The 42,500-nt window shown below is 43.4% G+C and carries 42 protein-coding genes and 1 tRNA gene; 25 read left to right on the plus strand and 18 right to left on the minus strand.

Annotated features, from left to right (window positions below):
- Nucleotides 1-381: 381 nt before the first annotated feature.
- Together JWQ85_RS01890 and JWQ85_RS01895 are read left to right on the plus strand one after the other, a co-directional pair.
- The gene (locus JWQ85_RS01890; RefSeq protein WP_299463073.1) at nucleotides 382-540 is read left to right on the plus strand and encodes a hypothetical protein; all 159 of its coding nucleotides are present in this window, start codon (nucleotides 382-384) and stop codon (nucleotides 538-540) included.
- Between the two features lie 27 nt (nucleotides 541-567).
- Nucleotides 568-771 carry a hypothetical protein gene (locus JWQ85_RS01895; protein ID WP_299463076.1) on the plus strand — a complete coding sequence of 68 codons (204 nt, stop codon included), beginning with the start codon at nucleotides 568-570 and terminating at the stop codon, nucleotides 769-771.
- Nucleotides 772-866: 95 nt separating this feature from the next.
- Here JWQ85_RS01895 and JWQ85_RS01900 read toward each other — a convergent pair whose 3' ends face one another.
- From JWQ85_RS01900 to JWQ85_RS01930, 7 genes are all read right to left on the minus strand, one after another.
- Nucleotides 867-1,109, minus strand: a complete 243-nt coding sequence (locus JWQ85_RS01900) for a hypothetical protein (RefSeq protein WP_299463079.1) — start codon at nucleotides 1,107-1,109, stop codon at nucleotides 867-869.
- 144 nt (nucleotides 1,110-1,253) lie between these two features.
- A complete protein-coding gene (locus JWQ85_RS01905) occupies nucleotides 1,254-1,991 on the minus strand; it encodes a YoaK family protein (RefSeq protein ID WP_299463082.1) in 738 nt (245 codons plus the stop codon).
- Nucleotides 1,992-2,037: 46 nt separating this feature from the next.
- Nucleotides 2,038-2,172: a hypothetical protein gene (locus tag JWQ85_RS01910; protein WP_299463085.1), complete on the minus strand. Its 135-nt coding sequence runs from the start codon at nucleotides 2,170-2,172 to the stop codon at nucleotides 2,038-2,040.
- Nucleotides 2,151-2,438: a hypothetical protein gene (locus tag JWQ85_RS01915; protein ID WP_299463088.1), complete on the minus strand. Its 288-nt coding sequence runs from the start codon at nucleotides 2,436-2,438 to the stop codon at nucleotides 2,151-2,153. Before JWQ85_RS01915 ends, JWQ85_RS01910 begins: the two co-directional genes overlap by 22 nt.
- Nucleotides 2,426-4,810, minus strand: coding sequence for a phosphoketolase (locus JWQ85_RS01920; protein WP_299463091.1), 2,385 nt, complete (start codon nucleotides 4,808-4,810; stop codon nucleotides 2,426-2,428). The genes JWQ85_RS01915 and JWQ85_RS01920 overlap by 13 nt, the downstream gene beginning before the upstream one ends.
- A gap of 2 nt (nucleotides 4,811-4,812) precedes the next feature.
- Nucleotides 4,813-5,973, minus strand: a complete 1,161-nt coding sequence (locus JWQ85_RS01925; protein WP_299463094.1) for an acetate/propionate family kinase — start codon at nucleotides 5,971-5,973, stop codon at nucleotides 4,813-4,815.
- 186 nt (nucleotides 5,974-6,159) lie between these two features.
- The gene (locus JWQ85_RS01930; RefSeq protein ID WP_299463097.1) at nucleotides 6,160-7,929 is read right to left on the minus strand and encodes a hypothetical protein; all 1,770 of its coding nucleotides are present in this window, start codon (nucleotides 7,927-7,929) and stop codon (nucleotides 6,160-6,162) included.
- Nucleotides 7,930-8,047: 118 nt separating this feature from the next.
- Between JWQ85_RS01930 and JWQ85_RS01935 the strand changes: the two genes are divergently transcribed.
- The 10 genes from JWQ85_RS01935 (at nucleotide 8,048) to adhP (ending at nucleotide 17,847) form a co-directional block, all read left to right on the plus strand.
- Nucleotides 8,048-10,438: a heavy metal translocating P-type ATPase metal-binding domain-containing protein gene (locus JWQ85_RS01935; protein WP_299463099.1), complete on the plus strand. Its 2,391-nt coding sequence runs from the start codon at nucleotides 8,048-8,050 to the stop codon at nucleotides 10,436-10,438.
- The gene (gene ccoS, locus JWQ85_RS01940; RefSeq protein WP_299463102.1) at nucleotides 10,435-10,596 is read left to right on the plus strand and encodes a cbb3-type cytochrome oxidase assembly protein CcoS; all 162 of its coding nucleotides are present in this window, start codon (nucleotides 10,435-10,437) and stop codon (nucleotides 10,594-10,596) included. Before JWQ85_RS01935 ends, ccoS begins: the two co-directional genes overlap by 4 nt.
- 82 nt (nucleotides 10,597-10,678) lie before the next feature.
- Complete coding sequence (ccoN, locus tag JWQ85_RS01945) at nucleotides 10,679-12,802, plus strand: cytochrome-c oxidase, cbb3-type subunit I (protein ID WP_299463105.1); 2,124 nt, start codon at nucleotides 10,679-10,681, stop codon at nucleotides 12,800-12,802.
- An 8-nt stretch (nucleotides 12,803-12,810) separates the two neighbouring features.
- Complete coding sequence (locus tag JWQ85_RS01950) at nucleotides 12,811-13,002, plus strand: hypothetical protein (protein ID WP_299463108.1); 192 nt, start codon at nucleotides 12,811-12,813, stop codon at nucleotides 13,000-13,002.
- Nucleotides 12,999-13,883, plus strand: coding sequence for a cbb3-type cytochrome c oxidase N-terminal domain-containing protein (locus JWQ85_RS01955; protein WP_299463111.1), 885 nt, complete (start codon nucleotides 12,999-13,001; stop codon nucleotides 13,881-13,883). The genes JWQ85_RS01950 and JWQ85_RS01955 overlap by 4 nt, the downstream gene beginning before the upstream one ends.
- Complete coding sequence (gene ccoG / locus JWQ85_RS01960; RefSeq protein ID WP_299463114.1) at nucleotides 13,883-15,259, plus strand: cytochrome c oxidase accessory protein CcoG; 1,377 nt, start codon at nucleotides 13,883-13,885, stop codon at nucleotides 15,257-15,259. The genes JWQ85_RS01955 and ccoG overlap by 1 nt, the downstream gene beginning before the upstream one ends.
- Nucleotides 15,260-15,263: 4 nt before the next feature.
- Nucleotides 15,264-15,692, plus strand: coding sequence for a FixH family protein (locus JWQ85_RS01965; protein ID WP_299463117.1), 429 nt, complete (start codon nucleotides 15,264-15,266; stop codon nucleotides 15,690-15,692).
- Nucleotides 15,682-16,365 carry a sulfite exporter TauE/SafE family protein gene (locus JWQ85_RS01970; RefSeq protein ID WP_299463120.1) on the plus strand — a complete coding sequence of 228 codons (684 nt, stop codon included), beginning with the start codon at nucleotides 15,682-15,684 and terminating at the stop codon, nucleotides 16,363-16,365. Before JWQ85_RS01965 ends, JWQ85_RS01970 begins: the two co-directional genes overlap by 11 nt.
- 99 nt (nucleotides 16,366-16,464) lie before the next feature.
- A complete protein-coding gene (locus JWQ85_RS01975; RefSeq protein WP_299463123.1) occupies nucleotides 16,465-16,809 on the plus strand; it encodes a hypothetical protein in 345 nt (114 codons plus the stop codon).
- Between the two features lie 3 nt (nucleotides 16,810-16,812).
- A complete protein-coding gene (gene adhP / locus JWQ85_RS01980) occupies nucleotides 16,813-17,847 on the plus strand; it encodes an alcohol dehydrogenase AdhP (RefSeq protein ID WP_299463126.1) in 1,035 nt (344 codons plus the stop codon).
- Between the two features lie 56 nt (nucleotides 17,848-17,903).
- Here the strand turns inward: adhP and hemN are convergent, their stop codons facing one another.
- The 4 genes from hemN to JWQ85_RS02000 all read right to left on the minus strand — a co-directional run bounded on the left by hemN (nucleotide 17,904) and on the right by JWQ85_RS02000 (nucleotide 22,609).
- Nucleotides 17,904-19,265, minus strand: coding sequence for an oxygen-independent coproporphyrinogen III oxidase (gene hemN, locus JWQ85_RS01985; RefSeq protein WP_299463129.1), 1,362 nt, complete (start codon nucleotides 19,263-19,265; stop codon nucleotides 17,904-17,906).
- A gap of 8 nt (nucleotides 19,266-19,273) precedes the next feature.
- The gene (locus JWQ85_RS01990; RefSeq protein ID WP_299463131.1) at nucleotides 19,274-20,296 is read right to left on the minus strand and encodes a 2-hydroxyacid dehydrogenase; all 1,023 of its coding nucleotides are present in this window, start codon (nucleotides 20,294-20,296) and stop codon (nucleotides 19,274-19,276) included.
- 80 nt (nucleotides 20,297-20,376) lie between these two features.
- A complete protein-coding gene (locus JWQ85_RS01995; RefSeq protein ID WP_299463134.1) occupies nucleotides 20,377-21,426 on the minus strand; it encodes a response regulator in 1,050 nt (349 codons plus the stop codon).
- Nucleotides 21,395-22,609: a PAS domain-containing sensor histidine kinase gene (locus JWQ85_RS02000; protein WP_299463137.1), complete on the minus strand. Its 1,215-nt coding sequence runs from the start codon at nucleotides 22,607-22,609 to the stop codon at nucleotides 21,395-21,397. Before JWQ85_RS02000 ends, JWQ85_RS01995 begins: the two co-directional genes overlap by 32 nt.
- 216 nt (nucleotides 22,610-22,825) lie before the next feature.
- Here JWQ85_RS02000 and JWQ85_RS02005 point away from each other — a divergent pair, with 216 nt between their 5' ends.
- From JWQ85_RS02005 to JWQ85_RS02025, 5 genes are all read left to right on the plus strand, one after another.
- Nucleotides 22,826-23,551: a TIGR00730 family Rossman fold protein gene (locus JWQ85_RS02005; RefSeq protein WP_299463140.1), complete on the plus strand. Its 726-nt coding sequence runs from the start codon at nucleotides 22,826-22,828 to the stop codon at nucleotides 23,549-23,551.
- A 13-nt stretch (nucleotides 23,552-23,564) separates the two neighbouring features.
- Entirely contained in the window at nucleotides 23,565-23,984 is a 420-nt protein-coding gene (locus tag JWQ85_RS02010) for a hypothetical protein (RefSeq protein ID WP_299463143.1), read from the plus strand.
- 153 nt (nucleotides 23,985-24,137) lie between these two features.
- Nucleotides 24,138-25,625 carry a L,D-transpeptidase family protein gene (locus tag JWQ85_RS02015; RefSeq protein ID WP_299463146.1) on the plus strand — a complete coding sequence of 496 codons (1,488 nt, stop codon included), beginning with the start codon at nucleotides 24,138-24,140 and terminating at the stop codon, nucleotides 25,623-25,625.
- Nucleotides 25,626-25,636: 11 nt separating this feature from the next.
- Nucleotides 25,637-26,695 carry a PEP/pyruvate-binding domain-containing protein gene (locus tag JWQ85_RS02020; RefSeq protein ID WP_299463149.1) on the plus strand — a complete coding sequence of 353 codons (1,059 nt, stop codon included), beginning with the start codon at nucleotides 25,637-25,639 and terminating at the stop codon, nucleotides 26,693-26,695.
- A 93-nt stretch (nucleotides 26,696-26,788) separates the two neighbouring features.
- Nucleotides 26,789-27,643 carry a universal stress protein gene (locus JWQ85_RS02025; protein WP_299463153.1) on the plus strand — a complete coding sequence of 285 codons (855 nt, stop codon included), beginning with the start codon at nucleotides 26,789-26,791 and terminating at the stop codon, nucleotides 27,641-27,643.
- A 332-nt stretch (nucleotides 27,644-27,975) separates the two neighbouring features.
- On the opposite strand, the gene JWQ85_RS02030 is transcribed toward JWQ85_RS02025, so the two are convergent.
- The 6 genes from JWQ85_RS02030 to JWQ85_RS02055 form a co-directional block, all read right to left on the minus strand.
- A tRNA-Ser gene (locus tag JWQ85_RS02030) sits at nucleotides 27,976-28,060 on the minus strand.
- Between the two features lie 87 nt (nucleotides 28,061-28,147).
- Nucleotides 28,148-29,128 carry a YihY/virulence factor BrkB family protein gene (locus JWQ85_RS02035; protein ID WP_299463156.1) on the minus strand — a complete coding sequence of 327 codons (981 nt, stop codon included), beginning with the start codon at nucleotides 29,126-29,128 and terminating at the stop codon, nucleotides 28,148-28,150.
- Between the two features lie 11 nt (nucleotides 29,129-29,139).
- Nucleotides 29,140-29,547, minus strand: a complete 408-nt coding sequence (locus JWQ85_RS02040) for a thioesterase family protein (protein WP_299463159.1) — start codon at nucleotides 29,545-29,547, stop codon at nucleotides 29,140-29,142.
- Nucleotides 29,547-30,566 (minus strand): endolytic transglycosylase MltG, encoded by a 1,020-nt coding sequence (gene mltG / locus JWQ85_RS02045; RefSeq protein WP_299463162.1) that lies wholly within the window; start codon nucleotides 30,564-30,566, stop codon nucleotides 29,547-29,549. The genes JWQ85_RS02040 and mltG overlap by 1 nt, the downstream gene beginning before the upstream one ends.
- A gap of 18 nt (nucleotides 30,567-30,584) precedes the next feature.
- The gene (locus tag JWQ85_RS02050) at nucleotides 30,585-30,893 is read right to left on the minus strand and encodes a rhodanese-like domain-containing protein (protein ID WP_299463164.1); all 309 of its coding nucleotides are present in this window, start codon (nucleotides 30,891-30,893) and stop codon (nucleotides 30,585-30,587) included.
- A complete protein-coding gene (locus JWQ85_RS02055) occupies nucleotides 30,877-31,671 on the minus strand; it encodes a PASTA domain-containing protein (protein WP_299463167.1) in 795 nt (264 codons plus the stop codon). Before JWQ85_RS02055 ends, JWQ85_RS02050 begins: the two co-directional genes overlap by 17 nt.
- Nucleotides 31,672-32,190: 519 nt before the next feature.
- Between JWQ85_RS02055 and JWQ85_RS02060 the strand changes: the two genes are divergently transcribed.
- From JWQ85_RS02060 to JWQ85_RS02070, 3 genes are all read left to right on the plus strand, one after another.
- Nucleotides 32,191-34,557 (plus strand): ABC transporter permease, encoded by a 2,367-nt coding sequence (locus JWQ85_RS02060; RefSeq protein ID WP_299463170.1) that lies wholly within the window; start codon nucleotides 32,191-32,193, stop codon nucleotides 34,555-34,557.
- 463 nt (nucleotides 34,558-35,020) lie between these two features.
- On the plus strand, nucleotides 35,021-35,602 hold the full coding sequence (locus JWQ85_RS02065; RefSeq protein WP_299463173.1) for a Crp/Fnr family transcriptional regulator: 582 nt from the start codon (nucleotides 35,021-35,023) through the stop codon (nucleotides 35,600-35,602).
- A 112-nt stretch (nucleotides 35,603-35,714) separates the two neighbouring features.
- Nucleotides 35,715-36,683 carry a zinc-binding alcohol dehydrogenase family protein gene (locus JWQ85_RS02070; RefSeq protein WP_299463176.1) on the plus strand — a complete coding sequence of 323 codons (969 nt, stop codon included), beginning with the start codon at nucleotides 35,715-35,717 and terminating at the stop codon, nucleotides 36,681-36,683.
- Between the two features lie 428 nt (nucleotides 36,684-37,111).
- Here JWQ85_RS02070 and JWQ85_RS02075 read toward each other — a convergent pair whose 3' ends face one another.
- Nucleotides 37,112-37,906: an SDR family oxidoreductase gene (locus JWQ85_RS02075; RefSeq protein WP_299463179.1), complete on the minus strand. Its 795-nt coding sequence runs from the start codon at nucleotides 37,904-37,906 to the stop codon at nucleotides 37,112-37,114.
- 124 nt (nucleotides 37,907-38,030) lie between these two features.
- Between JWQ85_RS02075 and JWQ85_RS02080 the strand changes: the two genes are divergently transcribed.
- From JWQ85_RS02080 to JWQ85_RS02100, 5 genes are all read left to right on the plus strand, one after another.
- Nucleotides 38,031-38,393: a helix-turn-helix domain-containing protein gene (locus JWQ85_RS02080; RefSeq protein WP_299463182.1), complete on the plus strand. Its 363-nt coding sequence runs from the start codon at nucleotides 38,031-38,033 to the stop codon at nucleotides 38,391-38,393.
- A gap of 111 nt (nucleotides 38,394-38,504) precedes the next feature.
- Complete coding sequence (locus JWQ85_RS02085; protein WP_299463185.1) at nucleotides 38,505-39,488, plus strand: D-alanine--D-alanine ligase; 984 nt, start codon at nucleotides 38,505-38,507, stop codon at nucleotides 39,486-39,488.
- Nucleotides 39,489-39,628: 140 nt separating this feature from the next.
- The gene (locus JWQ85_RS02090; RefSeq protein WP_299463188.1) at nucleotides 39,629-40,531 is read left to right on the plus strand and encodes an AraC family transcriptional regulator; all 903 of its coding nucleotides are present in this window, start codon (nucleotides 39,629-39,631) and stop codon (nucleotides 40,529-40,531) included.
- 64 nt (nucleotides 40,532-40,595) lie between these two features.
- A complete protein-coding gene (locus tag JWQ85_RS02095) occupies nucleotides 40,596-41,453 on the plus strand; it encodes an SDR family NAD(P)-dependent oxidoreductase (protein ID WP_299463191.1) in 858 nt (285 codons plus the stop codon).
- Between the two features lie 208 nt (nucleotides 41,454-41,661).
- Nucleotides 41,662-42,498, plus strand: a complete 837-nt coding sequence (locus tag JWQ85_RS02100; RefSeq protein ID WP_299463194.1) for an SDR family NAD(P)-dependent oxidoreductase — start codon at nucleotides 41,662-41,664, stop codon at nucleotides 42,496-42,498.
- The last annotated feature ends 2 nt before the right edge of the window (nucleotides 42,499-42,500 follow it).

Below are 42,500 nucleotides of genomic sequence, written 5' to 3' on the forward strand. Positions count from 1 at the left end.
CGGTGCATCCGGCGTTAACCTTAAGGCCCAGGCAACCACAGCCTTTGGCTGGAAAGGCGAATGGGAAGGCCAGTTAAAGAAGGCTCAAAAAGATTTTCCGGCAGTGAAATATTAATTTCCTTAAACAGAACATAAAGCCATATTTATGAAAATATTTAATAAAATAACAGGCTTTGCCTTTTTAACAATCCTGTTGCCTTTGTTTCTGAAAGCGTAGACGCAAAATTTTAAGCTCTCCGGCAAGATCGGCAAACTAAACAAGCCGGCTATGGTATACCTGGATTACATGGACAACGGCAAAAACCACGAAGATTCTACCGAGTTGGTTGCAAGCCCGTTATTTCCCTAACCACGCAAACAGCAGCTCAGCAACCCATCAATATGCCTAAATACCTGGATTCTTTTAATGCCCTGACACTATTTAGGGAAGCATTGAACAATGACGGCCTTAACGCTAACCTTTACACAGATGAATACCTGAACAAGTTTCGCGACCGGAGCAATCCTACTTACCAATATCTGTATCCGAATGTAGACTGAACCAAAGAGCTGATCAAGCCATCTTCTATGATGACACAGGGCAACCTTAACGTTAACGGAGGTTCATCAACTGCCCGATACTTTGTATCGCTGGGTTATCTTAAGCAGGATGGTTTGTATAAATATGATGATCTAAATGCCTACAACATTAACGCGGTAATTTCATTAAATAATTTAAATTTCAAGTTAACTAAATCTCTAAGCCGATCTGTAAATTATTTATTTGAGTAATGAAATTTCCATGGGAATATTTTTTCGCATAAAGAAATATAAGATGGTATATTCATATTCGTTTAATAATCATTTGCACACCTTTTAATTATTTTTTACGCATTATTTATTTGTGGAATCTCGAAATCTTCCCGGTGAGAAAAAGATCGTCCATCATATTCCCAATCAAGCGTGAGCTTCCATTTTCCTTCATCACAATCACCAATAGGTATCTCCAACAAGTTATCTTTTGAGCTTTCTACTTTTATTCGCAGACATGAGCCGCAATTTTTGGCAATAGGTGATAGGACCACATTGCCTTTCACGGGATGATTGAAATTAAATCGGATCGTTTTCATATTGAAAGGATTTACAATCTAATTTAAGCCGGTGCGATTGTTTAAAAAATGACTACCGTCATATTCGGCTGATTTGCGCATTAAATAAGCTCAGTTTAAAAATGATCGTGCCCTGTAACTGGAGAGTTTTCTTACGGCTATAGATCAGCGATTCCCACCCTTGTTTTGCCATTGATAATAGTAACGTTTGAGTTTGATCCGCAGCACATCGTAGACCAGCGTATAGAGTAGGACGGCGACCGGCGCCAGGAAGGCATGAAAGCCCAGGGAACGAAAAATATAAGCGCCACCGAGCGCGCCGCACATGAAAAAAAAGATAATAGCCAGGCGAAGCTTGATGCGCGATCTCAACAGTGGGTGGTCGTTGCGTGTTTTTTGTAGTAACTGTGCCAATTCTATACCCAGATCGGTAAATGTGCCGGTTAAATGAGTAGTACGTACAACGGAACCGGATACCAGGGACACCAACGCATTTTGAATACCCATCGCGAAAAGCAGGCTGCCTGCAAACAATTCCTTGCCCGCCAGGCTGCCATTATAGCGATGACCAAGTAAGGCGACCGCCAGTAAGATCGCGATTTCCGTGCCCACCGGGATCACATAGGAATATTGCTGATTGCGACCGATACGGGAGACAAGCAGGCTCGAAGTAAACGCGCCAGCGAGGAACAGGAGCATCCATAAAGCGACCACCCGTGCCGTTGCCCAGTCCTGGAAAGCTATCCGCTCAGCAAACAAGGCTGCATGTCCGGTCACGTTGGTGGTCAATACGGCAAAGCCCAGGAAACCCGCCGCATTGACAAAGCCCGCGGTAAACCCCAGCAGTGAAGCTAGCTTTACGTTGTGTATATAGGTCCGTTTTGTTCCCTGGTGCAGAAGCATGATTTAAATGATATTTGAAATTACCAATTGGTGTATGGGGGGCGGTTTACAAGCCGCCGGCATTTCCAGGAGGTATCCTGTATGGTTTGTACACGAAGTGCTGATCAGACAGCATTTGAATTTCCTCCTTTTGGATGTTTGCATCTACAAGGTTGATATTCAGGGCTTCGTAATGATCCATCCGGTATTGCAGCAGTTCGGGTAGTCCTTCTTTCCCACGCTTAATAAGCCGACCGATATGAGCCGTGCCCCGGCTTTCGCTTTCTCCATGGCTTGCCCTATATCAGTAAATAACCGGAATAGTGAGGCATCGGGTTGCAGGCGTAGCGCCCCTGCGGGTTTGGGCCCGCAGGATTTAAAGTTATTAATACTGATCTCCTTAATTTCCGTATCATTATTATTAACGCGGTAATAGTGATGATAAAACTGCTTTTTTATTTGTTCCATTTCCAATTGAGTATTTCGGGCATATCCTTACCGTTACTGTTGATGTAGTGCTTATGTTCGATGAGTTTATCCTGCATGAGTTGTTTGAGGTAAACGCCTTTGCTACCGGTTTGCGGCAGCCGGTCAATGACATCCATCACCAGGTGAAAACGATCCATTTCGTTCAGCACCGTCATATCAAAAGATGTGGTGATGGTACCTTCTTCTTTGTAGCCCCGTACATGTATGCCCGTATTATTGTCCCGGTTATAGGTAAGGCGGTGAACCAGCCATGGGTAACCATGGAAGGCGAAGATCACCTGTTTGTCTGCAGTGAATAGTTCGTTATAGTCCTTATCATTCAGTCCGTGAGTATGTTCGGTGCTCTTTTGGAGCTTAAACAAATCCACAACATTAATAACCCTGATCTTTATTTCCGGTAGATGTTCTCGCAAAATGCTAACGGCCGCCAAAGTTTCCAGCGTCGGCACATCACCGCAGCAGGCCATCACTACGTCCGGTTCTGCATCCTGGTCGTTGCTAGCAAAGTCCCAGATGCCTATGCCGCGGGTACAATGCGCCACCGCCTCATCCATGTTAAGCCATTGGGGCGCAGGGTGCTTGCCGGCTACAATTACGTTCACATAATGATAGCTGCGCAGGCAATGGTCCATCACAGACAATAGGCAATTGGCATCAGGCGGGAGGTATACCCGCACAATGGTCGCTTTTTTATTGACCACATGATCTATAAAGCCGGGGTCCTGATGGGTAAATCCGTTGTGGTCCTGCCGCCAGACTGTAGAAGTAAGCAGGATATTCAGTGAAGCGATCCGTCTGCGCCAGGGTATTTCCGAAGTGGTTTTCAGCCATTTGGCGTGCTGGTTGAACATCGAGTCCACGATATGGATAAAAGCTTCATAACAGTTGAACAGGCCATGCCTGCCGGTCAGCAGGTAGCCTTCCAGCCAGCCTTCGCACTGGTGTTCGCTCAGCATTTCCATCACGCTGCCCTCAGCGGCGAGAAATTCATCATGTCCGGCGATGGGTGCGTCCCATTGGCGGTTAGTCGCTTCAAACACCGCGTCCAGTCGGTTAGATACTGTTTCATCCGGGCCAAAGATGCGGAAGTTGCGTTTTTCCCGGTTCTCTTTGATCACATCCCGCAGGAAGCGGCCGCTGATATAAGTATCGCCTTCCCCATCCGCACCGGGCACCGGCACGGCTACAGCATACTCCCGGAAATCCGGCAGGCGCAGGTCGCGCAGTAAATCGCCGCCATTGGCATGCGGGTTGGCGCCCATGCGGCGTTCACCATTAGGTGCCAGGGCTTGCAATTCGGGAATTAATTTCCCTTGTTTATCAAACAGTTCTTCAGGTTTATAGCTTTTCATCCAGCTTTCCAGCATTTGCAAATGCTCCGGCGGGGCAGAGGCTGAAACCGCCAGCGGGATCTGGTGCGCCCTGAAATTACCTTCGATCTTGTAGCCGTCCACTTCTTTTGGCCCGGTCCAGCCTTTGGGTGAACGCAGGACGATCATCGGCCAGTGCGGACGGCTTCCGTTTTGATGTCCGGCATCATATTTCACCTGTTTGATCCGGTCCACAGCATAATCCAATGCTGCGGCCATATCGCGGTGCATCTGCTCCGGTTCATCCCCTTCAACAAAGATGGGGTTCCAGCCATAGCCACGGAACAGCTGTTCCAATTCTTCTTGGCTGATACGGGCCAGCACCGTAGGGTTAGAGATCTTATAGCCATTCAGATGTAGGATTGGTAGTACGGTTCCGTCTGTTAGCGGATTCAAAAACTTATTGGAATGCCAGGCGGTAGCTAAAGGACCGGTTTCGGCCTCGCCGTCGCCCACTACACAAGCCACAATAAGATCGGGGTTATCCATTACCGCACCAAAAGAATGACTCAGCGAATAACCCAGTTCTCCTCCCTCGTGGATAGATCCCGGCGTTTGCGGCGAAGCATGGCTGGAAATACCACCGGGATAAGAAAACTGAGTGAACAGTCTTTTCAGGCCTTCCTCGTCTTGTGTAATATTGGGATAAACTTCGGTATAGGTACCCTCTAAATAAGTCCCCGCTACGACCGCTGGTCCGCCATGGCCCGGCCCGGAAACATAGATCATGTTCAGGTCATACTGTTTGATGATCCGGTTTAGATGCGTATAAATAAAGTTTTGCCCGGGCGTTGTGCCCCAGTGGCCCAGCAGCATGTTTTTTACATGTTCCAGCTTTAGCGGTTCTTTCAGCAAAGGGTTATGCCGCAAATACAGTTGCCCTACAGACAGGTAATTGGCCGCTCGCCAGTAAGCATTTATCTTTTGTAGCGACTCGGGTGACAGCGTTTCGGCTGTGCTGTTGATCGGTTCTTTTTCCATCACTATGTTTTAATTTTATCGTTTAAAAGTTCGGTGGTAAGCCTGGCTATCATAAATGCTTCATTAGTTGGGATTACACGCACCGCTACCCGGCTTTTGGGGTTTGTAAGGTCGATCCCCATAAATTCGAGGCCACTACAGATACGTTCCCGAATGATGGGCGAGTTTTCCCCGATACCGCCGGTGAAGACCAACAGGTCCAGGCCGCCCATTGCCGTTGCAAGCGCCCCGATGAATTTTTTGGCTGCATAGCAAAAAACGGCAAGTGCTTCGGCTGCTTTCGGCTCCTTCGGTTCTGCTTGCAGCAGCTCCTGAATATCGCTTATGCCTGCTATGGCTTTTAAACCGGAGTTTTTGCTCAACAATTCGTCGAGTTGTGTAGCTGTCAGCTTGCCCTGTTTTAACAGGAATAACAAAACGCCGGGATCGAGATCGCCACTGCGGGTACCCATCACCAGGCCGCCGATCGGGCTGATGCCCATGGTGGTGTCTACGCTGATCCCATTTTTAACGGCCGCCATGCTGGCGCCATTACCCAAATGGGCAATAATGATCTTCTTTTTTGTAACCTTCGGGTCTTCCGCCGTCAAATCTTGCAGGATATACTGATAAGACAAGCCGTGAAAGCCATATTTCATCAAACCCATAGCCTTATATTTTTCGGGTAAGGCGTAATACTTTGCGTAGGAGGGAATATCCTGATGAAAAGTGGTGTCAAAACAGGCTACTTGCGGTATTTTTGGGAAGGCCGCCTGAAAGATTTTGATCGCCATCAGTTCATTCGGCAAATGGTTGGGTGCCAGGTAAGTAAACTGTGTCAATGTTTTTAGTAACTCGTCGGTAACCAGTTCCGGCTGCCGATGTTGAGGGCCGCCCTGCACCAGGCGATGCCCGATAGCTGAAATAAGAGGAGCCATGTTTTTATCTTTCAGCCACCTGATTATTTCATTTACGGCAACCTTCAAATCTTTAAAAGCTCCTGAACGGCTCTCTATAATTTCACGCTGATCGTTTATGATCTCCAGTTTTCCTGTACCGCTGCCAATCGGACTAATAACACCCGACCATTTCTGTATTAAGGTTTCACCATCGTACAGGCTGAACTTTAGACTTGAAGAACCGTCATTGATCACTAAAACACCTGTGTTTAGCTGTTTTGTCATTTGTTATCTGTTGGAAAGTAAAAACCGGGCAATAAGCTGATGCAAGGCCAGGACGGATAGATGGTTGTATAAATAACTGGCACCTATTAAGCGGTACCAGTTGTTAATAAAGGCCTGTTAAAGTAAGACTTGAACAGGCGGATTGTTTTGATTGTTATTTTTAAGCAATTAAATCTATCAAATATGTCAATAAGCCTGCTTTAGTAACAACTCTTCAAAAGTCCGCAATTGTTCTTTTGCATTATCTGGTAGTAGCTGCATCTCGTTAAAAAGTGTTTTATAATAATCGATACCATTTAACAATTGCTCCTTAAATTTCTGCAATTGCTTGCTTTTCTTCTCCGTTAAGTTGGCCAGGTTTTGCTGAACATCTTTTTGCAAGTAATCGATATAAAGTTCAAGTTCTTTTAAAAACATATGCGGGCGCGCTGCATTTTTTAATACATCCAGCTTGCCATAAATATGGCCCACCATTTCATCCAACGAAAAAGTCCTTCTAAAATAGGCCAGGTTTGGCCCGGGGCAAATGGCCACGGCGGTATTCTCTTTAGGTTTGGCAATACCGTATTTTAAATACGCCGATGAGCAAAGACCTTCGCACAGACAAATTTTTTCGGTAATGGTATTAAACGCGGCCTGATGCTCGGCCTCGGGTAAACCTGAATTATCAAGTTGTTTTATTTTAAGGTTTTGATATTCTCTTGATGCTATACAAATAGGCTGATCAGTAAATTCAGTATTGCTGCAAAGAAATTTTTTGGTACAGGGGCTGCCCGGCCGCTTATTCTCGATGCGGCTGATTCTTTGCTGTTCGGAAGAACTGGGTTTGAAATTGTTGAATAAAATACCAAGCGGTGATGAGTTGCTTAAATAGTAATCGCTTTCGGTAGCTCCGGTTAACTTAACTAAGGTTTCATTATCTACGTTAGTGGCCTCGGGAACCAGCAAAAAGGGGCTACCCCAACCTGTAGCATCAACGTGGTAGTGGTCTCTTAGAAACGCGTTCTCATCGGCAGTGCCAATACCACCCTGCACACTTATCTTTTGAACAGGTGCCTTGGTGGTAAACATCCCTTTTTGTATCAGGGCGCTGTCGTATAACCCGTATAGCTCATCAAGCATTTCATCCCTGCGTGTCTTAAACTCTTCCAGAATTGGCCCAAGCAAAAAGCCTTCTGTAGCAAAGGCGTGCCCACCGCAGTTAAGGCCCGATTCTATCCTGAACTCGGACACCCAAAGCCCTTTCTTAGCCAAGAATTTAGCCTGTATAAATGCCGAACGAAAATCGCTTACCTTAAGAATTATCTTTTTTTCAAAACGTTCGTTATCATAAGGGAAAAAATCAGGAAAATTTTCGAGATAGCTGTATAACCTGGGGTTCATACCTGCGGATAAGATCACCGAAGATTGCAGTTCGCTTGTCGCGAAGCCTCTTAAAGCAGCGAGAGCGTCTGTGTTTTCATCGCCGGTGTAGTCTCCTTCGGCGTTAAAGTTCATTTTATCCACTTTAGCCATAATATTTACATCGATGGACCCCTTTGTTATTTTGTTACGCAGAATAGACTGGAATAATCTCTTTTGCTCCCCGTCGGGAAATTCTTGCATTAAATCGTAGCCTTGTTTTAGCTGCGAAGTTTCTGGCAACAGTTCAAAGTAACGGCAGAGGTCAGATCCGTCAGCAAATGGTTGTTCTTTTAGGTTTTCAAATTGTCGCTCAACCAGTTTTTTTACCAGGTTTAAATACGCAGTAATTCGTTTTGCACGGTAATCGTTTTCTGTCTTTTTAATAGGCATAAATGCCTCTTCGTTTTCATAGCAATGGTATTCGCGCATGCGCTCTATCAGTTCATCATCAACAACAGACATGACTGATGAGATCCCATAGCGCGCCACTTTGAGCGGTGTATCAATAGAAAAACCTAAACCTAAAACTGGGATATGAAATGTATGGCTCATAGGCCAAAAGTAAACGAATGCCATACCGGTAAAATTGACCATCGTCACATTTTAGCACAATCGTCATCATTATTTATAAGAGTAAAAGCAAGCAGTTTTGAAGTATTAATACCAACAAATGACCGAAAGCATTTTTACAGAGAAAACCACCTGTTACCACTGCGGCGACGAATGTTTAAGCACAAGCTATATTGTGGAGAATAAGAGCTTTTGCTGCCTGGGTTGCAAAAGCGTTTACAGTATACTATCAGCCAATAACCTTTGCAGCTACTATAATTTTAACGACCACCCCGGTTTAACACGGGCGCGTACCGATAAACGTTTTGATTACCTGGACGAGCCCAGTGTAGCAAAAGAGTTTGTGGATTATACAGATGACAACCTCACTATAGTTACCCTTTACATTCCGCACATCCATTGCAGCTCGTGCATTTGGCTGCTGGAAAAACTGAACAAGTTTAACCCCGGCATATTGTACAGTCGCATAGATTTCCTGAAAAAGCAGCTAAACATCAAGTACGATACCAAACAGCTAAGCCTTAAACAGCTGGTTGAGCTGCTTTTTGATATTGGGTACGAACCGCTTATCAGCCTGCAGGATGTTATCAAAAAGCAGAACCGTGTAAATACTCAAGACAACCTGGTGCAGCGCATTGCTGTTGCCGGCTTTTGTTTTGGCAATGTTATGCTGCTTAGTTTCCCGGAGTATCTGGGGTTGTCTGCTTTCGAGCAAACGTTTAAACATTTCTTTGGCTGGTTAAATATAATGTTTGCGTTACCTGTGGTTTTTTACAGCGGTCGCGAATACTTTGTCTCAGCATGGCAGAATCTCCGAAATAGGGTTTTAAATATAGATTTCCCGCTGGCCCTGGGTATAGTGGTATTATTTGCCCGTACGGTAATTGAAATACTTACCCAAACAGGTGCGGGCTTTGCCGATACCCTTTGTGGGCTGGTGTTTTTCCTGCTGGTAGGCAAGTTTGTGCAACGCAAAACCTATCATCACATTTCATTCGAACGCGATTACCGTTCATTCTTTCCGGTAGCGGTACAGGTAATAACAAATAATATAGAAAGACCGGTACCCCTTGCCGACCTTAAAGTTGGCCAGCGGATAGTGCTGCGTCATAACGAGATCATTCCTGCAGATGCTATTTTACTAAAAGGCGAAGCCCTGATTGATTTCAGTTTTGTAACGGGCGAATCAATCCCTATTAGTAAAACGCTTGGCGAGATCATCTATGCAGGCGGGAGGCAGACGAGCGAAGCTATCGAACTGGAAGTGGTGAAACCTGTTTCGCAAAGTTACCTTACCCAGCTTTGGAACAACGAAGCATTTACACGCCAGCAGGATAACCGGATGCAAACCTTTAATGAGCGGGTGAGCAAATATTTTACAGTGATATTATTGGCTATTGCTTTTGCTTCACTTATTTTTTGGCTGCCAACAAGCTTAAACAGGGGGCTGGCGGCTTTTACCGCGGTACTTATTGTTGCCTGCCCGTGCGCGTTGGCCTTGAGCACGCCGTTCACCATGTCGGCAGCGCTGAGCATATTTGATAAGAACTTTTTCTATTTAAAGAATACTGCAGTGGTTGAGCAAATGGCTAAAATAGATACTGTTGTTTTTGATAAAACAGGTACGATAACTACTGCAACAGAAAACGGCATCATGCTGGTCGGGGCGTTAACAGGCCGTCAAAAGCAAATGATATACAGCGTCTGCAGCAATTCCAACCATCCTTTATCGCGCATGATATGCAGGTATTTTGGCAAAATTAAAAAGCTCCCGATTGCTTTGTATAAAGAAATGCCAGGTAAAGGAATCACTGCATTTGTAGATAATGTTGAGGTTAGGGCTGGCAGCGGACATTTTATGTTTGGGCAGCACGACGCCGCAGATGCGACGAAGGTGCATTTTACTATCAATGGGGAATACCTGGGGCATTTCCTGTTTAAACAAAACTACCGGGGAGGCTTACAACAAACGGTAGATAGCTTATCGACTTATCAAACATTTCTGATTTCAGGTGATAGCGATCACGAAAAGAGGGAGTTGCTGCCCGTATTTAAAACCGGCGACAGGATGGGGTTTAACCAATCGCCTCAAAAGAAGCTGGATTTTATACAATTATTGCAAAGGTTAAAAGGTAAGGTAATGATGATAGGCGATGGACTTAACGATGCCGGTGCCCTGCGCCAAAGCGACCTGGGTATAGCCGTGACCGATAACATCAACAACTTTTCGCCTGGCTGTGATGCCATACTGGATGGCCGGTCTTTTAATAAGTTGCCGGCTTTTTTAAAATTTTCAAAAAATACAGTTACTATAATTCATTGCTCGTTTTTGATATCGCTTGCTTATAACCTTATTGGCCTGAGTTACGCAGTTAGTGGTAACCTGTCGCCGCTTACTGCCGCTATACTGATGCCCTTAAGCACAGCTACCATTATTTCGTTTACTACAATAGCCACGCATTTCGCCGCAAAAAGGAGGAAGCTATTATGAGCATCATTTACTTTCTGATAGGATGCAGCGTATTGCTGGCGCTTTTGTTTTTACTAGCTTTTTTCTGGGCGCAACGCACCGGGCAAAACGATGATCTGTACACCCCATCGGTACGCATTTTATTAGACGACGAAACAGGGCCACAGGATAAAAAGTGACCGCCATCATCTTTTCACAAAACCTCCGTCATTCGTAGCCTGCAGGGCTTAAAATACTTTTACACCATATTAAACAACAATTATGCAGCCCGAAAAATTTTACTATGATAATAAGATCGTAAGGAATTTTGGTATTGCCACCATTGTATGGGGCATTATCGGAATGACGGTTGGCCTTATTGCCGCAATCCAGTTATTTAAGCCTGCCATGAATATGGGCAACCAGTACACCACGTTTGGCCGTATCCGGCCGTTACATACCAACGCGGTGATATTTGCTTTTGTGGGTAACGCCATATTCATGGGTGTTTACTATTCGTTACAGCGCCTGTTAAAGGCTCGTATGTTCAGCAATTTTTTAAGTAATGTGCATTTCTGGGGATGGCAGCTTATTATAGTATCAGCCGTGATAACGCTGCCCTTGGGTTTTACCTCATCGCATGAATATGCCGAACTGGAATGGCCTATTGATATTGCTATTACCATTATATGGGTTGTATTTGGTATCAATATGTTCGGCACTATATTTAAACGCCGGGAACGCCATCTGTATGTAGCTATCTGGTTTTATATAGCCACGTTCGTTACTATTGCAGTGCTACATATTGTAAACTCTTTTGAGCTACCGGTATCTGCATTTAAAAGCTATATGGTTTATGCCGGTGTGCAGGATGCATTGGTGCAATGGTGGTACGGGCACAACGCGGTCGCGTTTTTCCTGACCACGCCATACCTGGGTATGATGTATTACTTTTTACCCAAGATGGCTAATCGGCCTATCTATTCATATAAGCTGAGTATCCTGCACTTTTGGGCACTGATATTTATTTATATATGGGCAGGGCCGCACCACTTGTTATACACCACTTTGCCAAGCTGGGCACAATCATTAGGTATAGTATTTTCTATTATGTTGATAGCACCAAGCTGGGGTGGGATGATCAATGGTTTGCTAACCCTGCGCGGTGCATGGGATAAAGTACGCGATGACGTAGTGCTTAAATTTATGGTGGTAGGCTTAACCGCTTATGGTATGGCAACCTTTGAAGGGCCGATGCTATCGTTTAAACAGATAAACGGCCTTGCTCACTTTACCGATTGGATAGTAGCACACGTACACGTTGGTGCCCTGGGATGGAACGGGTTTTTAACCTTTGCCATTTTGTATTGGGTATTGCCGCGCATTTATAAAACACAACTCTACTCAAAAAAGATGGCGGCCTTCCACTTTTGGATCGGCACGCTGGGTATCCTGTTTTATGCTATCCCTATGTACTGGGCAGGTTTTACCCAGGGATTGATGCTTAAGGAATTTACACCCGAAGGTATACTGAAGTATCCTAACTTTTTGGAAACCACACTTCGCATCATTCCTATGCACGTAATGCGATCAATAGGCGGCACATTTTATTTGCTGGGTGTAATTGTGATGGCCTATAACCTGGCCCGCACCATGATGCAAGGTAAGCTGGTAGCCAATGAAGCTGCCGAATCTATGCCGTTAGAGCCGGTAAACGAGGTTACTGATGGCGGCTGGCACCGTAAACTGGAACGCAGGCCTATACAGTTAATGGTTGCCGCACTAATTGTGATCTTAATAGGCACAGTGATCGAATTAATGCCAACCATGACCATCTCATCAAACGTGCCCACTATAGCCAGCGTAAAACCCTATACACCGCTTGAGTTGCAGGGCAGGGATATATACATCCGTGAAGGTTGCTCTAATTGTCACTCGCAAACGGTGAGACCATTCCGTTCAGAGACCGAGCGTTACGGCGAGTACAGCAAAGCCGGCGAGTTTGTGTACGACCATCCTTTCCTTTGGGGATCTAAACGTACCGGGCCCGATCTGGCGCGCGAAGGACAGAAATATGGCAACGCCTGGCACTATAACCACATGATGGATCCGAGGCTGATGTCGCCCGGTAGCATCATGCCAAATTACGATTGGCTGCTCACCCAAACATTAGATACAACAACAACCGGTACTAAAATAAATGCCATGCGTACGTTGGGGGTGCCTTATGCACCAGGATATGAAAACAAAGCCAATGCCGACCTAAATAAACAGGCGCAAGAAATTGCAGAAAACCTGGGCAAGGATAAAATCAAGGTGAAAAATGATAAAGAGATCATCGCCATTATAGCTTACCTGCAAAGGTTAGGTACGGATGTTAAAGCTAATAAAACCGCCAATAAATAATTAAAACCATGTTTAAACAATTCACCGAGAACATAAGCGGGCACCAGGTTTATCTGCTTAGTTCACTGGGTATATTCCTTGTGTTTTTTATCGTAGTCACTGTTATTTTATTGCGGTTAGGCAAAAACCATGTAGACCATATGAGCGAACTGCCGCTAAGTGATAACGAGATCGATCCATCTAAAAATGTAGTGCAATGAAGAAGTGTTTTTTTATCATAACAAGTGTATTGGCAACACAACAAGGTTTTGCGCAGAGCGATAGTATGGTATCAGATGAGCTGAAGAACTACATAGGCTACGGGGCTATAATAACCATGTTACTGCTGTTTTTGGCTGCGATGCTGGTTTTGTTACGCACTTTTAAAGTGCTTATCCGGGTGAGCCTGAAATCGCAGGGCTATACCAACCAGCAGATAGAAGCAGAACTGCAGCCGGCAAAAAAAGAAAAGAAACCCAAAGGCGAGGTATGGAACAAGTTGTTATCCTTAAAGCCATTATCAGAAGAAAAAAGCCTGTTGATAGCGCACGAGTATGATGGCATACAGGAGCTGAATAACCCAACCCCGGCCTGGTTCATGGTGCTGTTTTACTCCACCATTATATTCGCTGTTGGCTATTTGATGGTTTATCATGTGTTTGATATTGGCCAGTTGCAGGATGCCGAGTACAATACAGAAGTAGCACAGGCCGAAGTCGCCAAAAAAATCTATCTGAGCAAAGCCGCTAACCGGGTTGATGAAAATACGGTAAAGGTGGTAACTGATCCCGCCATGCTGGCCGAAGGTAAAGCTACATTTAAGTCAACTTGTGCGCCTTGCCATGGCGATAACGCACAAGGTGTTGTTGGCCCCAACCTAACCGATGAGTATTGGCTGCATGGTAGCAAGATCAATGATATCTTTAAAACTATTAAATATGGTGTGCAGGCTAAAGGCATGCCAAACTGGGAAAAACAGCTTTCGCCCAAGCAAATAGCCGATGTATCTAATTACATCTTATCGCTGCAGGGCACGCATCCGGCAGGTGCTAAAGAACCTCAGGGCGACAAAGAGACTACCGAAAAATTAGCCTTAAATTAATGATGATGGATGCAGCGATAGAGGGTGTAGCGGAAGAGAAGAGGCGGTGGCTGTATCCTGCTTTACGAAAAGGGAAGTTGTACAAATGGCGGTCGGCCATTAGCTATGTGTACCTGCTTTTCTTTTTCGCAGGGCCATTTTTAAGGATCGGCGGGCAATCCCTTTTACTGCTCAATGTTATCGAACGAAAGTTTGTGATATTGGGGCAGGTATTTTGGCCACAGGATATTTTCCTGTTTGTAATAGCAACGCTGGTGTTTGTTGTTTTTGTAACACTTTTTACCATAACCTTCGGCCGGGTATTTTGCGGATGGATATGCCCTCAAACCATATTTATGGAATTGGTTTTCCGCAAGATAGAGATGTGGGTAGAGGGCGACGCCAACAAACGCCGTAAACTGGATGCGGGCGAATGGACAAACGAAAAGGTTTTAAAGAAAGGGGTAAAGCATTTTATCTTCATCCTGCTATCCTTCTTAATAGCTAATACCTTTCTGGCTTACGTTATTGGTAGCGAAAGCCTAATTAATATCATTACCCAACCGGTTACGGCCCATATTGTGGGCTTTATTAGTATCTGGGTATTTACGGCGATTTTTTACCTGGTGTACAGCCAGGTACGCGAATTGGTTTGTACGGTAATATGCCCATACGGTCGTTTGCAAGGTGTTTTGATAGATAAGGATACCGTTGTGGTTGCCTATAATGATGTTAGAGGCGAGCCACGCGGTAAGCTAAAGAAAGATGCAGACCAAACTTTAAAAGGCGATTGCGTGGATTGTGACCTTTGCGTTGCGGTTTGCCCTACCGGGATAGATATCAGGAAAGGCACCCAGTTAGAATGCATTAACTGCACAGCTTGTATTGATGCTTGTAACTACGTAATGGACAAGATAAACAAGCCTTTAAACCTGATAGGTTATTACTCGGAGAACATGATAACGAATAACCAAAAGCCATCTTTTACCTGGCGGATGGCGGGTTACAGCACGATTATGGTATTGTTGATGGTTATTTTAAGCTATTTTATATTTAGCCGCAGCGATGTAGACATAACCATAATGCGCAGCGCAGGTATGCTTTACCAGGAACAGCCGGGCAGTTACATTAGCAATATTTATAACGCCGAGATCATTAATAAATCGAACGAAACAAAAACGATAATCATTAAGGCAACCGACCCGGCCATTAAGATAAAATACATCCAGTCGCCGGGGGCTATTGAAAAGGGCGGGTCGGTAAAAGTGGTATTTTTTGTGATGATGCCCGCGGCTTCTATCCATGCGCCAAAAACAACTGTCAAACTACAGTTGCTAAGCGAGAATAAAGTGCTCGAAACCGAAAGTACATCATTTATAGGACCAATAAACAATTAACGATATGAACTGGGGAAAAGGATTAGTTATAGTGATGCTGCTTTTTATAGGGTTCATTGTTAGCATGAGTTGTTATATGTTTAGCATGCCCGCGGATGATTACGACCATGAGTATTACGAGAAAGGCCTGAATTTTAATCAGGACTATGCAAAAGAAAAACAGGTGGTAACCGACAAGGCGCAGCCTGTAGTAAAGCAGGTAAATGGTGAAGTGTCTATGGAATTTAAACTGCCCGCTATCGGTACAATAAAGCTGATTAACCCTTTAGGTAAAAGTAAAGACCTGATGTTCCCGTTAAACACAAATACCGGAACTCAGGCAAGTATACCCTTAAATAGGTTAACTACCGGGCGTTGGAGCATACGGATAGATTGGAAGAGCGGCAATAAAGGCTATTTATATCAACAGGATCTCTACATCAATGGGAAATAATCAGGTCGCTTTTTTAATAGGCCTTTTTGGCAGCGTGCATTGTGTAGGCATGTGCGGGCCATTGGCTTTTAGTATCCCCTCTAACCGGAAATATGCGTGGTCGTTAGTTACCGATAAGCTTTTGTACAACTTTGGGCGGGTGATAACATACTCTTGCCTGGGGCTGCTTTTGGGTTACCTCGGCAAGCTGTTCTGGCTATCGGGCATGCAGCAAATTGTAAGCATACTGAGTGGTATATTTATTATAGGCCTTGGTATCATTAGATTGGTCCGCTTTAAAAATAAAGGAGGAAACAGTGTTTATTTCCCGTGGTTTTACAAGATGATCAATCTGGCCATAAAACATAAGGCCGGCCATCTGGTGCTGGGGATGCTTAACGGATTTCTGCCGTGTGGTTTTGTATATGTGGCACTTTTTGGAGCCTTAAATACCACATCGCCGGCGGATGCGGCGGTTTTCATGTTCTGGTTTGGTATGGGTACTTTCCCCCTGATGTTTATCGCTACCCTTTGTTTTGGTTTTTTAAAGCCTTTAATACGCCGCCGCATTAATGTGGCCATGCCTTACCTGATGGTATGCCTCGGCTTTTGGTTTATTATTCGTGGCTCGGGCCTAAATATCCCATATTTAAGCCCGTTAGTAAAAAAGATCGGTGTTAGCGTTTGCCAGTAACGCTTTAAAGAATGTGACCAGCATCATATTAGTGATGTTTTAATATCATTCGTTAGCAGTGGCTGATACCGCACTTTTGTCATAATAAAAATCAATATTATGGCAACTTTAACAAATACCGCAGCTCAATGGAGCGAAGTTTCTTTAACTAATAACAACGATAGTTTCCTGACCAAACTTACTGCCTGGGCCGATAAGCAAGCCCCTAACCGTACACTTTGGTTTATGGTATCATTGATAGCCCAGGGCGTATTGTTTCTGCCGGTTCCTGCTGTTTTGCTTTATTATTTTGATGCGCCACTCGCTGTGCTGGCAGTTACATTGGGTCTTTTCTTTTCTAATATTATTGCAGGTATGGGTGGCGCAGGCATCCGTGTAATGCTTGGCTTTTTTGCTTTTAGCATCCTTGCACATTTATTAATGATACTTGTATTTACCCTATAAATTATGATCCCAAAAACGATGAAAGCAGTCGTTATCCATGAATTTGGACAGCCGCTTGTAATAGAAGATGTACCAGTGCCAACGCCAGGCGATAACCAGGTATTGGTAAAAGTAATTGCATGTGGTGTTTGTCACACCGACTTGCACGCGGCTAACGGCGACTGGCCGGTGAAACCGCAATTGCCACTTATACCAGGGCATGAAGCTATTGGTTATGTGGTAGCTTTAGGTGCCGACGTTAAAAATGTGGCCGTGGGTGATATTGTTGGTGCACCCTGGCTTTACAGCGCCTGTGGCTGCTGTGAGTTTTGTATAACAGGCTGGGAAACCCTTTGTGAGGAGCAAAAAAATGGCGGCTACAGCGTTAATGGCGGCTTTGCGGAATATGTTGTGGCCGATTCGCGTTACATCGCGCATTTCCCGAAAGGGATAAACTTTGCCGAGATGGCGCCGATAATTTGTGCTGGTGTAACGGTATACAAAGGTTTGAAAGAAACTGAGGTAAAACCCGGCGAATGGGTAGCGATATCCGGCGTTGGTGGTTTAGGCCACCTGGCGGTGCAGTATGCAAAAGCCATGGGTATGCATGTTGCCGCGGTTGATATTGCAGATGATAAATTAGCACTGGCCAGGCAATTGGGTGCCGAGCTTACGGTTAACGCCCTGAATGAAAACCCGGGCGCGGCGTTGAAGAAAGCAACCGGCGGTATGCACGGTGTACTGGTTACTGCCGTATCGCCAATTGCTTTTGAACAGGGTATTGGCATGTTACGCCGCAAAGGTACTATTGCTTTGAATGGTTTACCAAAAGGTAGTTTTGATCTGCCCATATTTGAGACTGTGCTTAACCGCTATACCGTTCGGGGTTCAATAGTAGGCACTCGCAAAGACATGCAGGAAGCAATTGCTTTTGCGGTTGAAGGTAAAGTAAAGGCAGACATCCATACCGCCAAATTGGAGAATATTAATAGAATTTTTGATGATATGCGTAAGGGAGATATCACCGGCAGGGTAGTGCTGCAGATAGCAAGTGAGTAAGTTTACATACATCAAAAGTAAAAAGGCTGCCCAATTGGGTAGCCTTTCTTATTATATCAGATGGCCATGCTAAATAGCTGGGTAGTTGGTTTATTGCTCCACAGCCTGGCGTCGAGCGCCATGCAAATATTGCGCAGAAAGCGTTTGCCTGTTTCGGTAACTTTAAGTCCCCAGGAGAATAGGTCAATCAAACCATCCTGTGCCAACGGCTCCAGGCGCTCAATGCCGGTGAATAATGCCTCGCAAGGTTCAGCGTGATGGTTCCATGTAGTTTGGCCGGTGCACATAATGTTAAGTATATGTTTACGAATGATTAGGTCATCATGCGTTAAAATATGCCCTTTAAATACCGGTAGTTCTCCCAGTTCAATGTCGTTAATGTAATCTTCCAGCTTCTTTTGATTCTGCGCGAAACCGTACCAGCTATCGCTGATAGCTGATACACCAAGGCCTATCATTAATTGTGTATGTTGATGGGTATACCCCATAAAGTTGCGGTGCAGTGTTCCTTCCAGACCGGCCGTAACCAATTCGTCGTTAGGTAACGCAAAGTGGTCCATACCTACTTCGATGTAACCATGGTTTTTCAGAAGGCTTCTGCCAATTTCATAAAGTTTTGCTTTTGTGGGCGCATCTGGCAGATCTGCTTCTGTAAATTTCCGCTGCCCGGGTTTTATCCATGGTACATGAGCATAGCTATAAAAAGCTATCCTATCGGGCACCAGTTCGCTTACCAGGTGCATGGTTTTCGGTAGGCTGTTAATGGTTTGCAAAGGCAGGCCGTAAATCAAATCGTAATTAATGGAAGTGTAGCCGATTTTTCGGGCTAAATAAGTTACGTTGCGTACCTGCTCCAGAGTTTGGTAACGATTGATAATCAGCTGTACGGCAGGGTCAAAATCCTGTATTCCAAGACTAAGTCGCCTGAAACCCAAGTCAAACAGCGTTTGCAAATGCTCTTCAGTAGTATTACTGGGGTGGGCTTCAAAACTAAATTCGGCCTTGGGATGAATATTTACCCAATCGAGTAAACCGGCTATTAGTTTTTGCAGGTAATAGGGGCTGAAAAAGGTAGGAGTGCCGCCGCCCAAATGTAATTCGCGAATAACAGGGGTATCACCCATAATAGCCCTGTACATTTGCCATTCTTTTAAAACAGCATGAATGTACGGTTCCTCTACGTTATGGTTTTTAGTGATACGGGTATTACAGCCGCAATAGGTGCACAGGCTTTCGCAAAAAGGTAAATGCACGTAAAGGCTTATACCATTTTCAACGTTTGTTTCATAAAAGGAGGCTTTTACAGAGCGCAGCCATTGCCGGTTGCTGAAGCTATCGGTATCCCAATAAGGCATAGTAGGATAGCTGGTATAACGCGGCGCTGCCACGTTATACTTTTCAGTGAGGTGTTTATCCATAACGAAGATTAAATAGGGTTTGATGCCGCGGGCACCTGGCAGTTTTTGGCACAGGCGCAGGCTTTGCCGACGCATTTATTCTGCTGCCACAAGTCAAGATTTTTTATGGTTTGGTCGGCTATGCCCTGCAAGGCTTCGCGGGTTAAATAGGCCTGGTGCGGGGTAATCAGTACATTATCAAACTGCATTAGCTCCTTAAGTAATTCATCTTTAATATTGTCTTTCTCGTGATCTTCAAAGAATAATCCCTTTTCAAATTCGTAAACGTCGAGACCCAAGTAGCCGACTTTGCCCGAATAAATGGCCTGGATAACATCGGTAGTTTTTACCAACGGGCCGCGTGATGTGTTGATCAGCATTACCCCGTCCTTCATTTGCTGTAACGAGGTTGTATTGATGATATGCCTGGTGCCCTCATTAAGTGGAACATGCAGGGAAATGATATCTGAATGTGAGTAAAGATAGGGAAGGGGCACCTGCTCAATTAGTCCCTTATCGTCCGGCAAATTTACGTCGTAGCCAATTACCTTGCAGCCCAAACCCTTAAAAATAGCCGCAGTTGCCAGGCCTGTATTGCCGAGGCCTATGATGCCCACCGTTTTACCGGTAAAATTAAAACCCATCAGGCCATTATTGGTAAAGTTGAAATGATGGCTATGGTCGTCGGCTTTGATGAGATTACGGTTTAGCGCAAAGGCTAGTGCAACTGCATGTTCGGCAATGGCCTCGGGCGAATAATGCGGCACGTTGGCCACTTTGATGCCGTGTTGGCCTGCAGCCTCCTTATCAATATGGTCTGTCCCGGCAGAACGGGTAGCGATATACCTGATGCCAGAGTTAGCCAAAAGTTCAATTACCCCTGCAGAAACATCATCGTTTGTAAAAACAATGACAGCATCCTTACCCTCTGCGTAAAACGTTGTTTCGGCACTCAGGGGGTTTGATATCAGGGTTATATCGTGTTTTTTTTGGTTGGCTTTTGAAAGAAATTCCTTCTCAAACGGTTTTATGCTATATGCTACTACTTTCATCCGCAATAATTTATTTTTCAAAATTATGGCGAATTGCCGGCGCTATAGTTGAGCGTGGTCAGCCAGGAAAATGACGTTCGTCAGTTTTTCATTTTAGCGATCCGTTTTTCATCAATTATAGTAATAAGGCTGCCTTTTTTTTCTATCAGGCCTTCATCCTTAAAATCTGTTAAAGTGCGGCTTACGGTTTCGGTGGCCATGCCCGTCATGGCAGCGAGGTCTTCCCGGTTAATTTTAAATCCTTCTGTGCTATTGTTTTGCTTATGCAAACGTAACAGCGATTCGGCCATGCGTTTACGTACCGAGTTGTAGGCAAGGTGCAGCAATTGTTCTTCTTTATCCCTAACGTCGTTGGCTAATATGCTAATGAACTCGCGTGCCACATCGGGGTATTGGTTAATTAGTTCGTCTAACTGTTCTTTTGGTATCAGGCAAAGCTGCGAGTCTTCTAACGCAGTAGCGGTATCCGCATACGGCTCATTGGCTAACATAGCGTTTACGCCAATGTAATCATCGGTTGCATAAATGCCGGTCATCAGTTCGCGGCCATCCTCGGCAAGCTTCATGGTTTTGATCTTCCCGCTTAAAATAATATACAGCCCATTACCCTTATCACCGTCATAATAAATAACCTGGTTCTTTTTAAACTGCCGGCTTTTACGCTCAGCTACAATACGTTTAAGTTCGGCCAATCCATTGTTTTTTGATAGCAGGCCATTTATTTTATCCAGCGGTTTGCTGTAAAATGTTTCCTGAAGTTCTTTCTTTTTTAAGCGGGTCTCGATGGCGTTAAGTAGTTCAATGTCATCAAAAGGCTTTGTCAGGTAATCATCTGCACCCATTTCCATACCTTTCCGCAGATCAATGCGCTCGGCCTTGGCTGTTAAAAATACAAAGGGTATGGTAGCGGTTTCAGGGTTTTTATGTAGCATGTAAAGTACCCCGTAACCATCCAGATCGGGCATCATGATATCGCACAGTATAATATCAGGTTTATGCTTATTAGCCAGCTCAACCCCAACTTTCCCATTATTTGCCTGTAATACGATAAAATCTGCCAGTTCTAATATCTCAACAATATTTTCCCTGATATCGGTATTATCTTCTATGATCAATACTTGTTTGCTCATGCTTTTTGAATGATATAGTAAATGATGTGCCCTGGTTAACAATGCTGTTAAATTGTATGTTGCCGTTCATTAAATGAGTATAACGGGCAACAATATTCAGCCCCAACCCGGTGCCCGGGATATTACCCGTATTATGCGCCCTGAAGAATGGCTCGAAAAGATGTTTTTGGTCCTTTTCAGGAATACCTATACCGTTATCTTTAATAATTACCGTACATCCGCTTTCATCTATTTCTGTGTTAAATTCGATGAATGTGTTTTCTCCCGAATATTTGATCGCATTGGCTATCAAATTAAACACGCAGTTTCTTAATAGGTTTTGATCCAGCTTAACCATACTTTCTTTACCGGTATGCTGGTAAATAATGTGCTGGTTTTGCTTGGCTACCATTTGCATCTCTTCTGTTATTTCTTCAGAAAATTTTACCAGGTCAAATAAGGAAAAAGTAGGCTCAACTTTACCTGCTTCCAGTTTTTCGAGCGACAGGAAATCATTTAGAATGGTAGTTAAGTTGCCTACAGCATTTTTTATTTTGCCTACGTGTTTAGTAATATTGTCGCTGCTAAAAGCTTGTGCGTATTTATCAACAAGCGATGCCGAAAGTTGTATAGCGCTTAAAGGGGTACGGAACTCGTGTGATGCCATGGATACAAAGCGGCTTTTCAGTTGGCCCAACTCTTTTTCTTTCTCCAATGACAGGCTAACTTCCTCTTTAGCGTTTTGAAGTGCCAGTACAGATTCTTTTAATGATTGGGTTCGCTCTTCAATTAAATCTTCCAAATGTGCCGCATAATCCCTTAGTTGTTCTTCGGCTTCTTTTTGCTTGCTTAGGTCATGAATAAAACCAGTGTATATTTTTCGGCCGGAATAGGCCACCTCACTTACGCCTAACCTGAAAGGGAATGTTGTACCATCTTTACGCAAACCGGTAACCTCACGCCCTATACCAATAATATGCGGCACGCCGGTGTGCTGATAACGCCTGATGTACTCATCGTGTTGGTCGCGATCGGGCGGGGGCATTAAAAATGAAACGTTTTTTCCTATAACCTCTTCAGGGCTATAGCTAAAGAGCATACATGCAGCCGGGTTGATGGTTTCTATCAGTCCCCGTTCATCTATCGTGATGATCCCGTCGATAGCGTTTTGTATAATGGCTTTCAATAAAGCTGCGTTTTCCATAAGCTAAGTTAACCTTTACCGCTAACATTCTGCAAGTATCATGATCCTGGAGCTTTAAAAATGTAATCTATTTCAAGCCAAAAAGTGACTTATATCACTTTTTCAAGTTATGAACCGGTATAAGAGATAAAGGCTGGACATAGCTCACTTTTAAATATGATGCAAGTCATCTGTTCGCCAAGCTGCATTACCCACCTTTACAACAACTAAACAAATATGATGACCACTACTACAGAAATACAGTTTTTGGACGGACCACACTCCAGGTTAAAGGAGTTAAAGTTTACTATACAAACCATGGTAGATCTTATACGTGGACTGCGTGCATTGCATTTTGTAGGGCCATGTATCACCTTCTTTGGTTCGGCACGTTTTAAAGAAGATCATCCTTATTATCAGCTTACCCGTGATGCCGCCGCGGCTTTTGCAAAATTGGGTTTTACGATCATCACAGGTGGTGGACCGGGTTTGATGGAAGCTGCTAATCGAGGCGCCAAAGATGCGGGCGGTTATTCTGTAGGATGCAATATTCAACTGCCTGTAGAGCAAAAACCCAACCCATACCTGGATAAGTGGGTATATATGAGCCACTTTTTTTTACGGAAAGTACTATTGGTAAAATACTCATTCGCTTTTGTGGTAATGCCGGGCGGTTACGGCACGCTTGATGAATATTTTGAAGCGCTTACCCTTATTCAAACCCATAAAATAAAAGACTTCCCGATCATTATTTTGGGGAAAGAATATCATAAGGAATTGATAGAGCACATAGCTGTAATGAAACGCGACGGAACCATAGGAGCAAACGACGAGAAATTTTACCTGGTAACTGATGATATAAACGAGGCTACTGAATTGATCCGAGAAAAAAGTATTAAACAATTTGGGCTGAAGCCAAAACGCAAATACAGGCCATTCAGATGGCTATTTGAGCATAAATAAAACAAAAACATATATGGAAACCTTAAACGCATTATCGGCACGTTCGCTGCAATATTATGTAATGGCCGAACATTGGGCATCTGACCTTAAGTTTTTTAAGATCGAGACCGCTTTTTTTGATAAACTCATTAAAGAATACTTTATTCCAATTGGAGAAATTTCAGGCATGGAAGCATTGCGCGACTTGTTAAATAAAATTAATCGGTTAAAAGAGGACGAACAGGCCACCTGCAAGATGCTTACAGAACAATTACAACAACTGGAACTGATGGCGGAAGATTTTATCCCCGAAAATATTGATAGCATACAGGGTAAACAGGTACAACTGGAATATCTTGTAACCAACCTAACACATGAGTTTAGAGAAGTTAAAAAAGACCTGTTTGTAAAAATAGAGAACATTATGAGAGAAAGTAAAAATATCTTCGGATAGAAGACCTCCATATTTCATAGCCAAATGTTAAGGCGCCATAAATTTATGTGCGCCTTTTTTGTTGCTTTTGGATTAAGTCAGCTTATTAGGTGACCTGTGTCATTATTTAAGGGGTGTGCATATCAGACCTTTACGTCATAAAATAATAAGGTTATGAAAAAGCAGATTAACATAGATGATTATCATAAGTACAGCCATAAAGCCAAAACCCTGCTGCTGGTATGCATGTTCCTTATAACTTTAATGCTTGCAGTATTTACAGGCAAAGCAGCCGATAAGAAGGTTATAACTAAAACCTATCAAAAAGAGCTTTCCGATGAAATAGCAAGGCAACTTGGCGCAGAGAAACTGCCTTTGAATTTTCCACTATCCGTAAAGCGGTTTTACCAGCAGCGGCAGTTTAACCAAAACTGGATAGTTAAGGAAGCTGACGCCGGGCAAACCTGGGCGGCTATGCTCATGATAGATTGCGTTTTGCAGTTTGGGCTTAACCAGGCCGATTATCATCCCAACGAGTTATTATATAGCAAACTTCACGATATTTTAGAACGGCCGGGTCAGGTATCGCTTAACCAGCAAGCGCGTTTCGAAATTATGTTGACCGATGCCATGCTATCATTTATAAATAATCTGCATTTTGGTAAATTCAATCCGCAATATCCTGCTTCAAAAATTGACAAAGGCATGTTAGCTTTTGATGCGATAGGCCTTATAAATAAGGCAATGCTTAGTAAAGATTTTATGCAAGCCATTGTTAGCGCACAGCCGCAAAATAAGTTGTATCAAAACCTTCAGGGGCGTATGCATATTGTGGCTGGTGCGCAGTTGGGCGATTGTTATGAATTTCCCGAAGCTGACGTACGCAAGATGGCGCTCAATATGGAACGTTTAAGATGGGGCGCACTTGATACTGATAATTATATTCAAGTTAACGTTCCGTCTTATAAATTGAGCTTTTATCATAAGGGGGAAGTAGACACCTTTAGGGTAGTAGTGGGTAAGGCAGGAAACCCTACTCCAACCTTAAGTAGCAATATTAAATACTTTACTACCGCACCTGAGTGGAAGGTGCCGCAAAAAATATTTGTAAAAGAGCTGTTGCCGAAAGCCATTAGTGATACTGCATATTTAACCAATAATCATTATTCTATATACAACGAAGCGGGAATGTTGATCAATCCTAACAAAATCTATTTACTAAAAATAAAACAAGCTCCGCAACGCTATCGTGCAACTCAATCGGCAGGGTGCGACAATGCACTTGGGCAGGTTGTATTTAGGTTTGCCAATATTTACGATATCTACTTACATGATACGCCCGAACAGGATTTCTTTTACAGAAAAAACCGCGCCTTAAGCCATGGCTGTATCAGGGTACAAAATGCTGCTAAACTTGCTAAAATATTATTGATTAATGACGATGCGCAAAAAACGCTGCCAATAATGGAAAAAGCCCTCGACGACGGAATTAAAAAGAATTTTTTTCTGAAAAAGCCTATTCCAATTGCGGTAACCTACCTAACCTGCGAGATTGTTGATGGTGCACTAATTGTTTATGACGACATCTACAAACTTGATAATAGCCTTGATATGCTTTTGTATAAAAAGGACGACCAAACCCTAAAAATAACTCAAAATTAACCTTCACAGATATGGAAAAATTCATAAAAGAAATAGACGATATTAACCTGAGTTGTATAAGCCAGGCAGGTTACAAGAGTGCCTATATAGGCGAACTGCATCAATACAACCGTAATGGGTTGTTACTGGCAAACGGTTTTGTAGTTACAACTGCTGCTTACAAGAATTTTATATCATATAATGATTTAGAAAATCAACTCATTATAACTTTAAATGACCTCAGACTTAATGATGCAATTGATTTTGAAAAAATAAGTTTAAGGGCAAAGCAAATGATCATGCAATCGGAAATGCCGGCCGATCTTGGGATGGCAATTATTGGTGCTTACGACTATATGTGTGATTTGGCAGAACAACCTGTTTGCGTAAGCACAAGTTTTACATTTGAAATGCCATTTGATAACACAGATAAAACAATCGAAACTAATTTGAATGTACAGGGCCATTGCGCCTTGCTGTATGCTGTACGTAAGTGTTTTGCAAACCTTTTCAGTATATCGGCTTTACATCATATTGCTTTAAATAAAGTAGATATCGGGAGTTTGGATGTGGCCGTTTGTATTCAAAAAATGATAAGAGCAGATAAAGCATGTGCCGGTGCCGGGCTAACTACAGATTTGAGTTTTAAAGATGAAAATGTAATGCATATTACCGGAAGTTGGGGGCTTGGTAATAGAACTGTTGGCCTTGATAATGAAAATGACGAATACTGGATATTTAAGCCTTCGCTGGCAGGGAAAATGTCTTTGCTTGAAATGAAACTGGGTGCAAAAACAAAAATGCTTATGGTTGCTAAGGAGGATGATTACAGCTTGCAAACAATTGAAACGAAAACACCTGGCGGCATTCAACATCGTTATGTGTTAAATTTAAAGGAAATTGAAGGCCTGGGAAAATGTGGTTTGCTGATAGAGCAGCATTTTAAAAAACCTATGCTTTTCCGATGGGCTAAAGATGGCTTAAATAATCAAATCTATATTCTGTCTATACATCCGGAAGATACAAGGCCGAAACTCCCAATTAACGATTTATCTAAAACATCTGACTTTTACGGTGAGGTAGCTAAATGATCAAGGTCAGGAAAAGAAAATGCTGTTATATGATAACGGTCATTATTTAAATGGCGTGATACAAGCAAATTTGTAAGCATAAAACCAATAAAGATGAAAACGATACTTGTGCCAACAGATTTTTCGCCTTCAGCCAATAACGCTGCAAAATATGCTCTTAAGATCGCTCAAAAAGTAAAAGCAAACATCAAACTTTGTAACGCTATAAAAGTGCCTGCAGAATCTGTTTTTGCGGCACAGGTTGCCTGGCCGCTGGAGGATATCGAACATTTAAAAGATGGGTCGGCGGCGGAACTGATCTATCTCAAAGAGGTTCTACTTCAACAAATAGATAACGAAAGTGGTAGTTTCCGGCCGGCAGTACAGCGTTCCACCGGCGTAGGCAGTGTAATAGATTATGTCAGGAATATTGTTTATGATGATCATATAGACATGGTGGTAATGGGGATGTCTGGAGCTAACACGTTTTCGCGTTTTGTACTTGGAAGCAACAGTCGTGATCTGATAAATAAGGCAGATTTCCCATTATTACTAATACCTAAAGGGCATGATTACCGCCCCATAAAAAAAATTGGCTTTGCAACTGATTTAAGCGGAACCGATATTAATGCTTTGCATTCGCTTGCCAACTTCGCCAGGTATTTTAATGCGGAGATTCTTGTAAGTCACGTTTTGCAAAACCCCGGACAGGACCAGAAACAAGTCGATGCATTTTTAAGTGATGTTACCTGTAAAGTAGACTACCCTCATATTTATTATCGCGCCCTGCAAAGTGACAGTATAAAGAACGGCCTGCAATGGCTAACCGAGAACGGCCAGATAGATGTCTTAGTGATGGTACATCGTGATCACAACTTTTTTAATAATAGCTATACCCAGAAGCTTGCTATTAAAAGTAAGGTGCCATTATTAGTTTTGCCGAGTGGGTTTAATAAGTTCTTGATATAGGGTTGACTGTAGTTCGGCCATATAATATAGCCGAGTATAAAAGTGTTTTGTCAGATTTAAACCTATGAAATTGATAAGCAGCCCAACTATCACTTTAAAGTGGATAAAATTAGTTACTTCCTAAGCTATAAATCAAGATGTTTGCCTATTGAACATGTTGACTTATAGCACTTTATAAGCTCTTTGGTGACCTATGGGTCTTTGTATGTAACAGGTCACCAATAGGTCACCAGAAGAATGCGATTTATTGAATATTTTGGGTAGGTCTTAAAACAAAAAACGCCTTAAATGATGCATTTAAGGCGTTTTTGAATTGTTTGATATGTTATCAGCGGAGAGCTAGGGATTCGAACCCCAGGACCTGTTACAGTCAACAGTTTTCAAGACTGCCGCAATCGACCACTCTGCCAGCTCTCCGGGGACAAAAGTACAAATCCGGGGCGAATTGCCAAACTTGATGTTAACTTTTTTTAAACTAATTATAAACGGTTGATTGTCACTTGCTTATTTAGCAGAATCGTCTGTTTTTTTGGTTCGGAAGGTGTTAAAACGCGGTTTTGCTATACGAATAGTACGCTTGGAAAGGTCAACACTGGCGTTTAATTCAAACCCAATGAGCAATATCATCGAGTTTAGGTACATATATATCATTACTACTATCAATGTACCAATGGCACCATAAACCGTGTTGTATGATGAAAAATTATTGGTGTAGTAGGTAAACCCGATAGAGGTTAATATGGCCAATGATGTAGCCAGTATAGAGCCGGGGTTAATAAACTTCCATTTGCGCTTGTTTGAAGGCCCATAGCGGTACAGTATACAAATGCTGATGAAGAATATCACCAATATTATTAACCACCGTGAGAAGGCTATTAACCAGAACCAGAACTGCGCGTCGCTGTCAAATTTTGTTTTAATAAAGTTTATCACATATTGCCCCGCTATCATAATTGTAATAGCCACCAGTAATGCAACGCTTATTACCACGGTTAGGATGAGAGCTATCAATCGTCTTTTTAACCAGGTACGTGTTTCCAGTATCAGCGACGATTTATTAAAGGCCTGCATTAAATTACTTACACCATTTGTGGCAAAATACAAAGCCGTTAAAAAACCAACGGATAGTAGTTTGCCATTTTGGCGCGCTATAATATCAAAAATGGTATCATGGAATGCGCCATAAGCATTTGTCGGCATTATCATCGCGAAAAGTTCCAGCAAGTCTTTCTGAAACCCTTTTATAGGTATATAGGCTATCAGTGTAAATAAAAATATAATGGCCGGGAAAAGGGCCAGCATAAAATTATAGGCCAATGCTGCCGCGCGGTTTGCTAACGAAGTTTTTTGTATCTCCATTATAAAAAACACAACAACAGTGTATAGGGGCAACGGCCTGAAACCAGGGATGTAAACAGTTTTAGCCCAGTCGGTAAGGTATTGGTAAAACTTAAAGTGCAGTAAAATTCTGTGCGCCCATTTCATTATGGCTAAAATTACTCAAAAAAAGGCTTTAGTTTTTCAATAAAATCAGACGGGGGCAGGCAAGGGCGATTGGTTTTCATATTAACGAAGGCCAGCAGCGTTTCGGCAACGTGTATCAGCTCTTCCCGTTCGTTAAACAGCTCGTACCTGAAATGGATCTTCACACCCGGCATTTTATCCATTATTACGTTGATGGTTATTTCCTCATCATAACGGGCTGGTTTAAGATACTTGCACTTCAGCTCCAGTACCGGCATCATAATGCCCGATGCTTCCATGCCGCTGTAAGTAAGGCCCAGGCTGCGCAGCATTTCTACACGGCCCACCTCAAAAAACTCGGCGTAGTTGCCATAGTACATATAACCCATCTGGTCGGTTTCGCCGTAGCGTACCCTCAATTTTGTGGCGTTCTGGAACATTAGCGTTTAATATTCCTGTCGTTAAGCCCCTGCTGAAACTTGCGGGCGTTTACACGGTGGTCGGCCTCGTTGGTAGCAAAGGCATGGTTGCCGCTAAAATCCGCCTTGGCGCACATATACAGGTAGTCGGTTTTTTTATAATCAAGCACCGCATTAATGGCGTTTACCGATGGCATCATGATAGGGCCTGGGGGCAAACCTTTATACATGTAAGTATTGTATGGCGAATTAGTAATTAAGTCACGATTAAGCACGCGTTTAATGGTAAAATCGTTTACCGCGAAAATGACGGTAGGATCGGACTGCAGCTTCATCCCTTTGTTAAGACGGTTAAGATAAAGGCCTGCAATGGTGGGCATTTCATCATCATGCAAAGCTTCGGCATCTACAATTGATGCTAATACCGATACTTCCTGAGGGGTTAGTTTTATGTCGGCAGCTTTTTGCTTGCGCTCGGGCGTCCAAAACTTCTGGTAATTGTCATACATCCGCTTAAAAAATTTATCTGCCGATGTATTCCAGTAAAACTGGTAGGAGTTAGGGATAAAAACGGTATAAATATTATCGGTAGTAAAACCGTATTGCTCCGCAAACTTAGCCGAATCAAGCAATCTCAATATAGAAACTGAATCGGCCTCTATCTTTTTTGATACAAAACCCGCGAACTGGTCTTTCAGCCTTAAATTATGAAATAATAAGGTTACCGGCTCCTGGTTGCCCGCTTTAAGCATATTTATAAAACTGCGATTGCTCATGCCGCTTTTTAAGCGGTACTTACCAGGCTTAACCCTAAGGTATTTCATGTTATGTGCCGACCACAGAAAAGTGGTGGTATCTTTAACAATCCCCTGTTCACGTATGGTTTTGTAAACCTCGTCAAAGGTAGATCCTGTGCGTATGTACAGGTATTCCTGCTTATCGGTAACGTTCGGCCCAAAATAGCGCAGGTAATAAAATACGCCGGTTGCTGCCAGTGATATGATGATGATTACCACCAGCGCGATCACAAATTTTTTCATATATAAATGGGAAGTTTTTTATTTATTGTTTAGTTTTTGCAGCGCTTTAAGTCCGCCTTTTAGGTTCACCACATTTTGGAACCCGCTTTCTGTTAAAATAGCCTGTGCCGTATCGCTCCTGATACCTGCACTGCAAATAACGATTATCTCGTCTGTTTTGTTGTAATTAATGCTGCTAATGTTTTGTTTCAATTTTGATACAGGGATATGCTGCCCGCCAATATTAAAAGTATGATATTCTATCGCTTCTCTAACATCAAGCAGGTTTAAAGTATCGCCGGTTTGTATGCGTTGCTGTAATTTTGCCGCATCAATTTGCTGGGACATCGCTTGCTTTGCCTTGTGATACAGTTAAATTAATACGCGTACCAATACTGGCTTTACTCAAGGAATCACTCCGCATAGGCGATTGCGAAACCACTACTACATTGGTAGAATCCGTTATCGATCCCTCATAAGTAATAGTACCAATAGTAAGCCCTGCACCCCTAATAGAGAATTTAGCAGCATCCAGATCAAGATTTAACAGCTCTGGTATTTCTACCTCGCTTGCACCTTCGCCGTTACCCAGTACCAGGTCAAGCTTAGAGCCTTTAGGTATTTTGGTGCCCGGTTTTATAATTTGGCCGCCAAAGCGCACTTCCAGTACACGGTCACGGGCAATATCCGAACGATAGGTGGTATCACCAACTTTTAAGCCGTAGTTAGACAGGGTAGCCACCGCTTCACGATAAATGCTTTGATCGGTAGTCAGATCCGGCAGGGAAACATTTGGCGCCAGTTGGGTCACCATGGTTAAGTATATGGTACGGTTTTCTTTAACGTTGGTGCCGGCATCAGGGTCTTGCTCTACAATGGTGCCGGGGGCAATGTCCGGTACATAAACCGAATCTATTTTATAGTTGAAGCCCTGCTCTGTAAGCAAGCTCATCGCTTTATCAACATTAAGGCCTTTTAGCTTTGGTACAGGTATGCCCTGGCCGTGGCGGGTGTACGAACTAAGGCTGAAAAAGGCTATTAAAACTATGCTGATAACCGTGGCTACAACCAATAAAATGGTGTTTCTGAATTGCCTGGTTTTTAAATAAGCCCAAAAATTACTCATGCGTTTCTGTAGGAAATTTAAGTTCAAACATAGGGATTTAATTTTAGATTTTAGATTTACGATTTTGGATTTGAATGTTAAAAAGCATACTGCTTATACGTAATAGCGTGGTGTTTTAACCTCTACTTTAGGTATTATGGCGTTGCCTGCGGCCCGGGCTTTACGCTCATACTGCACAGGCCTTGGGCGCGGGCCGGTATCCGCTTCAATCCCTAACGTGGTTGACCGTTGTAGCGGGAGACGCGAAGTATCGCGTCTCTACGGGGAATAATGTAGAGACGCGATACTTCGCGTCTTTGACAACATACAGGCAACGTCCCTTCCCGCCCGTCATTGCAATGACGGGTTGGTTAGGAGTTCCCCGTAAAACCGAACAGTCGCTGTAACGTTTCCGAACGCTGTATGATGAATAATATATTGTAAATGGTTAATTATAAGTAAGTTAAATTAATGGCATGGATTTTAAACAAGATAAATTTTCTATTTTCGATTTAACTGCCCATTCAAAAAAAGCATACCATGTTAAAAACATACTTTAAACTTGCTTACAGGAACATAACAAAAGATAAAGCCTATTCTATTATCAATATATCAGGTTTGGCAATAGGCCTGGCATCAAGTATCCTGATATTGCTTTGGGTACAAAATGAATTAAGCTATGATAAGTTCCATAAAAATGCCGGCCAGATCTATCGCATAGCCTGCGATTGTGGCGATTCAAAAACCGTGGGCACCCCGGCAGGTATGCCGGCGGGATTGAAAGCGGAAATGCCGGTTATTAAAAATACGGTTCGCATAAAACCAGCCAATACTACCCTGCTGGAAGCCGGAAGCAAAAAATTTGAAGAAGATAACTTGTTCTATGCCGACGAAAGTTTTATGGACGTATTTTCCTTTCCTTTAATAAAAGGCGACCGTGCCACGGCATTAAAACAGGTAGATGGTGCATTATTAACGCAGGCCATGGCCACAAAATACTTCGGGAACGAAGATCCTATTGGCAAGATAATACGAAAAGACAATAAAGAAAACATAATAGTAACAGGCGTTTTGGCTAATATTCCTGCTAACTCCGATCTGCAATTTGATTTCATCCTGCCAATGGCGTCATTAGCCAGAACCAATGACGATTTGAAAAATAGCGTATGGAGTAATTTTAATTTTTACGACTATTTACTATTAGACAAGAGTTTTGATCCTTCTGTTGCCAATTTATCAGGGTTGGAAAAACAAATGGATCAAATATTTCATAAACGTGATGATGGAATGAAAGCCACATTCCACTTGCAGCCCTTAACCCAAATTCACCTTGCACCCGAGCAGTTGGGCGATGGGCCGGGCCACGGGAACGCGCAATATGTAAGCATCTTTTTTATAATCGCTATTTTGATACTAATAGTGGCCTGTATCAATTTTATGAACCTTGCCACCGCGCGCTCAGCCCGAAGGGCCAAAGAAATTGGTTTACGCAAAGTGGCAGGCGCTGTACGCGGGCAGTTGATCCTCCAGTTTTTAAGCGAATCTGTTTTTATTTCTTTCCTGTCCTTATTTCTTGCATTTGTTATCGTTATTTTATTCCTGCCGGTGTTTAATGAACTGGCGAACAGGAAACTCAGCATCAATGTAATGGATGTGAAACTTTGGTTAAGCCTTTTTGGTATTGCTTTGTTAACCGGGCTGGTATCGGGCAGTTATCCGGCCTTGTTTCTTTCGGGCTTTAACCCGGTTAAAGTGCTTAAGGGGAATGTAAAATCAATGGGCGGTAATTTACTCTTCCGCAATACTTTAGTTGTAACCCAATTTATGGTCTCTATTGTATTACTGGTAGGCACAGTAGTTATTTATAACCAACTCAAATTTATAAAAGAACGCAACCCCGGCTTTGAGAAGGCCAATCTTTTGTATGTACCCATGACGGGGGATATGTGGAACAAACAGCAGACGTTAAAGGATGAGTTAAAACAAAACCCACTTACCAGCGACTTTACCCTTATTACCGACCTGCCCACCAACCTGGGCGGCTGGACAGTTAGTGTTGAGTGGGATGGCAAAGATCCGAATTCGAAGCTGGCTATCCCGGTAATGGCTGTAAATGAAGATTTCACTCACACATTCAGGATGAAAATGGCGACGGGCCGGAGTTTTTCAAGGGCGTTTAAAACCGATTCGGGTAGTTATATGATCAACGAAAAAATGGCGGGTATTATGGGTTTAAATGCTAATACAGCAATAGGTAAACCATTAACACTTTGGGGTAACAAAGGCATTATCGTTGGCGTTGTAAAAGATTTTAATTTTAAACCCGTGCAGCAGGCTATAGAGCCATTAGTTATGCCTTTTAATAAAATGGGCGGTTTTACAGTGATAAGGACGCTACCGGGCAAAACCAGCGCTACCATACAGGCATTATCAACAATAAGCCGGGAGCTTAACCCCGCACATCCCTTTAAATTCGACTTTCTTGATCAGGACCTGGCCAACCTTTATAAAGGCGAACAGCAGATGGGCAATATTTTTAACCTTTTTGCCGCCCTTGGTATTTTTATATCCTGTTTGGGGTTATATGGCTTATCCGCCTTTATGGCCGAACAGCGTACCAAAGAAATTGGCGTTCGTAAAGTATTAGGGGCGCCCATTTTTAGCCTGGTTTATTTATTATCTGCCGGTATTACCAGGCTCATCCTGGTGGCTATTTGTATAGCCATACCGCTTTCCTGGTATGCGGTGAACAGTTGGCTGGCCGGTTTTGCCTACCATATAAATGTTAGCTGGGTGGTATTCTTCATAGCATCTATGGCAGCTTTAGGCATTGCCTGGCTTACGGTTAGTTACGAATCTATAAAAGCAGCAACAGTAAACCCTATAAAGAGTTTAAGAACGGAGTGATGGTGATTTGATTTGGAATGTCGAATTTTTAATTTCGGATTTTAAGGATATGTAGCCCCCACAACCCCCTGAAGTGGGAGCTTTTGAAACGCTTAAAGCAAATTCGGTTCCCCCTTCAGGGGGTTAGGGGGGCTTGGCGTTACCTGCGGTCCGGGCTTTACGCTCATACTGCACAGGCCTTAGCCCCATGGCCGGTATCCGCTTCAATCCCTAACGCGAATCATCTCTTTCCCGCCACGTCTTGCTGTAAGGAACGAAGCAATCTCTTTGGGACAGGTCGCCGATTGATTGAACCGTTATTTGTAGGATTTTTGTGATTATCCTGATTTTATTCCTCCGTGTCGGTAAAACAGCTTCGGGCGAAAGCAAGGTCGGAATGTGGCAAAGAAGCCTTTTTGCAGGTTTGATTTTTTGTTATATTAGTAATTTATGATGAAACTTATCATAAGGTAAAAATCCAGTCGTGTCTATAGAAAAATTAAAGCAACATTTTGACAATTACTTTCCGCTGAATGCCGAGGAACTGAATGCCTTAAGCACACGTTTTGCTCAACGTAGCGTTAAACGCCGACAGTTCGTATTACAGCAAGGAGATGTTTGCCGTCATTTTACATTCGTGATCTCTGGCTGCCTTAAAATGTACGCGGTTGATAAAAATGGAAAGGAGCATAACCTTCAATTTATTGCAGAGAACGACTGGGCGACAGACTTAAGCAGTTTTTACTCGGAAAAGCCGAGCCAGCTCTACATTGAAGCTATAGAGCCAACGATGATATTGCAGGCAAAGCATGAGGATGTACTGCATTTATATACCCGCTACCATAAGTTTGATCATAACTTTAGGGTGATAATAGAACAGAAATACATTGAATTACAAGACCGTGTTTTGCAAAATATCAGTTCATCGGCCGAAGAACGGTATGAATATTTTCTGAAACAATACCCTGATCTTTTTAACAGGCTTCCCAATACACAGATTGCCTCTTACCTGGGCATTACCCCCGAATTTCTCAGTACAATTCGTAAAACAAGGGTTAAGTCTTAAAGTATCTTAAGGCTATTTCTTAAATAACTTTATTGGCCACCTTTAATGATATTGGCCAACTTTGCCGTATGGCTTGTGGTAATAACCGGGGCTTTTTTGAATTAATACAAATATGAAAGCAGCAGTTTTAAAACAAGCGGGCGGTCCCGAAAATATTGTAGTAGAAGATAGGGCAATACCAGCACCTTCAGAAGGTTGGGTTTTGGTAAAAGTGAAAGCGTTTGGCCTTAACCGTTCAGAACTGATGACCCGGAAAGGATTATCACCAGGCGTTAAATTTCCAAGGGTATTAGGCATTGAGTGCGTTGGCGAAGTGGAGCATGATCCATCGGGCGAATTTAAACCCGGCCAAAAAGTTGCGGCCTTTATGGGTGGCATGGGCAGGGATTTTGATGGCGGTTATGCCGAATATGCTGTTCTGCCCAAATATTTGCTAATGCCCTTTGACAGCAATTTGACCTGGGAACAATTAGGCGCAATGCCAGAGATGTTCCAAACAGTTTACGGCTCCTTGAACATCGCATTGAAAATAAAGCCCGGAGAAACCCTTTTGATAAGGGGAGGCACATCCTCTATTGGTATGTTGGCCGCACAATTGGCAAAAAATACCGGACTAACGGTTATTGCTACTACCAGGAACCATAACAAAAAAGAAATACTCATAGGCAATGGCGCAGACCATGTTGTGATAGATGACGGAGATATTCAACAAAAAATAAAAGAGATAATGCCCGCTGGTGTAGATAAAGTAATGGAACTTGTTGGCACATCAACCCTTAAAGATTCGCTGGCGTGTATAACCGCGGGTGGTATTGCCTGTATGACCGGAATGCTTGCCGAGCAATGGTCTATTATTGATTTTGCACCAATGGAATTTATACCAGCGGCTGTAAGCCTGACCATCTACGACAGTGGGCAGATCCGGGTTGGTGATAAATATTTTCAGCACTTTATTAATGATGTTGAAAGTGGGGCGGTGAAACTGAAAATTGGCCGTGTGTTTTCACTGCCACAAATTGCCGAAGCCCACAAATTGATGGAAGATAATTCGGCAGGCGGGAAAATTGTTGTTGTTACTTAATATGCACGCCGCTGACGCACGCGTGCTGCGTGTGGTACCTTGTCACCTGGCTATTTACTCACCCCGACAACGCTACGCTGGTCGACCCTCTCTGCTGCGCAAAGAGGGTGAAGAATAATCGGTTTTTTTAAACCCTCTTTCCGCGCAGCGAAGAGAGGGTGGTCGAGCGCAGCAACGACCGGGTGAGTCAACAGCGTTAGGGATAGGAGCGGATACCTGCCCGTGGCTAAGGCCTGTGCAGTATAAGCGCATAGCCCGGCCGCAGGCAACTCCATGGTTAAAAATTAATGATCGTCTATTTTTCGCATTAGTTTTCTAAATCAGCCAAAAGGATGAAAATTGACGCAAATGGTTTTTAACGGCTTCCCGGGTTAAAAGCCCGGGAAGCCTGTTAATAAACAATAATGATGATGTTTTGCGTAAGGTTATCAAATGGTTGGTATAGTTCCGCCATCAATTACGTATTCGGTTCCTGTAAGATAACCGGCGCGCGGCGATACCAGGAAGCCTACCAGTTCAGCCACCTCTTCGGGTTGTGCGGGCCGGCCAATTGGGATTCCGCCCAGCGCGTCCATAACACTTTGGGTAGCTTCCTCTATTGTAATATTTGAGCTCTCAGAGATCCGTTCCATCATCCTGATGGCAGAGGTTGTCTTTATCCATCCCGGAGAAACAGTAAGTACGCGCACACCTTTTGCCGACACCTCATTGGATAAGCCCTTACTATAATTGATAAGCCCTGCTTTAGCTGCTGCGTAGGGTAAGGTAGAATCATATAAAGGTAGTTTGCCCTGAATAGAAGCAATATGGATGATGACCCCATTGCCGCGGTCTACCATTTGTGGTAAAAATCCTCTGTCCAAACGGACGGGGGCCAGCAAATTAGTACGAATAGTAGTTTCCCAGTCATCGTCGGTCAATACCGCGAAACCGCCGCCGGGTGTTTCGGAAACTCCGAGGTTATTAACCAGGATATCCAGCCTGCCATAGGTATTCAAAATTTCTTCAACTACTTTTTGAGTGCCTTGCTGCTGGCTCAGGTCGGCCGCGATAAAATGCAGTCCATCAGTATTTTCCTCCGGCTGATTTCTGGCTGTTATAACTACGGTTGCGCCAGCCTCCAGCAATCTTTCTGCAATGGCTTTGCCTGCACCTTTTGTTCCGCCTGTTACCAGGGCAATTTTGCCCGATAATTCTTTATTATAATTAAATTCCTGTTTCATAGTTAAATGCTTTTGTACAAATTTCGGTAGTACCCGTGGCCTCCGCAAGTACGGTGTTACGATTCATATAGGGATAAATTATTCCCATATTGCCCGTGGCAATACATAGCGTTACATTTGTAACATGTATAAAAAGAAGACATTGCCTAACTTAAGCTGTGGTTTAGACCTGGTAGGTGAGGTGCTTTATGGTAAATGGAAGATGAGGCTATTGTGGTTCATTAATGAGGGATACCAACGCCCGAGTGAACTGCAACGCAAAATACCGGATGCTTCGAGGCGTGTATTGAACATGCAGTTAAAAGAACTGGAAGAGCATGAACTGGTAAGCCGGTTAATTTACCCCGTTATGCCACCGAAAGTGGAATACAGCCTTACTGATTTTGGGCAAACATTAATACCTGTGATATTAGCTATCGGCCAATGGGGGGATAAGCACGAAGAACAGTTGCGGAAACTTATCCTTAAAACGAACGGAGAAAGTTAACATGGAAGTTGTTTAAATACGATTCATTATTTTCTGCGTTTCTCATGTTTCCCGTAAGAAGTTTTCGGTATCATATCCCACATTCAAAATCAAAAACTATCTTTGGCTATCATGAAAACCATAAACGTAGCCCTTTTGGCCGGTGGCTTTACCGGCGAGTACGAAGTATCTATTAACAGCGCTAAAAACATTGCTGCCAGTTTAGATGCCAGCAAATACAAGGTTTATACCATATTAATAAACCGCCACAACTGGGTTTACGAAATTGATGGAAAAGCTACCGACATTGATAAAAACGACTTTAGCCTTACCTTAAACGGCGAAAAGATAAAATTTGATTTCGCGTTCATTACCGTGCACGGTACCCCCGGCGAGGATGGTAAACTGCAAAGTTATTTCGACCTGGTGGGCATACCGTACAACACTTGCGATGCTACCACATCGGCCATTACCATGAATAAGGCTTATACCAAAGCTATTGTAAATGGTATCCACGGTTTACATGCGGCAAAATCCATCCAATTACACCAAAGGGACGAGCATGATACCGCTACCATAGCATCAACATTAAAGTTTCCGCTGTTTATTAAACCCAACAACGGTGGCAGCAGTGTGGGCATGAGCAAGGTTTATAACGTAGGCGGCCTGCACGAGGCTATCGAGAAGGCGTTTAAAGAAGATTCACAGATATTGATAGAGGAGTTTATTAAAGGCCGTGAGTTTAGCATAGGTATAGCACGCCTGAACGGTAAGATAACAGTATTACCCGCTACCGAGATCATCAGCTCAAAAGACTTCTTCGATTACGAAGCCAAATATACCCCCGGCGTATCAGAAGAAATAACCCCGGCCGATCTGCCTGCCGAAAAGAACCACGAAATAGCCGAAATTGTAACCCAAATTTACCTGCGCCTTAATTGCCGTGGCATGGTACGGGTTGATTTTATTTTACTGGAAGGTACACAGGAGTTCTACTTTATTGAAGTGAACACCACGCCGGGCCAATCGGCAAACAGCCTGATACCACAACAGGTAAGGGCTGCCGGCATGAGTGTTTCCGACTTTTATGGTACGCTGATAGAAGGAACAATGTAGGTTTTAGGGCGGTTTTGGGCCGTATTTTTAGTGGTTAAGGGCCGGTTTTTGGCGTTTTAAAGACGTTTTAAAGCTGGTTTTTGGCGATATTTTTAGGTGCTTTTTTTGCTCTGTATGTTTGAATTATGTAACTTTGTTTTATGGCAGCTACAGAAACACTCGAAGATTTTTACAAGCAAAAGTTTAACTGGTTACCCGATAATCTTAGTCAGGATATTGGCCACTTTAATGTTTTCCGCCTGGAAGACTGTTATGCGCCCCATGCCAAGCCTATAGTTTATACCCGCCGCGATTTTTACAAGATAAGCCTGGTGCGTGGTAAAAATATTGTGCACTATGCCGATAAAAGCATCGAAATTGATGGCTGTACGCTGGTTTTCTTTAATCCGATGGTACCATACACATTTGAGCATAGTGATAATATCCGGTCGGGGGCCTTCTGTATCTTCAGGGAATCGTTTTTTACTGAAATGCTGCGGCGTAATATACATGAGCTGCCTATGTTTGCTCCCAATGGCACGCCTACCTATTCGTTAAATGGCGAACAGGAAGAGTACGCGGCGCAGGTTTTTGAAAAAATGCTGGGCGAAATAAATTCCGACTATCGTTTTAAGTATGATCTGCTGCGTAATTACCTTACCGAGTTGGTGCACTACGCTTTAAAGATACAGCCGAAAGAGATCTTATATGAACACCCGGATGCTAACTCGCGTATTACCTCCATATTTACCGAATTACTTGAGCGCCAGTTCCCGATAGAAACACCTGCGCAACGTTTCAACCTGCGCTCGGCTAAAGATTTTGCTGATAGGTTATCCGTACACGTAAACCACCTTAACAGGGCCATTCGCCAAACTACAGGCAAAACTACAACACACCACATTACAGAGCGCCTGGCCAGCGAAGCCAAGGCGTTGTTAAAGCACACCAACTGGAACGTATCTGAAATTAGCTACAGCCTGGGCTTTGAAGAACCTGCCCATTTTAATAATTTCTTTAAAAAACAAACCAATATCACCCCATCTTCTTATAGGGCTGTTTGAATTACGTAAGTATTTGTTTGAATAGTGCAAACGCATAGGGGTGCTGATGTTTTAATTTTGTAATATGCAAAACATCAATATTAAAAACAACAAAAAAACATGGTTCATTACAGGTGCGTCTAAAGGGTTTGGGCTTAGCCTGGTAAAGCAACTGCTGGCTCAAGGGCAGAGTGTTGCGGCAACATCACGCAACCTGGCCGAACTGGTAATAGCTGTGGGCTCAACTGCCGATAATTTTTTACCGCTTGAGGTTGACCTGGCCGATGAGGACAGCGTAGGTTGCGCTATGCATAAAACAAAAAAAGCTTTTGGACGTATAGATGTCGTGATAAATAATGCCGGCTACGGCATTGGTGGCAGTATTGAAGAATTAACCGATGATGAAACCCGCGGCAATTTTAACGTAAATGTATTTGGTACGCTAAACGTGATACGTATGGTAATGCCTTATATGCGCTATCAGCAATCTGGCCATATCATTAACATCTCGTCAATAGCAGGCTTTGCACCGGGCACGGGCTGGTCTGTTTACGCGGCTACTAAGTTCTCTATCGAGGGATTATCCACGGTTTTAGCCGAGGATGTGCGCGAGTTTGGTATCAAGGTAACCGTTGTAGCCCCAGGCGCCTTCCGCACCAGCTTTTTAACGCCCGAGTCGTTAACCATAGCTAAAAACCCAATGGAGGAGTATAAAGCAGTGAGGACAAGCCATGACAGATATCTGAAAATGGACGGCCAGCAAGCCGGCGACCCTGAAAAAGCGGCAGCAGCAATTATCAACGTAGCCTACCAGGAAAACCCGCCATTGCATTTATTATTAGGTGCCGATGCTTACGACCGTGCGATGGCCCAACTGGAAAAGCTGGAAAAAGAGTTCCGTTTTAACGAGGAGCTGAGCAGGTCAATGGCATACAGCGCTTAAAAATTTAAACTCGTTATTGTTTGATATTTGCAAGTTTAGCAGGGTAGCGATTTAGGTGAAAAAAGACGACCAAAAAACGCTAAAAAACGTCCTTAAAACGCCTAAAAACGACCCGAAAACCCCCTGGAAACAACTCAAAGTGGGATTAAAATAGGACTTGCGAACAATAATCTAACAAAATAATCATCAACCCAAAAACATAAACAACATGAACAATCAAAAAGTATGGTTTGTAACCGGAGCCTCAAAAGGCCTGGGGCTTTCCCTTGTAAAACAACTATTAGATAAAGGCTACAATGTAGCCGCAACATCACGTAATGTAGCCGACCTGGAAAACGCGGTAGGCAAGTCGGAAAGCTTTTTGCCGCTGGCCGTGAATATTACCGATGAAAAAAGTGTAACCGATGCCATCAGCCAAACCATTAGCCTTTTTGGCAAGATAGACGTGGTGGTAAACAATGCCGGCTATGGCCTGGTAGGTGGCTTGGAAGAATTAACCGACGCCGAAGCACGTGCAAACTTTGATGTAAACGTGTTTGGCTCGTTAAACGTGATCCGGGCTGCAATGCCGCACCTGCGCGAGCAAAAATCAGGTCATATATTCAACATCTCATCAATTGGTGGTTTTACCGGCAACTTCCCGGGCTTTGGTATCTATTGCGCTACCAAGTTCGCGGTACAGGGCTTTACCGAGTCGTTAGCTGCCGAGATCAAATCGTTCGGTGTGAAGGCTACCATCGTATCACCGGGATATTTCAGGACTAATTTCCTGGCGGCAGATTCATTAGCTGTGCCAAAGCACGAGATACAAGCCTATAAAGAGGTTAGGGAAGTACAGGCAGCCCATCAGCACGATATTGATGGCAAGCAGGCGGGCGATCCTGAAAAAGGCGTAGCAGCCATCATCACTGTGGCCGAAGCGGCTGAAGCCCCCATGCACCTGTTCCTGGGGCAGGATGCTTATGATATCGCCTACAAAAAAATGGATGATGTTAAACATGACCTGGAGACCTGGAAAGAGTTGAGTACTTCAACAGGATTTTAAAT

Source organism: Mucilaginibacter sp., assembly GCF_028288105.1.
Lineage (GTDB): Bacteria > Bacteroidota > Bacteroidia > Sphingobacteriales > Sphingobacteriaceae > Mucilaginibacter.

Coding starts and splice junctions, on each gene's coding strand:
- JWQ85_RS01920 (WP_299463091.1), bottom strand. CDS start 4,810: ATGGAAAAAGAACCGATCAACAGCACAGCCGAAACGCTGTCACCCGAG.
- JWQ85_RS02020 (WP_299463149.1), top strand. CDS start 25,637: ATGGAAAAATTCATAAAAGAAATAGACGATATTAACCTGAGTTGTATA.
- JWQ85_RS02010 (WP_299463143.1), top strand. CDS start 23,565: ATGGAAACCTTAAACGCATTATCGGCACGTTCGCTGCAATATTATGTA.
- JWQ85_RS01990 (WP_299463131.1), bottom strand. CDS start 20,296: ATGAAAGTAGTAGCATATAGCATAAAACCGTTTGAGAAGGAATTTCTT.
- JWQ85_RS01925 (WP_299463094.1), bottom strand. CDS start 5,973: ATGACAAAACAGCTAAACACAGGTGTTTTAGTGATCAATGACGGTTCT.
- JWQ85_RS02035 (WP_299463156.1), bottom strand. CDS start 29,128: ATGAAATGGGCGCACAGAATTTTACTGCACTTTAAGTTTTACCAATAC.
- mltG (WP_299463162.1), bottom strand. CDS start 30,566: ATGAAAAAATTTGTGATCGCGCTGGTGGTAATCATCATCATATCACTG.
- JWQ85_RS01935 (WP_299463099.1), top strand. CDS start 8,048: ATGACCGAAAGCATTTTTACAGAGAAAACCACCTGTTACCACTGCGGC.
- JWQ85_RS01900 (WP_299463079.1), bottom strand. CDS start 1,109: ATGAAAACGATCCGATTTAATTTCAATCATCCCGTGAAAGGCAATGTG.
- JWQ85_RS01910 (WP_299463085.1), bottom strand. CDS start 2,172: ATGGATCATTACGAAGCCCTGAATATCAACCTTGTAGATGCAAACATC.
- ccoS (WP_299463102.1), top strand. CDS start 10,435: ATGAGCATCATTTACTTTCTGATAGGATGCAGCGTATTGCTGGCGCTT.
- hemN (WP_299463129.1), bottom strand. CDS start 19,265: ATGGATAAACACCTCACTGAAAAGTATAACGTGGCAGCGCCGCGTTAT.
- JWQ85_RS02085 (WP_299463185.1), top strand. CDS start 38,505: ATGAAAACCATAAACGTAGCCCTTTTGGCCGGTGGCTTTACCGGCGAG.
- JWQ85_RS01890 (WP_299463073.1), top strand. CDS start 382: ATGCCTAAATACCTGGATTCTTTTAATGCCCTGACACTATTTAGGGAA.
- JWQ85_RS02075 (WP_299463179.1), bottom strand. CDS start 37,906: ATGAAACAGGAATTTAATTATAATAAAGAATTATCGGGCAAAATTGCC.
- JWQ85_RS01975 (WP_299463123.1), top strand. CDS start 16,465: ATGGCAACTTTAACAAATACCGCAGCTCAATGGAGCGAAGTTTCTTTA.
- JWQ85_RS02070 (WP_299463176.1), top strand. CDS start 35,715: ATGAAAGCAGCAGTTTTAAAACAAGCGGGCGGTCCCGAAAATATTGTA.
- JWQ85_RS02100 (WP_299463194.1), top strand. CDS start 41,662: ATGAACAATCAAAAAGTATGGTTTGTAACCGGAGCCTCAAAAGGCCTG.
- JWQ85_RS02005 (WP_299463140.1), top strand. CDS start 22,826: ATGATGACCACTACTACAGAAATACAGTTTTTGGACGGACCACACTCC.
- JWQ85_RS01905 (WP_299463082.1), bottom strand. CDS start 1,991: ATGCTTCTGCACCAGGGAACAAAACGGACCTATATACACAACGTAAAG.
- JWQ85_RS01995 (WP_299463134.1), bottom strand. CDS start 21,426: ATGAGCAAACAAGTATTGATCATAGAAGATAATACCGATATCAGGGAA.
- adhP (WP_299463126.1), top strand. CDS start 16,813: ATGATCCCAAAAACGATGAAAGCAGTCGTTATCCATGAATTTGGACAG.
- JWQ85_RS01950 (WP_299463108.1), top strand. CDS start 12,811: ATGTTTAAACAATTCACCGAGAACATAAGCGGGCACCAGGTTTATCTG.
- JWQ85_RS02050 (WP_299463164.1), bottom strand. CDS start 30,893: ATGTCCCAGCAAATTGATGCGGCAAAATTACAGCAACGCATACAAACC.
- JWQ85_RS02055 (WP_299463167.1), bottom strand. CDS start 31,671: ATGAGTAATTTTTGGGCTTATTTAAAAACCAGGCAATTCAGAAACACC.
- JWQ85_RS01970 (WP_299463120.1), top strand. CDS start 15,682: ATGGGAAATAATCAGGTCGCTTTTTTAATAGGCCTTTTTGGCAGCGTG.
- JWQ85_RS01895 (WP_299463076.1), top strand. CDS start 568: ATGATGACACAGGGCAACCTTAACGTTAACGGAGGTTCATCAACTGCC.
- JWQ85_RS02015 (WP_299463146.1), top strand. CDS start 24,138: ATGAAAAAGCAGATTAACATAGATGATTATCATAAGTACAGCCATAAA.
- JWQ85_RS01965 (WP_299463117.1), top strand. CDS start 15,264: ATGAACTGGGGAAAAGGATTAGTTATAGTGATGCTGCTTTTTATAGGG.
- JWQ85_RS02025 (WP_299463153.1), top strand. CDS start 26,789: ATGAAAACGATACTTGTGCCAACAGATTTTTCGCCTTCAGCCAATAAC.
- JWQ85_RS02060 (WP_299463170.1), top strand. CDS start 32,191: ATGTTAAAAACATACTTTAAACTTGCTTACAGGAACATAACAAAAGAT.
- JWQ85_RS02080 (WP_299463182.1), top strand. CDS start 38,031: ATGTATAAAAAGAAGACATTGCCTAACTTAAGCTGTGGTTTAGACCTG.
- ccoG (WP_299463114.1), top strand. CDS start 13,883: ATGATGATGGATGCAGCGATAGAGGGTGTAGCGGAAGAGAAGAGGCGG.
- ccoN (WP_299463105.1), top strand. CDS start 10,679: ATGCAGCCCGAAAAATTTTACTATGATAATAAGATCGTAAGGAATTTT.
- JWQ85_RS01955 (WP_299463111.1), top strand. CDS start 12,999: ATGAAGAAGTGTTTTTTTATCATAACAAGTGTATTGGCAACACAACAA.
- JWQ85_RS02090 (WP_299463188.1), top strand. CDS start 39,629: ATGGCAGCTACAGAAACACTCGAAGATTTTTACAAGCAAAAGTTTAAC.
- JWQ85_RS02000 (WP_299463137.1), bottom strand. CDS start 22,609: ATGGAAAACGCAGCTTTATTGAAAGCCATTATACAAAACGCTATCGAC.
- JWQ85_RS01915 (WP_299463088.1), bottom strand. CDS start 2,438: ATGGAACAAATAAAAAAGCAGTTTTATCATCACTATTACCGCGTTAAT.
- JWQ85_RS02040 (WP_299463159.1), bottom strand. CDS start 29,547: ATGTTCCAGAACGCCACAAAATTGAGGGTACGCTACGGCGAAACCGAC.
- JWQ85_RS01930 (WP_299463097.1), bottom strand. CDS start 7,929: ATGAGCCATACATTTCATATCCCAGTTTTAGGTTTAGGTTTTTCTATT.
- JWQ85_RS02095 (WP_299463191.1), top strand. CDS start 40,596: ATGCAAAACATCAATATTAAAAACAACAAAAAAACATGGTTCATTACA.